The following is a 57,671-nucleotide window of genomic DNA, read 5'->3' on the forward strand; positions in this document are numbered from 1 at the left end:
GCCGGTCCCCCAAGCCGTCGAAGAGGTCCCGTGCGGCCTCATAGTGTTCGACGGCCCGCATCGAGTGTTTGCCCAGCCGGTGTCGCACGCCGAGATTCCAGTGGATGACCGCCTCACCCCGGCGATCGCCGCAGCGTCGGGCGGCGTCGAGGGCAATGAGGTCGATCTCCAACCAGTCGCCCAGCGGATCGCGCATGCCGCTGATTTCCATCAACACCGCGGGAATCTGCCAAGCGGCTCGATCAAGGCCGGAGGCCGCGGCCGTTCGGACGGCGGTCATGAGGTTCGCGCGTTCCCGCTCGTACCACTGCGCCGCATCGCGGTGATCCGTGAAGGTCATCTGCGGGATCTCGTCGCTGAAAGAGTCCAGTGGAAGGGGGATTGCCCGTCCCCCACCTCTGATGGCGTCAACGGCGGCGGCCGAGGTGCGCAGGTACCACTGAAGCACGCGGTCAAGGGCGGCGCGCTGCTCGCCCGGCGGCTCGTCCTGGTGCGCCTGGTCAGCGGCGTAGGCGCGCATCAGGTCGTGGAACTGGTAGCGGCCCGATCCCATGTCCTCCAACAGATGCGCCCCGACCAGCGTGTCAAGCAGACGCCGGACCTGGCGCACGGCGGTCCCGGTCAGCGCGGCCGCCGCGTCGCGGCTGAACTCGGCGCCAGGGTGCAGGCCCAGTAACCGGAAGGCTCGTGCGGCATCCGGCGACAGAGCCCGGTAGGACCAGGCGAACACGGCACGGACGGCGTCGGCCTCGTCATCGTCCTCAGTGGACAGTGCGTCCCACAGGGAGGACTCGTCGCGCAGATCCTGGATCAACTCGCCCAACGGCATCCCCGGCCGGCTGGCGGCCCGCTCAGCGGCGACACGCAGCGCCAGCGGCAGCCGCGCGCACAGCCGGGCCAGCTCGGCCAGCTCGCCGGCGTCGTCCGCCGCACGGTAGTCGGCGGTGACCTCGCGCAGCAGTGCCACGGACTCCGTGTCGGACAACATCTCCACGGCGATCCGTCGCGCACCCTCGCGCGCCATCAGGCCCGGCAGGCGGCTACGGCTGGTGACCAGGACCAGGCAGCCCGCCGTGCCCGGCAGCAGCGGCCGGACCTGTCCGACGGTCGCGGCATTGTCCAGGACGACCAGGATCCGCTTGTCCGCGACCAGCGAGCGATACAGGCCCGCCTTGGCTTGGACGTCGACCGGAATCCGGTCGACCGGCACGTCCAGCCCCCGCAGGCAATGGCCGAGCGCGTCATCCGCGGTCAGCGGCGTGCCGGGGTCGTAGCCACGCAGGTTCACGTACAGCTGTCCATCGGGAAACCGGTCCTTGGCCCGATGTGCCCAGCGGACCGCCAACGCCGTCTTGCCCACCCCGGCTGTGCCGGCGATCACCGCGACCGTGGCCATGTCGCCATCGTCCGACAGCCAACCGTCCAGCCGCTCCAGCTCGACGACCCGGTTGACGAACCCCCGCACGTCCACCGGCAGCTGCCGTGGCACCTGGGCGGCGCGCTGACCGGCCTGGTGGAAGTGAACCCCACCGCTGATATCCCGCGCCTGCACCACATCGCCGGCCGACCCCGACAGACTCGACCAGGTGTCCCCCGCGCCGGGCTCAGCTGCCTCGGGCATACGGCCCCCTCCGCCCCGTGAAGGTGATCACATTACCGTGATCACGGGGCCGGCTGGCCGCTCCCGGGATGGCCCGCGGGAGCGGCCGGAGAAGCCGCTTTCAGCTGACGAACCCCCGTCCGCCGCTACGCCTGCTCGGTGTCCACCGTCGTGCCGGCCTTGCGGCGGTCCTCGAGCTTGATGTCGCACTTGCCGACCAGGGCGACACCGGCGCCGACCGCGGTGGCGACCGGGGCGATCAGACCGGCGACCAGGCCGAGGGCGACGGGCACCTCCAGCACGACGTCGTCCCGGCTGTCACGTACCACGACGCGACGGTTGATGCCCTCGCTGACCAGCCCGCGAACGGCGTCGACCACCGAGTCGACGGCGGTGCGGGTGGACTCGGGCTTGGACTCGCTCATGACTCTCCCTCGAACTGCGGATGTCCCCTTGACGACTCCAGACTGCCCGCGAACCGCGCACGCTGCCATCAGGGTTTGCCCTGACCCGCGCCTGATTCCGGCGTTCACCGGCACGTCAGGGGTGAATCGGCCGGCACCACCACGTCCAGGACGGTGGTGCGGGCGGAGTCGACAAGGCGCTGCACGGCGATGGGCAGTCCGACCACGGGAATCAGCCACGCCAGCACGTAGAGCCGATCGCCCTGGGTGACCTCGGGGTGGGCCGCGGTCAACGCGAAGCCCAGTGCCCCGCAGGCCAACACCAGCAGCGCGACGAACCGGTCACGGCGCCACATCGCCCAACCGCCGACCACGGAGCCCGCCAGCAGCGTCACGTTCATCGGGGTGAACGTCAGCCACTGGAGCCAGTAGCGACCGTTGACCTCCAACAGCCGTGCGAACGGGTCGGGCACGTCCGGCTGGTGGAAGTGGTCGGTGAACGAGTCCTGGAGCGACTCGGCCATGCCGGGCAGGCGAAGCAGGCTGGACACCAGCACGACGGCACCCGTCACCGCCGCCCCGGTCACGCCGAGGAACAGCAGACCGCGCCGGTCCCCGGCCCGCCGCCACAGACCCACCAGGGCCACGACGACCAGCACGCCCGCGAAGGGAAGGGCCGTCGAGTACTTCACCAATCCGGCCACCACCAGCCCGGCAATCAGGGTCGCGATTCCCGAACGACGCCGGCCGGTGCTCAGCAGCACCGAACCGAGCATCGCCGCGACGACGCCGAGCAATGCGGGACCTTCGGAGAGTGACAACACGCCCCACGTCCCGGTCGGCAGCACATACAGCAGGGCCTGCCCGACCGCGGCCACCGATGACCGCAGGCCGACGGCGATGAGCAGATACCAGAGCAGAATTCCGGCCAGCAGGGTGCAGCCGACGGGAACCGCCCAGAGGGCAATCCGCATTCCGGCCAATGGCACCAGTGCGGCCACCGCGAGCGGATAGCCGATCCGCGGCGTGAAGATCTGGTGATAACGCGGCTGCCCGGTGAATTCGACGTTGTCGGTGTTGTCCGCGACACAGCTCCGCCTTGACCGCGCGGGATCGAACGCCCGGTCGGGGACCATTCGCGCATCATTGGCCTGCGCCTGGTGTCTTGCCTGGTCGGCACACCACTGGCCGACGGTCTTCTCGACGGCCGTCTGCTCGCTGTCGCCGAGGAACCGATAGGCGATGATGGAGTACTGGTTGCTGTCGGGAAAGAGCGTCGATGACGGCGCGACCAGGATCTGAACGAACAGGAAGATCAATGCGACACCACAAGGCCACTTCCAGGACCACGGTCGAAGTTCCCCCCGTTCGCCACGGGAGAACCGCAGCGGCTTGCCCATCAAGAAGTCCTGTCAGTCGGTGATTGTTCCCGGAGAACGTGACTTTCTCCGTTGTGAACAATGAGTCACCGCACGACGCGGCCGTACCGCCGATCGGGGCCGAGAACCGGCAACATTGATGTCATCGACGATGTCGGGTAAAAGCGACGCGCCACCACCTCGATTATGTCGGAAGCGCGCCGAAAACGCCATACAAATTGCCGGTCGAGTCAGGCAACCGCTCGCAGTGCCGCGGTGGCGGCGGACCGGACGGCCGGGTGGGGGTCGGCCAGGGCGTCGGCGAGGAGGTCACGCAGGCCGTCGGGGGCAGTTCGGCCCAGGGCGGTCGCGGCGTTGGCCCGCACGCGGGGCCGGGGATCACGCAGGGCCTTGGTCAGCAGCGGAAGCGTCTTCTCGTGGGTGATCCGCCCGAGCGCGGCGGCGGCGCGGGACCGGACCAACTCGTCGTCGTCCTTGAGCGCATGGGTCAACGTCCAGAGGGATTCCGGGTCGGCCAGTTGGCCGATGACCCAGGTGACGGCGCGGCGGACGCGGACGTCGGAATGGCCGATGGACAGGTAGGGCCGCGTGCCGATTCGGGCGAGGATGCGCCCGGCGAGCTTGCGGACGCGCCGCTCGTCGGTGGTCACCAGCACCTCGGTCAGGGTGGGCATGACCGAGTCGTCGGCCAGGCGGGCGAGGCCGGTGAGGGCGACGTGGACGTGCACGCCGTCGCAGGCGGCGGCCAGTCGGCCGACAGCGTGGTGATCGCCGTGCTTGGCCAGCACGCGGAAGGCCCGCGCGCGCACGGCAGGGTCGACATCGTCGGTTGCCTTGAGGGCGGCGGCGCCGGCTAACGGCCCGCCGATCCGGTTCAAGGCCAGCAGGGCACCCTCGCGAACGTAGGCCGCTCTGTGGTCGAGCAGCGGCACGATCGCCGGCGCGGCGTCCAGCGCCTCGAGTTTGCCCAGTGCTTCGACCACGGGCAGCGCCACGGTGCCCTCGGACTCGCGTAAGAGCTCGATGAGAGGCCCGGCCGCTTCGGCGACGCGCAGATTGCCGAGCACCTCCGCTGCCGCGACGCGGCGCGGGCGACGAAGGCGGACGTGCTCGATCAGCACGGGCGCGACGCTGAGATCACCGGCCCGGCTCAGCGCGCGGATGATTGCTGGTGTGGCGCCGTGATGCCCGTGCCCCAGCGCCTCGGCCAGGACGTCCAGCCGTCTCGGGTTGCTGGAATCGGCGATGCGCCGGGCGGCGTGGCTGCCGAGCCAGGCCCGATCGGGGCCTGGCTCGTTCATCACGGTGACCAGCAGGTCGAACACCTCGTCCGAGGACTCGGCGGTCAGGCCGTCCAGTGCGGCCTGCACGACATAGGCGTCGCGGTCGGACAAAGCCCGCACGAGGACCGGCTGATGGGCGTGATCGCGGCCGGAGCCGAGGGCTCTGACCGCGATGGCGCGGACCGTGCCGCTCCGGTGGGCCGCCAGCCCGGTCAGCCAGGCCGCCCCGGCCGGTTCGGACACCACCTCGTGCGCGTGCTCGTAGAGCGCCTTGTGCGCCTGGGTACGCGCCGCCGACCAGGCTTCCGGCTTGATCGGTTCGAGGTTGACCAGCCGGGCGACGAGTGCATCCCCGATGGCGGTGTCCGAATCATGATGTTCGTGCATGGCGTCCAGTGTGCCCGGCCGCGCCAGCGAGATTCCGCCGGCTCAGTCGCTCAGCAGCAGCTGGTCGACCACGAGGTGGCCCCACTTGCCGGTCGCCTGGTCGATCACCCGCACCTGGGCGCTCTTCCCCTGGAATTGGCTGACGTCCCAGTCGACGGGTTTGAGCACCCCGGTGTCGTCGCCGGTCGCCGTCCGCACCACGGTGCCGTTGACGACCAGGTTGATCGAGGTCTCACCGGGCTTCCCGTGTGGATGGCGTCCGCCCGCGACCAGGAAGTGCACGTGGTTTCGGTCCAGGGTGAACGTCGGCGAGGTGATCGTGCCGGTGGCCGGGTCGCTGGACGTGTCCAACACCGCGTTGCCGACCATGCCGGGCACCTGCTCGACCGACGGCCTGGTGCCGGCGAAGCTGCCGGTGGTCGTCCAGCCCAGGTCGTAGGCCGCGCCTTCGAAGCCGGAGACCAGCTCGGCCGGACGCTGGGCCAGGTTCTGGAACTCGGTGACCGTGGTGTTGGCGAAGGTGCCGCTGCCGCCGCTGGTGTAGAGGTTGATGCCGGTGTCGGACGGGTCGGCGAACACCTCGCTGGAGTGCACGTACCGCCCGTCGTCCACGAAGACCTCGATCGTCGTGCGGTCGACCAGGATCCGCAGGTGCGCGCTGGTCTTGGCCGGACTCCACGGCGCGTGGCTCTCGCCTCGGCCGCCGGTGGTGTCGGGCTCGCCGGTCTGCCGGCGGTTCAGGTAGCTGTAGTCGTGATATATCCCCACATCCGCGTGACGTGTGCCGTCGGCCGACGCCCGCAGCTGCAACCCGATGTTGTCCAGCCGGGTCCAGCTGACGTCGGTGTCCAGCTCGTAGGCGGTGCCGTGGTAGGCCAGCGGCACCAGGCCGTTGTCGACCTGGATGGTGCCGAGGTTGGTCACGGAGGAGGCGTGGGACGCCAGCGCGGGTGTCGGCTGAGACGCCAGCGCATACCCGTCCGCGTAGTGCTTCAGCGTGATCTGGCGGACGATCGAGTCGGTGCCGTTGAAGCCGTCCGAGGCCCAGGTCGGCGTGGTGTCCGCGTACGCCCAGTTGTTCATCCAGGCCATCCCGTACCGCCGGTCCAGCGGCGCGGCCGGGTCCTCCCACGTGACTCCGGCGTACCAGTCGAAGCCCTGGTCCAGCCATTGCGGTGTGGCCGAGTCGGGGGTGAACCTCGCCCCGTCGAAGGACCCGGTCCAGTACGCGTACGTGTTGGGCATCCCGGCCGACATCCCGTTGGCGCTCAGGCCCAGCACCCAGTGCATGGTGCCGTCGTCGGCGCGGATCTGGAACAGATCCGGGCATTCCAGCGTGCCGTAGGTGGTCACGAAGTCCGACCGCTGCGTCCACGTCTTCAGGTCGGGCGAGGTGAAGAAGCCGATCCGGTCGCCCTCGGTGATCGCCGCGACCCACCGGCCGCGGGCGGTGTCCCGGACGATCTTCGGGTCCCGGAAGGCGCCGCGGCCGCCGTTGGGGATCACCGGCGTGTCGCCGTAGGGACGGAACGTCCGGCCGCCGTCGATGGAGTACCACAGGAATTGCGCCTGCGGCCCGGAGCCGTTGGTCGGATGATCCATCTGCGTGACCAGCTGCACCACCGCGCCGGCGCCGAAACCGGCCGTGTTCCCGGTGTCCACGACCGTGGAGCCGGACCAGAGGTCGTAGTTGGCGTTCGTCTTCTTCGGCGCGGCAATGCCTTGGTCGGCAAAGGCGACACCGTCGGCGCTCGTCGCGAGCCGCCAGGCGGTGCCGACCTGCGTCGGGTAGTCGGCGTCGTAGAGGTAGTAGTAGTTGTACTTCCCGTTGACGTACACCGGCCGCTGGGGATCGTTCTTCCAGTGGTCGGGCACCGTGAAGTGGTACTGCGCGCGATACGTGGTCGCCGCCGACGCCGGGGCCACGGGACCGAACACCCCGGTGGCTACCACCGCCACCGCAACCGCGAGCGCTAACCGAGGCTTGCTCGTCTTTGAGCTCATGCCGACCTCCAGAACGGAAAGGAACTACAGAACACTCAGCCGTTTGCCGTCCCACGCCACCGGCCTGGGATCGCTGATGTCGCCGACGAAGCCGTCCTCGCCGCGGTTGTGGAACGCCAGCAGCACCCAGCGGCCGTCGGACCGGCGGCGGATCAGGCGTCCGCTGTAGCAGCGGTCGTCGGTGACGGGCTCGGCCGCCGCGATGTCGAACGGCCCGAGCGGACCGCCGGCCGGGGCGGCCCAGACGCCGCCGGTCGTGCCGGTCGCGCGGCGGTCGGCCGAGGCATGCTCGGCCAGGCAGGAGAACAGCAGGACCGGCCGGCCGTCGATCACCTCGACCTGGGTCACCTCCAGCTGCCCGAATCCCCGTGGCCCGGGGCCGTCAACGGTGGCCGCGGTTCCCAGCGGCGCAGGTCGGCGGAGACCGCGTGGCCGATGACGCCGCGCTCGAACGGTTCGCCGGTGGTGGCACGGGCGGTGATGAGCATGTGCCAGCCGTCGCCGTCCGGATCGGCGAACACCCACGGGTCGCGGAACGCCTCGTCGTGCCAGACGCCGGCGTCCAGCGTCTCGTACCACCGGGAATCGGCGGCCAGCACCGGATTCTCCGGATTCCGTTGCCAGACAAGCAGATCCTGGGACGTCGCGTAACCGATCCGCTGGACGTTGCGGCCGTCGGGGGCGGCCGTCGCGCCGGTGTAGAACAGGAACCACGTGCCGTCCGGATGCCGTACCACCGAACCGGTCCACGTCGCCAGGTCGTCGAACGCCGGGGCGTCCGCGCGGACCAGGGCATCCTCGACTCGGTTCCAGCTCACCAGATCGGCCGAGACGGCGTGGCCGACCGACGCGCGGTAGTGGCGGGCCTCGGGGTCGTGCAGGGCCTTTGAGGCGTAGAGGAAGAACAGGTGGTAGCGGTCGCCGTCGTCGGCGAACCAGAAGTCCCAGACCCAGGAGTCGGGCAGCGAGAACATCCTCATCCCTTCACGCCGCTGGCGGCGACACTGCTGACGAACGCGCGCTGGAAGGCCAGGAACACCACGAGCACCGGCAGCGTGATCATCGAGGTGTAGGCCATGACCTCGCCCCAGGCGGTGTTGTCCTGGAAGAAGTACTGGAGGCCGACCATGACCGGCCGCAGGTTCTCGTCCTGCACGACCATGCTCGGCCACAGGTACTGGTTCCAGGCCGGCAGGAAGGTCAGGATGGCCACGGTGGCGAACGCCGGACCGGACAGCGGAACGGCGATCCGCCGGTAGATGGTGAGCCAGCCGGCGCCGTCGATCCGGGCCGCCTCGTCGATGGCGGTCGGGATGGTCGAGAAGTACTGGGCGAACAGGAAGATCGAGAAGCCGTTGGCGATGAACGGGATGATCTGCACCTGGTAGGAGTCCAGCCAGCCGAAGTCGTACTCGACCCGCCCGTGCTGCAACACCAGGGTCGGCAGCTGCGAGACCCAGTAGACCATCGGCACCGCGATGGTCTCGAACGGCACGATCAGCGTGGCGATGACGACGCTGAGCACCACGCCCCGGCCGGTCCAGCGCAGCCGGGAGATCGCGAACCCGGCCATCGAGTTGATCACCAGCCCGGCGCCGACGATCGCCACCGTGACGAGCACCGAGTTGAGCAGGAACCGCCCGACCGGGACCCGGTCGAACACCCCGGCGTAGTTGCGCAGGCTGATGTCGCCCAGCGGCAGGAACGCCCGCCAGCCGCCGAGGTCGGACAGGATCTGCCCGTCCGGCTTCAGGCTGGAGACGATCATGAACACCAGGGGGAACAGGAAGAACACGGCCAGTCCGACCAGCACGAGATAGGTCCAGACCCGCCGGCGGCGGCGCAGCACCGGGTCAGGCACGGCCATGGCTGGAGTCCTTGTCTCGGGTCAGGAAGCGCTGCACCAGCGCGATGACGAGCACCAGCACGAAGAACACCAGCGACAGCGCCGAGCCGTAGCCGATCTGCTGCTGGTGGTAGCCCATCCGGACGGCGTGGTAGACCAGCGTCGAGGTGGCGTCCACCGGGCCGCCCTGGGTCATCACGTCGATCTGCACGAACAGGCCCAGCGCGGCGATGGTGATGGTGATCAGCACGAAGACCCGGGTCGGGCGCAGGCACGGCCACGTCACGTCGCGGAACTGCCGCCACGGTCCGGCGCCGTCGATCCGCGCCGCCTCGTACAGCTCGCCGGGGATGGTCTGCAGGCCCGACAGCCAGATCAGCATGTGGAAGCCGACCGCCTGCCAGATCGACAGCACGATGATCGCGGCCAGCGCCGTGCTCGGGTTGTTCAGCCAGGCGGTGCCCTGCCAGGCGCCGAGGGTGATCGAGTTGATGAAGGAGTTGACCAGCCCGTCCGGCTGGTACATGAACTTCCACAGGATGGAGACCACCACGATCGAGGTCACCACCGGGATGAAGAAGATGACCCGGAACGCGACCGCGCCGCGGATCTTCTGGTTCACCAGCAACGCCAGCGCCAGCCCGAACCCGGCCTGCACCGGCACCACGACCACCGCGAAGCAGAACGTGTTCAGCAGCGAGCGGACGAAGGTGGGGTCGGCGGTGAAGGCCCGGACGAAGTTGTCGAGGCCGGTGAAGGCGATCGGTTCTGGTGAGACCAGCCGGGCGTTGGTGAACGACAGCACGAAGCCGAGGATCACCGGGACGATCAGGAACGCGGCCAGCAGCAGCACGGCCGGCGCGACCATGGCCCAGCCGGCACGGCGCTCGGCGCGCAGGTCGACGCGGATCCGTTGGCGTGGAGAGGAAATCGCGGCCACGCGGGTTTTCGACGGGGAGATCGCCGTCATGGGAGGTGCCTTCCCGCTCGGCCCGCCCGGCGTCGCCGCCGGGCGGGGAACGACGGTCTAGAAGCCGTAGTTGTTCTGCGACTTGATGTCGGTGTCGATCGCCTGCGCTGCGGTGTCCAATGTGGACTTCACGGCGGCGCCGTTCATGATGTCCTTGGCCGCCTTCTCGAAGGTCGAGGAGATCACCGGGTAACCGGGCGTGGCCGGCCGGGCCAGGGCGAACTTCCGCGACAGCACCGTGAACTGGTGCAGGGCGCCGGTGTCGCTGAAGTACTTCGACGCCGCCGCGGCGCTCGCCGTGCTCGGGATGACCACCTGGCTGTCGGCGAAGGCGGTGAGATACTTGTCCTGGAAGCTGAACTTCAGGTACGCGCGGGCCCCGTCGGCGTTCGGGCAGCCGGCCGAGATGCCCCACTGCCAGGAACCGCCGCCGATCTTCGGGCCCTTGCCGAAGTCCACCGGCGGCAGGATCAGCAGGTCGCCGCCGACCGCGGCCAGCGCGTCCTTGGCGTTCCACACGCCGGTGTAGCTCAGCGCGACCTTGTTGTCGATGAAGCGCTGGTTGCCGACCGGGCCGGCGTTGTCCACCCACTTGTCCTTGAACGCCTGCTGGAACCAGGTGAAGAACCGCACGGCGTCCGGGCCGTTCAGCGCGCCGTCGGCGGACTTCATGGTGCCGCGGTTGATCAGGTCGCCGCCGGCGCTCTGCAGCATCGGCGAGTAGGCGTACGACCACCACTCCCCCGTGTCGGCGGCCCCCAGGTCAAGTGGTGTGGCGTAGCCGTTGGCCTTCAGCGTCGTCACGGCCGCGTCGAACTCGTCGAGCGTCCAGGGCTTGTCCACGGTGGGGATCCGGATGTTGTTCTTGTCCAGCACCGATTTCCGGGCGAAGATCGACAACGCCGCGTCCCAGTAGCCGGCCGAGTAGACGGTGTTGCGGTAGCGGCCGACCGTGGTGGGCAGCAGGGAGTTGATCAGGCTGTCCGGCAGGCCGAGCGGCTGGAGGTAGCCGGCCCAGGCCCAGTTCGGCATCACCGGGCCGTCCATGTCCAGCAGGCAGGGCAGCTTGTGCGCGGCGGCGGCCGCGGTGATCGCGTCGTTGTAGGAGCCCTGCGGGAAGTTCTGCTGGACGATCTTGTACTGGTGCTGGGACGCGTTGAAGTCGGCGATGATCTGCTTGTACACCGCCAGTTCGCCGGGATTGCCGGCCGAGTGCGTCCACATCGTGATCTCGCCGGGGGCGCCGGCCGAGTCCTGGCTCGCGCGGGCGCAGCCGCCGAGCGCGAGCGCCGCGGACAGGCCCGCCGCTACTATGACCGAGAGAGACTTGCGCTTCACCGTGGGTTTCTCTTTCCCGGAGCGCGACCGGCCGTCGCCTCCGTGCCGGATGGCAGCGCCAACTGCCATGTGGAGTGCTGTGATCCGCCGCCGGCTCAGTCGCCAAACTGGGCCGGCGGCGGGCCGACCGAGGCCCGTCGCACGATCGGGCAAGGCATGAGATGCGGGGCCGCCGGGTCGGCCTCGCGCAGTCCGAGGGCGACCTCCATCGCCCAGCGGCCCATCTCGTAGTGCGGGAGTGCGACCGTGGTCAGCGGCGGGTCGAGCTCGGCCGCGACCAGCTGCTGGTCGTCGTAGCCGACGACGGACAGGTCATCGGGCACCGAAAGGCCGCGCTGGTGCGCGGCCGCGTAGGCGCCCATCGCCATGCGGTCGTTGAAGCAGAACATCGCCGTCGGCCGGCGGCCCGCCGGCAGGTCCAGCAGCCGCCGGGCCGCCGCCCGCCCGCCGCCGGCCACCGGTTCGGCCCTGGCGTGCAGGAAGGGATCCGGCTCGATCCCGGCCTCGGCCAGGACCTGGAGATACCCCTCGCGCCGCAGCCGCGAGGCGACGAGGTCGAACCGCTCCTCGGCGTCCAGGTAGGCGATCCGGCGGTGCCCGGCCGCCACCAGTTCGCGTACCGCCGCCATCCCGCCGGCCCGTTCGTCGGGCACGACCGCGGCCCGGTTCGCCGTGGCCGGCGCGCAGTCGAGCAGGACGGCGTCCTCGGGCAGATCGGCCGGCACCTCGACCACGCGGTGCCACATGCACGCGTAGATCATGGCGTCGACCTGCTGTCCGCTCAGGGCTTGCAGCGCCTGCCGCTCCGCGCCGACGTCGCCCTCGGTGTCGACCAGGATCACCAGCCGCCCGTGTTCGCGGGCCACGTCGTTGGCCCCGGCCAGCATCCGCCCGGCGAACGGCGTGGTCGCGATCGTGTCCGAGACCAGGCCGACCAGCCGGGTCTGCTGGGTGCGCAGACTGCGGGCCACCGAGTTCGGCTCGTAGCCGACCGCCTCGGCCGCCTCGCGCACCCGCTGCTGGGTCTGCGGTGAGATGCGCGCGGTGTTGACGCCACTGAGCACCATCGACACCGTCGCCGTCGACACCCCGGCGCGGGCCGCCACATCGGACATCCGGACTCGACCCATCACGGCGTCCCTTCCGGCTGTTTAATCGATTAACTACAGGTTAAGCGAGTATGCAGCGCGGTACTTCACCCGTCAAGGGCCGGCCGCATGCCGAAGGCGAGGAGCAGGGTGATGCCGGCCAACAGGAACAAATCGCCGATGCTGGCCACGGCGTGCAGGGGCGGGACCGGAATGATGTCGCCGAGCCAGGCCAGGTGCGTCGAATCGACAGCAGGCACGTTCTTCGGGCCACTGTCGAAGTCTCCGGGTCGCTGCCCGGCGAGGACGGCCGCGGCGCGGGAGTAGGGCATGCGGCCGTTGCCGGCGATCGCGATGCCGTTGAGCACCGCGCCGGCCAGCACGGTCAGCCCGGACACCTGGAGGGGGCGAGAGCGGCGGGGCAGGTTGAGCATGATCCACAGGCACATCAGCGCGAAGACCGGTACGAGCATCGGAAGATGCGCCTCGTCCTGAAGCAGGTGCCGCAGGCCCGCCAGGCGGTACTGGGCGAGCTGGATCGCGGCGGCGGTCCACGGCAGCCACCAAGCGCGCAGGCGCAGTGCGGTCAGATGACGCAGCCGGCCGCCGGCAAGGTAGCCGGCGGCCAGGCCGGTCAGTATCGGCAGACAGAAGACGAGCAAGGACATTCAGCCGCCGGTCACGTCCGGAGCACCGACGGTGTAGACGATCGTGGCCAGCGTGGCCACGGCGAACAGGGCCTGATACAAGCGATATCTCATCGCACACCTCCTTGATGGACCAGGCTGGAGGAGGACACGGGGTGAAGTCCCGATTCCCGTACGAACCCGTACACCGCGCACCTAGAATTCGCCGTCAGGGGAACGGTTTCAGCCAACGGGGGCGTGGTGGGCGAGCAGCCGATGCCGGATCCGGACGGGGCGGCGGATCTGGCCGGGTTCATCGATCTGCTCGGGCAGCTGCGGGCGTGGGCGGGGATGCCCTCGTACCGGTTGCTGGCCAAGCGGGTGGGGTCACAAATGCAAGGGGCGGTGCCGCTCTCGACGGTGGTGGACGTGTTCAAGGCCGAGCGTCGCCGTCTTGATCTGGATCTGGTGGTCGCCGTGGTGCGGGCGCTCGGTGCGGACGAGCCGACGGTGCGGCGCTGGCGCACGGCGTGCGTCCGAGTGCACGGAGAGGCGAAAACCGGTGGCACGGCGGGGGTACTGGGTCAACTGCCCACCGACCTGGTCACGTTCACCGGCCGCCGGCAGGAACTCACGCGGCTGATCGAGGCGGCGACCCGGCCCCGTGACGACGAGGGCGCGAACACGGTGGTGATCTCGGCGATCGAAGGGATGGCCGGGGTCGGCAAGACCCAGCTCGCCATCCGCGCGGCCCACCAGCTGGTCCGCTCGGGCCACTTCCGGGATGTCCAGCTGCACGTGAACCTGCGCGGCTTCGACGCAGAGCTGCCGGCCGCCGACCCGTCCGCGATCCTCGAGGCCTTCCTGCGCCAGCTTGGCGTTCCGGTCCGGCAGATCCCCGCCACCCGCGACGAGCGGGCGGCCATGTTCCGCGACCGGCTGCGCGACCGGCACGCCCTGATCCTGCTGGACAACGCCGCCGACGAGGACCAGGTCCGCGATCTCATCCCGGCCAGCCCCACCTGCCTGGTCCTCATCACCAGCCGCCGCAGCCTCACCGCGCTCGACAACGCCGCCCCGCATCCGCTCGACGTCTTCACCGAGTCCGAGTCGCTCGACCTCCTCGCCCGGATCGCCGGCGCCGAGCGCGTGGCGGCCGAACCGGCCGCCGCGGCCGACATCGCCGAATACTGCGGCCACCTGCCGCTGGCCGTCTCACTGGCCGCCGCGCGCCTGCGCTCCCGACCCGCCTGGACGTTGCGGCATCTCGCCGACAAGCTGCGCGACGGACGCCTGAACGCCATCCACTCCGGCGGTCGCGGCCTGCGCCCGGCCTTCCATCTCTCCTACGAGGAACTCGCCGAGCCACTGCGCCGGATCTTCCGGCTGCTCGGGCACCACCCCGGCCCCGACACCACGCCGGCCCAGCTCGCCGCCCTGGCCGACATCACCACCGACGAGGCCGAGGATGCCCTGGAACAACTCCAGGACGAGCACCTCGTCACGCAGCCCACGATCGGCCGCTACGAACTCCACGACCTGCTTCGCCTGCTGGCCGTCGAGCTGGCCGCGGCCGAGCCGGAGCCGGATCCCGCCGCCCCGCTGACCCGGCTCGCCACGTGGTGCGTGGCCACCGGATACGCCGCCGCCGTGGCCATCAACACCCCGAACCTCACCGGCCGTGCCCCCGAAACGGCGTCCTTCGCGGACTACGACGAGGCCCTGACCTGGTTCGACCGAGAGCGCAACACCCTCGCCGCGGTCCAGCGGGCCGCCGCGGAAGCCGGTCTGCACGATCACGTGTGGCAGCTCGCCGAAGCCCGGAAGCACTTCTTCGTCCTGCGCCGCCATCTCGACGAATTCCGGACGGCCCAACAGCTCGCCGTGGCCGCCGCGCGGGCGGCCGGCGACCGCAGGACGCAGGCCGCGATGATCGGCGCGCTGGGCGGCGTGTACTGGATGACGGGACAGCTCGACGAATCGGAGGACTGCTGCCGGCAGGCTCGCCGTCTCCATCAGGAACTCGGCGACGTGCGCGGCGAGGCGGCGGTGCTGATTTCCCATGGCGTCGTGCACAATCAGCGGGGAAACCACGAGGGCAGCGTCGACCTGATCACGCAGGCCCTCGACCTGCTCGACGGTCCGGACACGCTCAAGCTGCGCGCGATGGCGCTGGTGAACCGTGCGGTGGTGGACAAATACGGCCCGGGCCGCCGTCCACGCGCCGTCAGCGAGCTGCGCGAAGCCCTGGCGATCTTCCGGCAGTGCGAGGACCGCCACAACGAAGCCTTCGCCCTGGGCAATATCGCCGACTTCCTCCTGATGGACGCCGATCTCGACACGGCACTGACCCTCTACGGCGAACAGCGGGAGCTCGGCCGGCAGCTCGGCGACGCCTACATCGAGGCGGAGGCGCTGCGCGGCACCGGCGACGTCCACGCCGCGACGGACCACACCGCCGACGCCCGCCAGGCCTGGTCCGAGGCCCTCGCCCTGTACGAGCAGATCGACCACCCCAAGGCCGCCGAGGCCCGACAACGCCTCAGCCGGCCCGATTCCGAGGTGTACGGGTTCGTACGGGAAAGGTGACCGCACGACACCGTACGGGGCACTGTGGAGTCTCGAACGACTCCTACCGAAGGAAACCGATGAAACGCCTGGCTGCCGCCATTTTCGGCACGAGCGCGCTGCTCGTCGCCATCCTGCTCTCCCCGTCCACGGGGCCAGCACGCCCGACGCCGCGCAGTCGGACAACGGCCCGAGCTACTCCACGAACGCGACCGCCACGGAGTACGGCCTCCTGTGATCGACGCTGTTCCGGTTGTCCGAACTCGGACAACCGGAACAGCGTTGCCTCAGCGGCCGGTGGAGCGGGCGACCGTCGGGGCTCCGGCGACGAACTTGGCGAGGGTGACGGTGTCGAGGTTCGGGCCGTACGCCGTGGCGTTGCCGAGGAGCAGGGTGCCGGTCGCGGTGGTGAGGGTGAGCGGGATCGTCTTGTCCCAGTAGCTGTTCCACGCGTAGTCGTTGCGGAACGCGGCCCGGGTGGCGGCGCCGCCGGACTCGGTGATGTCGAGGAATCGGCTGATCACCTGGGGGTTGTAGTTGATGGCCCCGGCCTTGTCGGCGTTCGCCGCGCCGAGCACCAGCTGGTAGTCGCCGGCGCCGAAGCCGGACGGGCGGGGGATGCCGAGGGTGTTGCCGGCCCCGTTGCCGAGGTAGCCGACGTCGTGGACCGTGCCGGAGGCGTCGGCGGAACCGTTCGATCCGGCGGCATCGGTCTGGACGCGGGCGGCGCCGGACATGGGCAGGGCCTCGGCCTCCGAACGGAAGACGTTGGCGGGGTTGGCATCCGCGGCCTTCTGGGCGGCGCCGCGCAGGGTGGTGATGCCGTCGAGGGTGGCGCCGGCGGGCGCGGTGACCTTGAGCTCGTTCACGCCCTGGGGCAGGAAGACGCGAACGGTGGCGTTCCACGGCCCCGCGTGGCTGACGGCCGGGAGCTGGACGGCGCGGCCGTTGACCGCCAGGGCCAAGGCGCTGGCCCCGGTGGTGCGGAACTGCGTAGTGACGTCGTAGTACCCGGTTTCGGCCGTGGTGGCGAAGAAGGTGGCGCTGCCGGAGCCGGACAGCGAGGCACGGCCGGCCTCGCAGGTGAGGCTGGCGCCGCCGGCGAGGCGGGCATCGACGGCGGGGTAGGTGGCCTGCTCGCCGTTCGTCACGTCGTACAGGTCGAACCGGTCGAGGGTGATGTCCGCGCCCGGCAACACGGTGCTGCCGTCCTTGCTCGCACGGACGGACAGCGTGTGGGTGCCGGCGCTGAGGCTCACCGTCACATCCGCGGTCCCGCGGTATCCCCACCCCAGATCGGCGGAGTACTTGACGAGCTGGTTGTACGTGCCGTCGACGAAGAACGCGTGCTGACCGGGCTGCTGGTTGGATCCCGAGAGGATGCTCAGCCGGTAGGTTCCGGTGCGCGGCACGGTGACGGACCAGGACGCGGCGGAGTCGGCCTTGTTGAACGAGCCGACGTCACGGCTGCCCGAGGCCATGAACGACCACTCCCGAGACGGGTCCTGGGCGTAGACCGTGGCGTCGGTGAGCGTCGCGTTCTCGGCTTCGGTGGTGTTCACCAGATCGGTTGCGACGGGCTGGAGGGCGGTGGTCGCGGGGGTGAGTTCGACCTGGTAGCCCGCATACCGGTCGCGGTTGGGAATGGTCACCGTGACCTTCCCGGCCACGACGGCGGCGGTCGCCGACACGACGACGGGCGGCTGGAGCGAGGCGCCTTCGGCGCCGTTGAGCCGGTCCTGCCGAACCTGGACGTGCACCGAGGAGCCGAACACCTTGGGGTCGACGCCGCTGATGTTCACGGCGACGTCGTTGGAGCCGCCACCGACCAGCACGGTGGCCTTCTTCTGCGCGGTGTCGACCGCGCCGATGGCCTGGAGGGTGTCGGGCACGTTCAGCTGCGGCGGGGTGACCTTGACGGTCCGTGCGCCGGTGAGGTCGCCGTACCACTTGAACATCCACCAGCCGCCGTTGGCGCCGTTGTTGCGGGACGAGTTGTCCGAGAGGTTGCCGGCGTAGTTCCAGAAGGCGGTCTGCGCGTCGACCTTCGCGTCCTCGAACATGGCCAGCCACTGCACGAGCTGCCCGGGCACGCCCATGTCGCGCAGCATCCCGTACTCGGTGATGTTCACGGGAATTTCCGGGATACCAAGGGTGGTCAGCAGTTGCCGGTACTGGGTGACGTGGCCGCGGAACGTCGCGAGGTTGTTGGTGCCGAGCTCGTGCCAGATGAAGACGTCCGGCAGCTGGTTGTGGGCCTTGGCGTAGCTCAGGAAATCGGTGCTGCGGTCGGCGTGCCACGACGAGTCGCCGGGGCCGCCGATCTTGGCGTGGCCGAGGCCGTGCGCGGCGTACACCGACTGGATGGTGTCGTAGGCCGCGCTCCAGTCGGCCAGGAACTGGTCCTTCTGCGTGGACCAGTTCGGGTACCAGTTGCCGCCGTCGGGCTCGTTGAACGGGATGAAGATGTAGTCCCGGGGATGCGCGGACTTCGTCGCGACCTTCTCCACGGCCGCCTTGAGGACGGGCAGGTAGTCCCACACGCCGTCATGGTCGGCGTCACCGGGTCGGTGGCCGCTGTTGTAGGGCCAGTCCGGATACGCGTCCTGGACGTAGACGTACAGGTCCTTGCCGCTGCCGGCGAAGAAGGACTTCTCGACGTTGAGGGCGTCCCCGCTGGGGTGCTGTAAGCCGTCCGGCGGCTTCTGGGACGTGTTGGTGACATGCGCGCCGTCGAGCACGGCCTGGCTCGGCACGCCGTCGTCACCAAGGCCGTAAAGCGTTCCGCTGGCACCGCCACGGAAGGTGCCGGTCGTCTGCGAGAGGTCGACGTTGAGGGTGTCGGCCGAAGGCCCGGCCAAAGCCGGGGCGACACTGCCCATGATGAGGGCCAAGGTCAAACCGAGGATTGCTCGGTTTCGGACGCGTGCGTGCACGGACAAGGGGGTACCTGCTTTCAACGAAAGGGACGAAACGGTTATCGACGGCGCGGCGGGGCCGTGCTCTCCCTGATGGCGATCGGCGGTTCGACGGTCTCCAGCGCGAGCGGCGACTCGCCGTTGAGCAGGGCCAGCAGCTGGGCCGTGCCGTGCCGGCCGAGCTCGGCGAAGTCCTGGCGCGCGGTGGTGAGCGCGGGGATGAACATGGCGGCGAGCGGATGGTCGTCGAAGCCGACGACGCTGATGTCGGCCGGCACCCGCAGCCCGGTGTCGTGGATCCCGCGGATGACGCCCATCGCCGTTTCGTCGTTGCCGCAGAAGATCGCGGTGACGGCGGGATCCCGGGCCAGGCGCACGCCGATCTCGTACGCGGTGGTGATCTCCCAGGACACGTCCTCGATGGACGGGATCGGGCTGCCGTTGCGCTGGAGCGCGCTGCGCCACCCGGTGGTCCGGCCGTCCTCCTTGCCCGAGGGCGGGATCCGCACGTGGTGGACGGTGCGGTGGCCCAGACCCAGCAGGTGCTCGGTCAGGCCGGCCGCGGCCTCGGACTCGTCGAGCACGGCCTGCGGCACACCGGGCTCGGGGATGCCCGAGAGCGCCACCACCGGCACGGCCGGCTCCAGGGCCTTGAGCGCGGCGACGCCGGGCGGGTCGAACTTGAGCACGACCACGCCGGCGACCGACTGCCGCAGCACGGCATCGGCGGCCGCCCGGACGTCGTCGTCCCGCTCGCTCTCCACGACCACGATGATCACCACGAAGCCGGCCGCCCGAGCGGATTCCTCGACGCCCCGAATGGCTTCGGCGTAGCCGTAGCGGGAGGTGTTGGCGGCGACGATCGCGATGGTGTTGGAGCGCCGGGAGGCCAGCACCTGGGCCGCGGCACTGGGGCGGTACCCGAGTTCGGCGATCGCCCGCTCCACTCGACGGCGACGTTCCTCGCTGACCCGGGCCGCGCCGGTGAGCACCCTCGACACCGTCGGCACGGACACGCCCGCGGCCCGCGCGACGTCGGCGATGGTCGCCGGCCGGTCGGGCGTCGGGAACGTCATGGACCCATTATGGGAGCCCGCTTCGAGCCGCTTCATTTGACGGCTCCGCTCGTGATGCCGGAGATGATCTTGCGCTGCATGACCACGAAGGTGATCAGCAGCGGCAGGCTCATCAGGATGATGTAGGCGAAGATCAGGTGCCAGTTCTGGAGGTAGAGCCCGCTGCTGGCGACCTGGTACAGGTTCAGCGGCAGGGTGTCGATGCGCCCGCCGATGACGAAGAGCGCGTAGAACACGTCGTTCCAGACGTACAGGCAGATCAGGATCGTCGCCGTGGCGATGGTCGGGCCGAGCAGCGGCAGGATGATGCGGAAGAAGACGCGGGCCGGCCCCGCGCCGTCGACCCGCGCGGCTTCCTCGAGCTCGACCGGGATCGTCCGGACGAAGCCCGTGGTGAAGAAGATCACCGTCGACAGGTACATGCCCATGTACACGCCGATCATGCCGACCGCCGTGCCGGCCAGCCCGAGCTGGCGCAGCAGCAGCACCAGCGTGACCACGGCCGGCGGCAGGACGATGCCGCTGATGCCCAGCGCGTAGACGAAGGCGATGGCCTTGCCGCGGCGGCGGCCGAGGACCCAGGCCGCCATGGACCCGAGGATGAGCACGCCGGCCACCGACACGGCCATGATCAGGACGCTGCCGAGGAAGGCCGGGATCATGCGGCCCTGGTCGAACACGGTCGCGATGTTGTCGAACAGGTGCCACCGGGTGGGCGGCGCGAGGTTCGGGTTGAGGGCTTCGGCCCTGTCCTTGCCGGCCGTGGCGATGACCAGCCAGAACGGGACGCCCAGGAGCAGCACCACGAGCCCGATGGCCACCACGGGCTGGACGAGCCGCCTCGCGCCGGTCATGAGAGCACGTCCTCTCGCTTGCGCAGCAACCGGATGACGGGGAAGGCCAGCACCGCGACCATCAGGAACAACATCAGGCTCATGGTGGTGGCCTGGGCGAACAGGCCCTGGCCGAAGGTGCGGAAGACGAAGATGTTGAGCAGTTCGGTGCTGCCGCCGGGGCCGCCGCCGGTGGTGGCCTGGACGATGTCGAACCCGTTCATCGAGCCGAGCAGCGCGGTGGCGACGTTGAACGTGATGGCCGGGGCGAGCAGCGGGAAGCGGATGGTGCTGAACGTCCGCCACCAGCCGGCGCCGTCGATGCGGGCGGCTTCCAGCACGTCCGCCGAGATCGTCTTGAGGCCGGCGAGGTAGATGAGCATGGACAGGCCCATCCACTTCCAGGCGTGCACGAGCGCGACGACGACGATGGTCCAGGTGGTGCTGCCCAGCCAGGCGATGTCCACGTGCTGTCCGGTGACGAAGCCCAGTATCGCGTTGAGGGCGCCGTCGGGCTTGAGGAACGCCTGGAAGATGTAGCCGACGGCGAGGGCGGACATGATGACCGGCACGAAGAACGCCACCCGGGCGGCCCGGTTGATCCGAGTGTCGTCCTCCAGGACGAGGGCGAGGATCAGCCCGAACAGGTTCTGGAACAGGGCGACCAGCACCGCGTAGACCAGCGTCGTCCGCAGGTCCGCCAGCAGGCTGCCGTTCTGGAGCAGCGAGGTGACGTTGTCCAGGCCCGCGAACTCGATCCGGGTCTTGAAGCTCGACCAGTCGGTGAACGCGTACACGAAGTTGAACACCGTCGGCAGGAAGAAGAACACCACGAGCACCGCCAGGGCGGGGCCGAGGAACCACGCGGGATGGTCCTGGCGGTGTCGGGGCCTGGGCCGGGCTTCCGCCGGCGCGGCGGTGCGCGGACGCGGTGCGGTGAGCTGCGCGGTCATGAGCTAGAAGCCCTTCGCGCCCTGGGCCTTGGCCAGGTTGGCGAACTGCTGCTGCGTCGCCTGGGTCACCTGCGGCGGGGTCTTGGTGCCCTGGATCATGTCGCCCAGGTTCAGGTACAGATCGGGGTTGGCGATCGCCAGCGCCTGCATGGAGCCGACCGAGGTCTGCACGGCGGCCGCGGACGCCTTGAGCGCGTCCGGCACGCTCGACGGCGTGTCCACACCCTGCTCGATGGACACCGTCGACTGTGCCTTGACGAAGTCGGCGTAGCCGTCGCCCATCCAGTACGCCAGGAACTGTCGGGCCGCGGCCTCGCGCTTGGCGTCACCGCTCTTGAACGCCACCAGGGCGTTGCTCTGGTCCGGGATGAACGTGCCCACGTTGCCGGTCGGCGAGATCGGGAAGAAGCCGATCTTCTGGTTGAGCGTCGCGGTGTCGGCCATCGCCTGGAGCTCACCGAAGAACGAGTTCACCTGCACGGCCATCGCGGCCTCGCCGCCGAGCAGGGCCTTGCCCTGGTCCTCGAACGTCGCGGTCTTCAGGTTGGCGTTGAACAACCCTTCGGCGATGAGGCCCTGGTAGGTGTCGACGGCCTTCTGGATGGTCGGATCGGTGAACTTCTCCTGAGCGCTGTTGATCCGGTCCCACAGCCCGCTCTTCGCCGCGTCGGCCAGCTGGACCTGGACCCACCACTGGGTGGCCCACGGGGCTCCGCCGCCGCCGAAGTCGTAGAACGGGGTGACGCCCTTGCTCTTGAGCTGACGGGCGTCGGTCAGGAACTCGTCCCAGTTCTTCGGCGTGCCGGCGATGCCGGCCTTGGCGAAGACTTCCTTGTTGTAGTACACGCCCTCGACCGCGGGGGTGCTGATGAGCGCGGCATAGCGAGTGTTGTTCAGCTTTCCGGTGATGTCGCCGAGGTTCGCCGCGTACTTGGCCGCCCACGGGGCGCCGTCGAGCGACTGGAGGTTCTGTGTCGCGTTCAGCGAGGTCAGCTCGGAGGCCGTTGGCTGCCAGAAGGCGAGGTCCGGCTTGTCGCCGGTGGCGACCTTGGTCTGCACGCCCTGCTCGTACGGGTCGGGGATGGTGACGACGTTCACCTTGGCGCCCGTGGCTTTCTGGAAGCCGTCGATGACCGACTGCGGGGTCTTGTTGGAGTTCTGGGCGGCCCAGACGGTGAGCGTGACGCCGTCGAGCTTCGTCGACTGGGACGGCCAGTCCGCGGGACCGGAGTCCGCGCCCGGCGCGGCGGGGTTGCTGCATCCGGTGAGCAGTGCGGCGCTCACGGCGGCGACGGCGATGGCGCCTCTCCATGCGTGCTTCATGACCGTTGTTCCTTCGGCGGAGGTCGGATGGGGGTCGGGACTCACGCCGACGGCGTGAGGACGAGCGTGCGAGCGGTCGGGGCGGGCACCGTCGACCGGACGGCGAGGGTGCCGGTTTCGGCATGCCACCGGGTCTCCCACGCGGGCAGGGACCGGGGGAAGACGGTGTCGACGGTGACGTCTTTTCCTTGCAGGGCCGGGAAATGCAGGTACATCTGGTCAGGCCCCTCGCCGCGGTCCCACACCGACACGACGACGTGCTCGGGCGTGTGCAGGGCAGCGGCGATCCACCGGTCGTCCCAGCCGGGCAGGCCGAGAGGCCACGAGGGGGTGGACTCGATGAGGCCGGTCCGCAGGCGGCGAGCCGCGTCGACGGCTTCCCGCACCAGGGCGAGCTGGGCGGTGTCCATCCGGTTGAGGTAGCCGGAGAGGTAGAAGCGTCCGGCGAGTCCCGTCACGAGCGTGAACGCGCTCGCTTCGAGGCTCATCTCCGGCTGCGGGTAGGCCCAGCTGGCCGCCGTCTCGGGGAGCATGGACAGCGGGGCGGCGGCCGCGATCGGCGGGTAGCGCAAGGGATCCTGCTGGTCCGAAGTGGACTGGAGCTGCATCCGGGACAGCAGGGCGGCGTCCGCGCGCATGCCTCCCGACGAGCAGTTCTCCAGGACCAGACGCGGGTGCCGGTCCAGGATCCCGTCGAGCCAGGCCAGCTGCGCCCGGTTGTGGCCGAGCAGCCCCGCGCCGACGCTGGGCGCGTCGCGGTCGGTGCCCGGACCGGCGTTGATGTTGTAGTCGAACTTGAAGAAGCCGATGCCGAACTCGGCCACCAGGCGGTCGATGACGCCGTCGAGGTGGGCGCGGGCGGCCGGGTGCCGCAGGTCGAGGTGGTAGCGGCCCTGCTCCTCGACCCGGAATCCGCCCCGTTGCAGGAAAGCATCCTTGGGCAGGCGCTCGGCGACGGGACTGTTGACGCCGACCACCTCGGGCTCGAGCCAGAGCCCGGGCACCATGCCGTGCTCGCGGATGGCAGCGACGACTTCCTTGAGGCCGTTGGGAAAGCGGGTCGTCGACGGCGCCCACTCCCCCACGCTGTCCCACCAGTCCGGGGAATTCGAGTACCAGCCGGCGTCGATGCAGAACGTCTCGACGCCGACGGCCGACGCCGCCTCGACCAGGGGAAGCAGTTTCTCGGTCGAGGGGTCGCCGTTGAGCGTGTTCATGTAGTCGTTGAAGACGATGCTGGGGCGCGTGTTGTCGACGTGCGGGCGGCGGTCACGACGGCGGGCCCCGGTCAGGGCGGCCGCGGCGGCCGTGAGGTCACGGCCCACCGCGACGACCGCCGGCACCGCGGTGAAGGACTCGCCCGGGGCAAGCCGTTGGGACCACTGGTGATCCCAGTCGGTCGGGCCGGCGAGGGCGAAGTAGCAGTCGCCCCGGTGCTCGCCGACCTCCCACCGCCAGGGGCCGTTGTGCACCACTTCCCACAGCCACGCCACGTGATGGTCTTCCGACCGCACGCCGGCCACGGGCAGGTGCCCGCCGGTCGACCAGGTGCCGTTGGCGGTGCGGATCACGGCCTGGCGGGGAGTGTGGCCGGTGAGGTCCTCCCGCAGCGTGGGCAGGAGAGTTCCTTGGCGCAGCGTGCTTTCGGTCCAGCGGCCCTCGCCGAGCCAGTCGCTGGATCCCTCCACGAGGACCCACCCGCCGGCCGGGTCCTCGAACCCGGGGCCGGCCGCGCCGCCGAAGGGCGACACCCAGCTCGTCACCGAGACCAGCAGGACGTCGTGCCCGGTGGCGTTCACCACGGAGGTGCTGGTGCGAAAGGCGCCGTCGCGCCCGGTGATCAGCAGCTGCGCGAGGATGCCGTCCGGCGTCGCCAGCTCGAACCGGATCGAGTTCTCGGCCAGCTCGTGCGCGACGTAGCGCAGCTCGGCCCCGACCGACGTCTGGACCAGCCGGCTGTTGGCCAGCGTGTGGCCGCGGCCGGCGGCCAGGATCTCGACCAGGGGCAGCCGGGAGGCCGTCGTGACCTCGCAGCTGTCGGTCTCCAGGCTGAGCAGGTGCAGCGGGGTGTCCGCGGCGTGGCCGAAGCTCAGGCGCAGACCCGGCACCGCCCAGTCGACGCGCTCCAGGCTCGCGGCCTCCCGGTCGTCGGGCACCGAAGGGCCGGCATCTGTGATAGCGCTTTCAAGCAAGATCGAAATCCTTCTCGGGCGGAATACGGGCCAACGGGAGGCGTGAGCATCAAGGGATAGCGTGTGACCAGGGCCACTCGTGAAACCGCTATCATTCTTAGCCTCGCCACGGCCGCATGGCAAGGGCGGAAATTTCATCGAAACTCTTGACGTTCCCGGCCGCAGGCGGCGACCATTTGCTCGGTGTCGTCTGCTGTTAGCGCTAACAACGAGGTGTGCGCATGAGCTCGTCCCCCGAGAACTCCCTGTCCCGCCGGCAGTTCACCGCGCTCGCGGCCGGCGGCCTCGCGGCGACGGCACTGCCGACCGCGCTCGCCGGCCCGGCTGCGGCGGCCGGCCGACCCGAGCGGTACCAGCCGACCTGGCCTTCGGTCGACGGGCATCCGCCCGCCCCGGAATGGTTCCAGGACGCCAAGTTCGGCATCTACTGGCACTGGGGCGCCTTCACCACGCCGGAGTTCGGCAGCGAGTGGTACGGCCGGAACATGTACAGCCCGGGCAGCGCCGAGAACGCCCACCACAAGGCCATCTACGGCGACCCCAGGGTGTGGGGCTACGACCGGTTCATCGACGGCGGCGCCGACCTGGCCGGCAACCACGTCCAGTTCGCACCGGAACTGGTTTCCCAGGGCGGACAGTTCGATCCCGAGGACTGGGCCAGGACGATCAAGGCGTCCGGCGCCAGGTTCGCCGGCCCGGTGGCCGAGCACCATGACGGCTACTCGATGTGGGACAGCAAGGTCAACGAGTGGAACTCCGTCGACCGCGGGCCAGGGCTCAACCTGCTCGACCTGTTCGCCGAGGCCGTGCGCGGGCAGGGCCTCAAGCTGCTCGTCGCCATGCACCACGCGTTCAACTACAACGGCTTCTACGACTTCGCCCCGCCGCAGAGCGACCCGAGCCTGCGCAAGCTGTACGGCCAGCTGCCGCGGGCCGACGAGGACCAGCTGTGGCTGGCCAAGCTCAAGGAGGTGGTGGACCGGGCCCGGCCGGACGTGCTCTGGCAGGACTTCTCCCTCGACGCCCCCGGCTACTGTTTCAACAGCGGTCCCTGCGCGGTCGGCGAGCAGCAGCGCCTCGAGTTCCTGGCGTACTACTACAACCGGGCGCAGGAGTGGGGCCGGGAGGTCGTCGCGACGTACAAGGTGTTCGATCACGGCTTCACCACCGCCGGCGAGGTCGCCGACTACGAGCGCGGCGGGCCGGCCGACATCGTCACGCCGTACTGGCTGACCGACGACGCGATCAGCAGCAGCAGTTGGAGCTACACCCAGGGCATCGGCTACTACTCCAGCACGCAGATGATCCACGGGCTGATCGACCGGGTCAGCAAGGGCGGCACCATGCTGCTCAACATCTCCCCCACGCTGGAGGGCACGATCCCGGCCGAGCAGCGGGCCGTGCTCGCCGACTTCGGCGCCTACCTCGGCCGGGTCGGCGAGTCGATCTACAGCACCCGCAGCTGGGACGTGTACGGCGAGGGCCCGACCAAGATGGGCGGCGGCTCGTTCGTCGCGCCGAAGGTCGGCACCGCCACGGACTTCCGGTTCACCCGTGACAAGGCCCGCCGCGTGCTCTACGCGACCGTGCTGGCCTGGCCCGGGGCGACGGCCGACGTCACCACGTTGTCCAGCAGGCGAATCGACCTGAGCACGCTGAAGTGCGTCGAACTACTCGGCACGCAAGGCTCGTTGACCTACACCCAGGACCACCGGGCACTGCACGTCACGCTGCCGCCGGCGAAGCCGTTCGAGTCGCAGGCGTACGTGCTGAAACTGACCTTCGCGGGCCAGATTCCGGTGCTGGGACCCGAGTCCGGCGCGACCGCGTTCGCCGACCGGAACTACCGGGGCGCAAGCGCCGCGCTGTCGGTGGGCGGCTACTCCTCGGCCCAGCTCCAGGCGAAGGGCTTGGCCCCCAAGAGCATTTCCGCGCTCTGGCCGGCGGATGGCTACCTGGCGCTCGGCTACCCCGGCGACAACTTCACCGGCACGCCCTCGACGTTCGTCTCGGCCACCCCGGACCTGCGTGGCTTCGACAACGCCATCGTGTCGATGCGGGTGAGCTTCGATCCCGCCCGGTGGTTCCGGATCGTCAACGTCACCAACGGGCTCGCCATGGACGGCGGCGGCTCGGTCCCGGCCGGCAGCAAGCTGAAGATCTGGACCCCGGACGACAGCACCAACCTCCAGTTCGCCGCCGCCGACACCGGTGACGGCTTCTTCCTGCTGACCAACCGCACCAACGGTCTCGTCGTCGACGGGGCCGGCGCGACCGCCGAGGGAGCCAATCCCGTCCAGACGGCGTACACCGGCGCCGCGAGCCAGCAGTGGTCCATCACCGACACCGGGAACAACCTCTACGTGATCGCCAACCGGGCGACCGGTCTTGTCCTGGACGGAGGCGGCAGCGTGCCATCGGGGTCGCCGTTGAAGCAATGGCCCGACGACGGCAGCCCTAACCTCCGCTGGCAGTTCTTCGTCGTCTGAGCGGCGCATTTCGACATCTTTTCGATGAACAAAGAATGCCCGTCCACGACATCGCCCGATATTCGATTGATTCGACATTCCCGCGGCGGCGAATTCAGTGAACGTGAACAAAATTCATCTCTTTGCCGCTGTTTTCGACGGGCGTTCGATGCTGGACTGCGGCCATGATCAGGGCCGGCTGGCGCAGTCACCTCACCACAGTGCTGTTGATCGCGGCGTTCGCCGTGCCGGGGGTGCCGGCGAACGCCGCGGTCATCGATCCGGCGGCGCTGGTCGACACGTTCGTCGGCACCACCGGCGACGGGCACGACTTCCCCGGCGCGGACACGCCGTTCGGCATGATGCAGTGGAGTCCGGACACGTCGTCGCGGCCGAAGGGCGGCGGCTACGAGTACAACGACTCGACCATCCGGGGCTTCAGCCTGACCCACGTCGCCGGCCCCGGCTGCGTCGCCGCCGACGACGTGCCGTTCCTGCCGACCACCGGGACGATCAGCAACCCCGGCTCGGCCACGGCGTCCTTCACGCACGCCAAGGAGAGCGCCTCCCCCGGCTACTACTCCGTCGGCCTCGGCTCCGGCGTCACCGCGGAACTGACCACCGCCACCCGGTCCGGCATCGGCCGTTTCACCTACCCGGCCGGCACCCCGGCCAACATGATCATCAAGGTGGGCGACAACCCGAGCCCGGTCTCGGCCAGCAGCGTCACCGTGGTGGGCAACGACACGATCACCGGCTCGGTCACCGGCGTGGGCTTCTGCGAGGCGAACAACCCGTTCACGCTGTACTTCAGCGCGACCTTCGACCACCCGTTCACCGCGTCCGGCAGCTACAACGGCGGCGAGTACGTCACCTTCGACACCTCCGCCGGCTCCGTCGTGCAGGCCCGCGTCGGCATCTCGTACGTCTCCGCGGCCAACGCCAGGTCCAATGTGGACTTGGAGATTCCGGGCTGGGGCTTCGACACCACGCGGGCGTCGGCGTACCAGGCGTGGAACGCACGGCTGGGCCGGATCAAGATCGCCGGCGGCACTTCGGGACAGCAGCACGTCTTCTACACGGCGCTGTACCACTCGCTGTTGCACCCCAATGTGTTCAGCGACGTCAACGGCCAGTACCTCGGCTTCGACAACGCCGTGCACACGACGGCCGCCGGCCACTCCCACTACGCCAACTACTCCGGCTGGGACATCTACCGCACCCAGGCCCAGCTGTCGGCACTCATAGCACCCGATGCCGCCAGTGACATGGCGCAGTCGATGGTCGACGACTACCGGCAGGGCGGCACGCTGCCCAAGTGGGCCATGAACAACGCCGAGACCTACATCATGGTCGGCGACCCGGCCGACGCCGTGCTGGCCGACTACTACGCCTTCGGTGCCCGCGACTTCGACACGTCCGGCGCGCTGGCCGCGATGGTGCACCAGGCGACGGCCACGAACAACGCCCGTCCCGGCGGTGCGTACCTGGACAGCTTCGGCTATCTGCCCACCGACAGTCCCTACGGCTGCTGCCACTACTACGCCGGCGTCTCCTCGCAACTGGAGTACGACACCGCCGACTTCGCGCTGTCCGCCTACGCCGCCGCGCTCGGCGACACCGCCGACGCCGCCAAGTTCCGTGACCGCGCCCAGAACTGGCGCAACATCTTCAACCCCAGCAGCGGCTACCTCCAGCCCCGGCACTCCAACGGCCGCTGGATGACCGGCTTCCTGGCCGCGCCGATCAGCGGCGGCACCAACAGCAACGACTTCGCCGAAGGCGACTCGCTCATCTACACCGGCATGGTGCCGTTCAACATCGCCGGGCTCGCCGCCGCCAAGGGCGGGAACGCGGCGATGGCCAAGTACCTCGACGGCGTGCTCAGCGGCTACACCGGGCTGCTCAGCCTGGCCGGCCTCCAGTCCAACATGGGCAACGAGCCCAGCTTCGAACTGCCATGGGAGTACGACTACATCGGGCAGCCCTACCGCACCCAGCAGGTGGTGCGGCAGATCCAGGACCAGCTCTGGACCGACACCCCCGGCGGCCTGGCCGGCAACGACGACCTCGGCGCGATGAGCGCCTGGTACGTGTGGTCGGCGCTGGGCCTGTACCCCGAGACGCCCGGCACCGCCGACCTGGCGCTGGGCAGCCCGCTGTTCACGTCGGCCGCGATCACCCTGCCCGGCGGCCACACGCTGACGATCAACGCCCCACAGGCCGCGGACAACGCCCCGTACGTGCAATCGCTGGCGTTGAACGGTTCTGCCTGGAACAACGCGTACCTGCCGGCGTCGGTGATCTCCGCCGGCGGCACGCTCGACCACACGCTGGGCACGTCGGCCAACACCTCGTGGGCATCGGCGCCGTCGGCCGCGCCGCCGTCCTACGATGGCACGGCGACGCCTTTCCCAGCCGAACCCATCGGTGCCGTCACGTCATCGCTGGCCGGCAACTGCATCGACGTCGCGAATGCCAGCAATGCCAACGGAACCGCGGTCCAGCTCTACCCGTGCAACGGCAGCAACGCCCAGACCTGGACCGTGGTGCCGGACGGCACGGTGCAGGCGCTCACCAAGTGCCTCGACGTCACCAAGGGCGGCACCGCGAACGGCACGCAGGTGCAGCTCTACGTCTGCAACGGCACGGCATCGCAGCAATGGCAGTCCACATCGGACGGGCAGCTGGTCAACCCCCAATCGGGTCGTTGCCTCACCGACCCGGGCAACAGCACCACCGCCAAGACACGGCTGGAGATCGACGACTGCCAGCGGGCCACCGGGCAGCTGTGGGGGCTACCGCACTGACACGGCCACGGCCGGTGTGTACCAGACCCGGCCGTGGCTGACCACCCGTACCAAGGCCCACCAGTGCGAACCGATGCGGGCCGTGCTCGAGGCCGTTGCCTGGAAGGAGATCGACGCGGTGCCGCCGGCCGCGATCGTCAACGGCTGGGTCCTGGGCTCGATCCGCACGTCGTCGGACCAGGTGCCGTACGGGCTGATCAGCGTGGCCTCGGCCCGGATCTCGCTCTGGGCCTGGTTTTCCACCAGCACCGGCAGTTCGACGGTCTGTCCGGGGGCCAGCTCCAGCACGTCCGCGCCCAGCCGCACGGTGACGAAGTCGACCAGCAGTTCACCAACGACGACCTCACACGTGTCCTCGAGAACCTGCCCCAGGTCGTCCCGGATCCGAGCCGCGAGCAGGCGGCGACCGGGCGCGGTGGCGCGCACGGCCACCGTGAACTCGGCGAATTCGTCGGGTTTGAGGTCATAGTCCAGCCGAGCCGGCGGTTCGGCGACGAGCCCATCCGGTATCACGAGTTCGACGACGCCGGACGCGGGACGGCCGCTACAGCTGACCGTCACCCGCACCTCGGCTGTGCCGCCGGGATCCAGGTGCAGCCGCGGGTCGATGTGCACGCTGGTCGGGAGGTTGCCGAGCGGCGCAGGCCCGGCGTTGTGCCGCCAGTAGCGGGTGAACACCGGCTGCACGGGCTCCTGCGTACGGGCCAACTCCACCTCCGAGCCGGTCCGCTGGGAGGAAGGAGTGAGCCGCAGCGTCGCGACGTCGGCAGCGGTCAGTTCCACCTGGACTAATCCACTATGGACGGTCAATGGTCCGGTGTTTCGCTCCTCCAGGACATCTGTGCGACAAGCCGCCGACACGCCGCCGTGCAGACCGACGGTGGCCGTCACCGGCGTGCCGGTTGACTCGTACACCCGCACTGTGACGCCGTCTTCCGGGGCGGGCTTCGCTGCGGTGAGCAGCACCTCGGGCGGGGACACCGTGATGAGACTGAGCTCCGCCGGCAGGTCGCCCGGCGCACTGGGCACCGGCCGGGCGTGCACGGGGTGGTTGACGTCCTGACCGGCGCGGGTGAAGCCGGCTCGCCGCCAGTCGCCGGCACCGGACACCAGGCTCAGGTCAAAGGTGTGCGACCAGTGCTGCCAGGCGAAACTGGAGCCGTCCGGGGCGGTGCGCCGTTCGCCGTCGATCCACACTCCGCACGGCCAGCCGCTGCACGAACGCATCAGCGAGACGTGCAGCGTGCCGTCGGGAGCGACGACAAACCCTGGCGTGCCACGGTTCACCACTGCCACCGAATGATTCACCGCCGGATCGGGCGTTGCCGCGAGCCCGCCCGGCACCTCCACGCACGCGTCGTCGAGGTCGCCGAGCAGCGCCTCGAGGTCGGTGACGATCAACACCGGCAGGTCGCGGGGGCCACGGAGATCGGCGTCGGGTTTCCAGACCTCGCTCCGGGGCCTCAGCGGCGGCACGAAAACGCGACCGTGCTGGTCCAGCGCCTGCCGGTACGGATCGCCGGCGCTGTCCAGAACCTCGTCCGCGAAAGCATTGCCGCCCACCACGATCCGCACATCGGGCAGGTTCGAGTCGACGTCCAGCGAGCCGTACCGCGGCCCCGCCGGCAGCGTGCGGGTCGCGGTCACTCCCTTGGCCACCAACGCCGCGAGCAGCTCGCGCACCAGCCGCTCGCCCTCGGCGGCCACCACCTCGGCCACTCCGATGCAATGGTCCTGGCGGTCCTGGAGCCGCAGCCGAACCGGGCTCGACAACCCGGCCCAGGTGTGCGCAGGGCTGTCGAGCGTCCAGAGATGCTCGGCGGCGTCAACGTCAGGAAAACCGAAGGACCGGCCCACGGCGGCGAACCCGACCTCGGCGACGGGCAGGGTGCCGGGCAGATCGAAGGCAAACCTGGCCCGCAGCAGGTGATCCTGCCCGATGGAGCCGTCCACGATGGTCCGTATGTCTACTCTGGACAGTCCGCGCCAGAGCACAGTGTGTTGGGTGATCCGCAGCCCGCCGAGCGTCAGGATGCTGACAAGCCGTTCGCCCAGCGGACTTGTCTCCACGCGAACCTCGGCCGAAGTCTCGCCGCTGCCCCGACCAGGGCCGGCCGGCAGCAGGTGCCATGGCCCCTCTTCCCACACCGGGTGCTGTGTGTGTTCGGCCTGGAGCACCAGTTCCGCGGCCAGACCACCGTCTCGCACGAGCTCGCGGTCGCTGCGCCGATCACGTACGCGAGACAGGGCACCGCCCCGGGCCGGATCGGCCTCGACCAGGAAGGCGTCGTTCTCGATCGGCCGACACGCTTCGGCAGTCCAGGTGGGCGGCACGGTTGAGGCGTCCACGGCCCGGTACACGCGGTATCCGCACGCCGGCAGTTGCTCGGCGAGGAAGGACACCGTGACCTCGGCCAGCGTCCCATCCGGCCGACGCACCACGCCGTCAGTCACGGCGGGCACAGTTTTCCCTTTCGGGTCAACGATTTCGACACCGTCAGGCAGATCACGCAAGGTCACCGTGACGATGGCGTTCCGGGCGAAGGACAGGGTGTTCACCGCCAGCACAGCCACCCCCGGCCCGGACGTGTCCACCCGCGACGCCAAGTAGTCGAGACCACCGGCCAAAGCCTCGCGACCCAGCTCGTCGGCCTCCCGCCAGCCCGTGAGCAGATCGAGGTAGACCTGATCCGACTCGGTGCCGGTGATCGCGTCGTGGTGCGCGCCGTACACCAGCTGCCGCCAGGCCTTGTCCAACGCCTCGACGGGATGACGGGCTCCGAGCAGCCAGGCGAACGTGGCCACCCGCTCACCGTCCAGAACGGACACCTCAGCGGCCCGCTGCGCCTGCTTGGTGTCGATGTAGGAGACGTCCTTGCCGGTGTAGACCGGATTCATGTCCCGGGTCTGCGGCGAGAACACGATCGACCGCGCAACGGCATCGGCCCGCACGGCGGCGAAGAACTCGCGCGGCAGGCCGACCACGAACCGAGGCCACACATAGCGGGCGTTCCACTCCCGGTGGATCTGCGTGCAGAACCGGGACGGCACGTTGTGGTCGTGGCCGACCGGCAGCAGCACGTTGCGGGTCGCCGCCACCTTCCGCAGCAAGCTGAACTGCCGGTACGCCTCGGCCATCGCTTCGTCCACACTGGACTTCCGCTCGATGTCCCAGCCGGCCACGTAGTGATCGGCCAGGTAGGCGGTGAGCAGGCCCCGCCCGCTCGGCGCGATCCACTCGAACTCCGACGGGAACTGCATCCGCGTGATGTCGCCGGTGTGCCGCTTCGCGCCGACATGGTGCCACGGGCCGCGCGCCCACACGCTCGAGTCCAGGCCGGCGTCGGCCATCAGGCCCGGATACGCCGGATCGTGCCCGAACACGTCCAGCATCCACGCCGAACGGGGATCGCCGCCGAGCACGTCACGCTGGTAGCCGACGCCGAGCACGGCGTTGCGGATGGTCGACTCCGGGTGGGTCAGGTTGGTGTTGGCCTCGTTGTAGTTGCCGCCGACCAGCTCGATCCGCCCGTCCCGGATGAACCGGCGCAGATCGCCGCGGTCGGCCGGGAACGCGTCCCGGTGCGGCTTGAGGTAGTCGACCTCGGCCAGCACGAACCGGTAGTCCTCGTCCTCGCGGGCCGCGTCGAGATGGGCCCGCACCAGGTCGAACGCGGACAGCTGGAACGGCATCCGCTTCTCCTGCGCACCGGGCAGGTCCAGCCAGGTGTCGGTGAAACCGGCCTGGGTGTTCCACCACACCGGGTCGTAGTGGAAGTGCGAGACCATCCACATGGTCCAGCCGGTCTCCGCGGCCGTGACCATTGTGTCCATAGTGGACAGCACAACACCGTCTTGCTCGACCAGCACCGTCGCCGGATAGGCCACGCCGGGAGAGGTCGGCGCGGCGAACACCACACCGACCTCCACCACAACCTCACTGTCGCCGGCCGGCACCATGGTCGGCGACGGCGTGCGGATCACCGGGCCGGCCAACCGGACCAGCAACGGCGCCGAGCGTGGGCCGGCGAGGGTCACCCGCACCACCTGACGCGGCGCCGCCGCCGGTCCGACGAACAGATCCGTGTCCCGTACCTCGATGATCCGCACGTCCACTACTTCGCGTTGGCCAGCGCCGTCTTGGCGGTGGTGAAGAACTGGCTGACACCGTCGGCGATCGTCACCTTGCCGAAGGCGATCTGCTTGGCCGCGGCGTCCAGCGCCGTCTTGACGTCCTGGTAGCCGGGCGGCGCGGTCGGTGCGGCCGGCAGCCCCTCCTTGCCCACCTGCTGGGCCACGTACTGCCCGTAGGTGACGTCACGCTTGTCGGCGGCGGTCAGTGATGGCATCAGCAGGTTCAGCGCCTTGTCCGACGGCGGGAAACCACGCTGGATCCCCATGTCCTTGATGGCGTCGGGATTGCTGACGAACAGGTCGATCAGCTTGGCCGCGCCGTCGGGGTTGCGGCTCTTGGCCGGGATGCACAGCAGCACCCCGCCGCTGAGCGCCTGGCCGGTCTTGCCGTCCTTGCCCCGCGGCACCACGACGATGTCCAGCGTGTGCTGGGTCAGCGGCTGCATCTGGGCCAGTCCCCAGCCCGTGGTCATGGCGATCTGCCCGGCGATCAGCGGGTGGGTCCCGCTGGCCTCCCCGGCGTTGGCCAGCAGGTCGGGCGGGGTGATGGCGCCGCTCTTGCGGAGGCCGGCCCAGTACGTGAACCACTCGGTCAGCTCGTCGGGGCCGAAGCCGACCTCGCCGTTGGCTGTGTAGAGGTCCTTGCCGCGCTGACGAAGCCAGGGTTGCAGCGCACCGGAGTCGTCGAAGGAGGAATCCAGGGCCCCGTACTTGCCGGAACCCAACGCCTTGGAGATCTCGGCGGTGATGGTCGAGAAGTCGTCCCACGTCCAGCCGTCGGCCGGCGGCGTGATCTTGAGCTGCTCCAGGACGGTCTTGTCGTAGAGGACCGGGGCGTAGCCGGAGCCCGACGGCACGCCATAGGGCTTGCCGCTGACCGTGCCGGCCGCGCGGACCGCGGGGTAGAGCGTGTCCAGGTGGATGGTGTCGGGGACGTACTTCGACAGGTCGGTCAGCACGCCCTTGGCGGCGTAGGTGCTGACCAGCGCCGTGTCCATCTGGAAGATGTCCGGCGGGTTGCCGCCGGCGAACTCCGTGTTGAGCTTGTCGAAGTAGCCGTCGTAGCCGGAGTACTGGGTGGTCACCGCGATGCCGGTCTGCTGCGTGAACACCTGGAGAGCCTTCTGGTACGCCTTGTTGCGGGCGTCGCCGCCCCACCAGCGGAAGGTCAGCGAGGTGTTCGACGACGAACTGCTGCTGGGCGGCGCGAAGCCGCAGCCGGCCAACGCCGTCGCCACGACGCCGCCGGCCGCGAGGCCGAGGAACCCTCTCCTGGACAGGTTGTCAGGCATGGCTGTTCTCTTTCTCTGCAGGGCGGGGAAGATCACTTGATCCCGGTGTTGGCGACGCCGTCGACCAGACGCCGCTGCGAGATCAGGAAGACGGCCACGGTCGGCACGAGGGTGACCACGGACATCGCGAGCATGCCGCCGTAGCTGGAGCCGCTCGCCTTGTCGATGAACGAGTTGAGCCCGAGCGGCACGGTGTAGCGCGTGTTGTCGGACAGGTAGACCAGCTGGCGCAGGAAGTCGTTGAACGTCCAGATGAACGTCAGCACGCCGGTGGTGATCAGCGCCGGCCGCAGCAGCGGCAGGATGATGGTGCCGAACACCCGCACGTGGCCGGCGCCGTCCAGCGCGGCCGCCTCGTCCAGCTCGCGCGGGATGCCGCGGATGAACTGGACCATCAGGAAGATGAAGAACGCGTCGTAGGCCAGGAAGTACGGCACCACCAGCGGCAGGAACGTGTTGATCCAGTTGAGCCGGTAGAAGATCGTGTACTGCGGGATCAGCGTGGCCTGGAACGGCAGCATCAGCGTGCCCAGCATCAGTCCGAACCACACCCTGCGGAACGCGAAGTCCAGCCGCGCGAAGGCATAGGCCGCCAGCGAGCACGAGATCAGGTTGCCGACCACCACGCACAGCGAGACCGTCACCGAGTTGGCCAGGTACACGCTGAACGAGGTGCCGGTCGCGGTCCACCCGCTGAAGTAGTTGGCCAGGGTCGGTTCCAGCGGCAGCGGGCTGACCGTGGTGAAGATCTGGTTCTCCGGCTTGAAGGACGCGCCGACCAGCCAGACCAGCGGGTAGATCATCACGATCAGGGTCACCAGCAGCACGGTGTGGGCACGCCAGTGGATTCGGCGCCGAGCGGTCATCGCGGTGTCTCCTCTCACTCGGCGTAGTTGACCCAGCGGCGGGCCGACCAGAAGTAGACGGCGGTGAACGCGCCGATCACCAGGAACAGCACCCAGGCCATCGCCGAGGCGTAGCCCATCTGGAGGCTGCCGAAGCCCTTGAGGTACAGGTAGAGCGTGTAGAGCAGGGTGGAGTCGATCGGGCCGCCGGTGCCGGCCGACACCACGAACGCCGGCGTGAAGGTCTGGAACGCGTTGATCGTCTCCAGCACCAGGTTGAAGAACACCATGGGGGACAACAGCGGCAGGGTGATCGTGAAGAACACCCTTATCCGCCCGGCGCCGTCCAGCGCCGCGGCCTCGTACAGATCCTGCGGCAGCTGCTTGAGACCGGCGAGGAAGATCAGCATCGGGGTGCCGAACTGCCAGCCGGACAGCAGCACCAGCGTCCACATCGCGTAGCGGGGATCGCCGATCCAGTCCGCGCCGTGGATGCCGAACCAGCCCAGGAACTCGTTGAGCAGTCCCTGCTGGGAGAAGATCTGCCGCCACATCACCGAAACCGCGACGCTCGCGCCCAGCAGCGACGGCAGGTAGAACACCGACCGGTAGAAGCCCAGCGCCGCCAGGCCGCGGTTGAGGGCGACCGCGACCAGCAGCGCCAGCGCCAGCTTGAGCGGCACCGACGTCACCACGTAGATCAGCGTGACCTTGACCGCCTGGAGATAGCGCGGGTCGCTCAGCAGGGTCACGTAGTTGTCGAGCCCGGTCCACTGTGGAGCGGTGAGCAGGTTGAACCTGGTCAGCGACAGGTACAGCGAGTACACCATCGGGATCAGCGTGAAGCCGAAGACGCCGAGCAGCCAGGGCGCGATGAAGCCGTAGCCGGCGAGATTGTGCTTGTGCCGCTTGCGCTTGTTGACCCGCACCGGCCGGGGCGGCGTCGGTGGCGCGGCGGCGACGGCCGGGGCGGCGACCGTGTTCTCCGACATGGATGTCACTCCTGGGACGTGGCGAAGGGGCCGAAGTGGACAGTGCTCTGGTTCCACGCGGCGCGGTGCCAGTCCGTCCCAGGGAACTGGAATGCGCTTTCCAAGACGGTAAGGGCCGTCCGGTTCAGGTGTCAACGGTAAGAGATGTAGACGATTAGAGCGCGACAACGGCACGCCGCACCCCCAGGTCCCTGGCCAGCTGGGCGGCGCCGAGCACGGTGGCCCGGTCCCCCAGCCGTCCGACGACCACCTCGGTCGGCCAGCTCAGCCCGGCCAGCGTCGCGACCACTCCCCCGGTGAGCAGCGGATTGGCCCCGACGCCCCCGCCCAGCACCACCAGGCCCGGATCGAGCACCGCGGTCAGCGACGCCGCCACCTTGCCCACCTCCTGAGCGTGCTCACGCACGAGGTCGGCGGCCAGCGGATGGCCCTGCCCGGCCAACGCGAACAGGGCGACGGCGTCGTCCGGCGGCGGTCCGTCCCCAGTGGACCATTTGGTCCACATTCGGCGCAGCAGACCCGGCGACCCCAGCCGGGCTTCCAACGCCTCATGACCGGCCGGCCGCTCGTCCGTCCAGGGATAGGCCAGGCGCGCCAGCTCCCCCGCAGCCCCGTTCACCCCGCGAACCAGCTGCCCGTTGACCACGACCCCGGCGCCGATGCCCACGCCGACCTGGAGGTAGACGAACGTGTCCCGACTGCCGGCCACCCCCTCGCGCAACTCCGCGATGGCCGCGCAGTTGACGTTGTTCTCGATCAGGACCGCCGCACCCGCGGGCAGGCCGAGCCCGTCGACCGCGGCCCTGGTCCGTTCGTCGACGACCGGATCTCCGCGCCCGCCTTCCGGCGTCACCACATCGGGCACGGCGACCACGACCGCCCGCAGCGGACCGGTGCGGCTGCGTCGACGCAACGCGGCCCGGACCATCGCGCCGGCCTCGGCCGGGACGTCGGTGTGACCTTCGTCGAGCAGCCGCCCGTCGAGGGTCACCGCCCGGTAGGAGACCTGGGTCGAGCCGTGATCCACGGCCAGCACATATCCGGCGGCCGGCCCGAGTCGATACACGACGGCCGAGCGACCAATTGTTCCGCGCACCGCACCATAACGTTCGACAAATTCGACGGCCTCCAATTCGGACACCGCCCCGGAAACCGTCGGCTTGGAAAGTCCGCAGTCGGCCGACAATTGCGGCCGCGTGGCCTTGCCGCGCGCGGCAAGGCCGAGGAAAACCTGCTGAGCACTGGAAGACAGGCCCACCGGGCCGACACCCCCTTCGTCGTCGCACCGACACATCACGATTCGCGCCGCCCCTTGACAGCCGACCACATTAGTTAGTTGACTGCTTTACGAACAGAGCGGGTCCCAGCCGCTTTTCGCGTTCGCCACGAACGCGAGCACCAGTCTTGAGGCAGTGCGGTTCCACGCGCCGCGCGACTTCCGACCACACCCGGAAAGGAACCCGCGTGCCGGATCTGCACTCCGGCGTTCGGGTCGGAATCGATGTCGGCGGCACCAAGACCCACCTGCGCGCCGAACGCTGCGGCCAGGTGCTGGCCGACCGCGTCATATCGAGCGAGGGCTGGCGCCCGGCCTACGCCACGTCGGCGGCCGCCTTCCTCACCGACCTGATCGCCGTCACCCTGCCCGACACCGCCCCGGATGCGGTCGCCGTCGGGGCGCACGGCTGCGACAGCTCGCGGGCGTGCGAGCTGCTGGAGGCCGAGCTCGCTCGCCGGCTGCCGGCGGCGAAGTGCTTGGTACGCAACGACGCCGAGCTGCTGGTGCCGGCGTGCGGCCTCGCCGCCGGGGTAGGCGTGGTGGTCGGCACCGGCTCCGTGGCCGTCGGCCGGGACCGCTGGGGCGAGCCGGTGTTCATCGGCGGCTGGGGTTGGCTGATCGGTGACGAGGGCAGCGCGCCGGGTCTGCTGCGGGAAGCGGTGCGAGCCTGCATGACGGCCCGCGACCGGGGCGAGTCGCCGGATCTGCTGGCGATCCTGTTGATGCGCTCGTACGACGTCACCGAGGTCGCCGACCTGCCCGAAGCACTGGCCGCCGAGGCCGGCGCGGCCAGCTGGGGGCGGCGCGCGGAGCTGGTGTTCGAGGCGCTGCACGACGGTTCCGCGCTCGCCCGGATCGTCGTTGACGACGCGGCCGTCTCGCTCGCGTCGCTGGTGGCGGGCATGGCCGCCCGCGACGTCGAGGTGGACGACATCGTCATCGCCGGCGGCGTGATCCTCAACCAGCCCAGCCTGTTCGACGCGTTCGACCACAAACTGAGGACGATCGCGCCGCTGAGCACCGTGCACCGGTTGACCGTCGACCCGGTCGTCGGCGCGGTGCGGCTGGCCGACCGACTGGCGGCGACCTGACGTGGCCGACGTCCCCAGCGTGGCCTTGATCGGCATGCACGGCCACGGTCGCGTGCACCTCGACGGGCTGCTCGACCGCGACCGGGCCGGGCGACTGGTCCTGTGCGGAGTGGCGGACGTACGCGAGCCCGCCCAGGATGTGTTGGCCGGCCGCATGTTCGACACGGACGCGGGTCGGCTGCTCGACCGGGCGCGGGCCGACATCGTCGTCATCACCTCCCCCGCGCACACGCACCTGGCGCTGGCCGAACGGGCCATGGAGCTCGGATCGCATGTCCTGCTGGAGAAACCACCGGTGACCAGCCTCGCCGACCACGACCGCCTGGCGGCCGTGGCCGCGCGGACGCGCCGGCACTGCCAGGTGGGCTTCCAGGCGTTCGGTTCCTCCGTGGTGCAGGAGTTGGTGCGGCGCAGCCGATCCGGCGAGTTGGGGTCGGTACAGCGGGTCAGCGTCGTCGGCTGCTGGAGCCGGGACGCCGACTACTTCACCCGCTCGCACTGGGCCGGACACCGCGCGGTCGACGGCGTGGTGGTGGCCGACGGCGCGCTGATCAACCCGTTCGCCCACGGCGTCGCGCTCGCCCTGCGCCTGGCCGCACCTCGGCCTGACGTGTCAGTTCGGGTGCAGGCCGAGGCATATCACGCCTATCCCATCGAATGCGACGACACGATGAGCGCACGCATCGAGCCGGCCGGTGGCGTGCCGATCACCGCAGCGGTGACGTTGTGCGCGCGTCACGAGTTCGAGCCGTACGTGCGGGTGTTCGGCAGCCAGGGACACGCGACCATTTGGTACACCGAGGACCGCGCGCGGATCGAGGTCGGCGGCCGGGTCGACGAGCTGGCCGGCGACCGGGTGGCGCTCATCGACGACCTGGTGGCGAATCTGTCGAACGACTCGGCCGTGCTGTGCAGCCCGCTGAGCGACACGCGATCGTTCACGTCGGTGCTGGAGGCCGTCGTCGCCGGCCCGGCGGCGCAGCCGATTCCGCCGGACCAGCTGCGGATCACGCCTGCTGGGCGCACCATTCCCGGCATCGAGGACGCCGTGGTGACGGCCGGCGAGCGTGGCGTGCCGTTCTCCGAACTGGGTTTGCCCTGGGCTGTCGAGGAGTGCCGATGACCCCCGTCTACCTGCCGAGTCAGCACGCGAGCATGCACGATCTGCCCGATGACGCCGATACCCTGCACACGGTGCTGACCGAGGCCGTCGCGGCGGCCATCGCCCTGCAGCGGCTGGACGGCAACCTTGAGGATCCGGCGGCCGATGACGACATCGGGGACATGACGCTCGGTGTCGTGTCGCTGTTCTGCCTGGCGTGGCACCGGGAGGACCGCCGGGACGCCGAACTGGTGGACGCCGCCCGCCGTGGCGTCGACTTCTTCTTGGCTCAGAGGGTGTTCCGCACCGACAACCCGGGTGAGCCGTTCCTTCGGCTACGCGACAGCGGTCTGCCTTACGTCCGCTATCTGCCGGCTACAGGAAGCCATCCGTTCGGCGACTGGCCGAGCACGGTCTGGGCGCTGCTGCACGCCGTCAACATCCTCGATCTCGGGCGGTCCGTCCTCACCGAGCGGCAGTACGCCTCGTTGACCGAAGTCGCGGTCGGGTTCTGGCGCTGGCTCACCGAGGCGAGCCTGTTCAACCCGCAGCACACCGCCAACCAGGCCATCGGCGCGGTGGTCGGCGGACTGACGCTCGGCCGACACCTCCGCTCCCCTGACGGCCGCCGTATCATCGCCGAAGCGATGTCCTGGTACCACAACGAGATCCGTGCGGCACGGCTGGTCGACCGTGGCCTGCGGCTGCCGGCGGAGCACGGCGCCGGCCACGACCAGAACTACCTGCCGATCTCGTTGACCTTCCTGGCCCGGGCGTTCCAGGTCAGCGGCGAGCAGCGCTTCCTCGACGACGGCGACGAGATCGCCCGGTACCTGGAAGGCCGGCTGTCCAGCCGCGGCTTCGACTTCGGCGGCCCCCGCTACAGCGAACAGCACAGCGGCAGCGAGGGAATGCTCGGGCTGCGCCTGTTCAGCACCCGGGTCGGGGCCGACATCGGCCGCTACCTCGGCGACCGCCGGGTGGCGTACTACTGCGCCGCCCCGGCCGGTGTCCCCAGTGGACACTTCGCGTTCGCCACGGTGTGGTTCTGGTTGGACGACCACCACTGGCATCGCGGTCCTGCCGATGCCGTCGTGCACACCGCGCATTCGCTGCGCCAGGGCCGAACCTCGGTGTCATTGACCGCACAGTTGACGCCGTACCTGATCGACGCCGGCGGCACAGCGGTTCTTGAGTCCATTGTGGACCATCAGCACGGCATCGGCCCACTGGTCCGGTACGCCGACGGCCGGCGCATGCTGCTCACCCGGCCGCTCGGCCCGATGCGCACCCGAGAACGCGTCGGAGACCGCTTGGGGGCCAAGCTGATCACCAAGGCCGTCGTCACCCGGGACCAGATCATGCTTGCCGTGCAACAGTTGTTCGTGTCCGACGGGACCCGGCTGCACGTGGTGACCGTGCTCGACCGGACAGCCCTTCCGGCCGACGTCACCTTCCTGGCCGGTCTGCCTTACGCAACCGCCGTGAACTCACACCAGCGCAAGATCGTCGAGGTCACCGAGTTCGGCGGTGTGCCGTTCGATCTCGGCCGTCCCGACGAGATGCTGACCACCAGCGGCACGCTGATCGCCGGCGGCATGGCCATCACCGCCGGCGCCGGGCTTCGAGTGATCAATCCCCCGGCCGGGCGGGCCCACTTCAACAGCCCGCAGACCATCGGCCAAACCCAGGAGCAGGTCGCGTTCGACCTGGCCGACGATCCCCGCGGCTACGGCAATCCGGACGCCGGCTGGCAGCGGGTCGCACAGACCAACCTGGTGCTCGCCGACCAGATCCCCGACGCGCCAACGGATGCCGCGGTGTTCGTCGTCCGCTACGGTCCGGCGCGGGACGTGACCTCGCCTGACCCGATCGCCGCCTCCGCCAGCCGGACCGCCGACGGTGTCGTGGTTCGAACCCCGGATTTCGTTGCCCTGATCGGCAATCCGGCCGGCGATGCGCACGGCGAGCCCGTACTGCGGGTGACCGCGCGATGACCCCCGTCGTCCTCCGGGTCGGGGATTCCGCGGTCGCCGAGTACGTGGTCGACGCCGAGATCGACCCTCTGCTGGCACCCCGGCCGTACCTGCATCCGGTGCGTACCAGGGCCGGCACCGTCGTCACCGACCTTCGGCCCGCCGACCATCCGTGGCATCTCGGCGCCGGCGTGGCCATGCCCGACGTCGCCGGCGCGAATCTGTGGGGCGGGCGCACCTACGTCGCCGGGCAAGGATACGTCTGGCTGCCCGATCACGGCCGCATCGAGCACATCGCTTGGCGCGAGCAGACCTCCGGTGCGGTAACGCATGACCTGGCCTGGCGGGGACCGCAGGGCAGCACGCTGTTGGCCGAGCGGCGTACCGTGAGGGCCGTGGGCACTACCAGCGGCTGGCGTCTGACTTTCGCCCTGCGGCTGACCAATCCCGGCGACGCTGCCGTCGAGCTCCGCAGCCCCGCCGTCAACGGCCGTGGCGACGGCGCCGGCTACGGCGGCTTCTTCTGGCGTTTGCCGCCCACCGCCGACCTCTCACTCGCCTCCGGACCGCTCCGCTCCGAACGTGACATCAACGGTTCCGCGTGGCCCTCCCTCACCGTTCGCGGCCAGGCTGCCGGCGGTCGCTACGCCCTCACCTTCAGCGGCCTCGCCGGCGACGACCGCTGGTTCGTCCGCGCCGCCGAGTACCCTGCCATCGGCTTCGCCTTCGCCTTCGAGCAGCCCCTGGTCATCCCGCCCACCGAGACCATCCAACGGATCTACTCCGTCATGGTCAGCGACGGCTGACGGGGTCGCAGGCGACCCCGTCAGCGGGTTTCAGCCGCGGGGCAACACCTCGGGCAGAACCGTGGTGAGGGAGCGCCAATCCGTCGACACCACACTGGCGTGTGCCGCGGCCAACTGCGCCACCCGGGCCTGTGCCTGGGCGACCGTCGGGACGGTGTCATCGATGGCCGGAGCCACGCCCTGCGCGTCGGTCATCACGAGCAGGTAGTGGTTGGTGTCGTACCAGGACGTGTCGACCCCGTTGACGTAGGCCGACGCGTCACCGTCGAACACCACGAACCACGGGCGGATGGTGGTGTCCGTGTAGCGGGTGCGCGGATCACCGGCGGTCGCGCCGAGCACAGCCGGGAAGATCTGCGCGCTGCCGATGGTGCCGGCCGCGGCCAGATCCCGGAGGTGCTCGGCGTACTCGACATCGGTCCACAGGTGGTCGAACGGGTTCTTCTCCTCGAACGTGCCCGGGATCGCCTCGACGATCACCTTGCCGGCCAAGGAGCTGCGGCTCGGCCAGTTTCCCACCTTGGCCGCGCTGTCCAAATCGGACTGCCCACGGAGGAGGTCGGCCGGACGGAACACGGCGCTGCCGAGATGGGCCTGGACGTAACTGTCGAGCGCGGCCGGGCCGAGGCCGATGCTGTTGTCGAAGCCGTTCTTCATCTCCAGCTTGACCGTGATCGGGCCGTGGCCGGGGTGGGCGGCCAGCCAGATCCGGATGTCGTCCAGGCAGCTGTCCAGGTTCTGGCTTCGGTTGCCGGTGTAGAGGTCGGTGGCCTTGCCGGCCTGCACACAGTTGTTGTCACTGGCCAACGGGCTGCCGTGGCTGACGTTCCACTTGTGCGTGATCACGTTGACCCAGGTGTCCAGCTCGACCATCGCCGCGCCGGCATCCAGCGCCTGCGCCAGATAGGTGTACGCGGCCTTGTCGTAGGTGTTGTGGATGCCGACGGTGGTGGCGGCGGCGAGCGACAGCGCATCGACGCCGGTCGCGCCGGCCGGCAGGGCGGCGCCGAGCATCAGCGCCGCCGCCAGCAGACTTGTGCGGTACAGGGGCATTTCGTCTCCAGACTGGGCCGGCGACGGACGGGCCGGCCGCACCGGATCCTGCCGAGTGTCGATCACAACCCGGTGTCGTTGTGCCGAAGAATCCGCCAACACCGTCGAATCGACCGCACCCGTCCGTCGAAACAGTCGAAGACTCGCCTACCGCACGCCGCTCATGATGGCGTCGATGATGCCCTGGTGGGTCACCGTGGCGGAACGACGGTCGAACAGCCCCAGCCCGTACTGGCCGTTGGAGCCGTTGTCCCAGTAGACGGCGACCGCACCGTACTTCTTGGCCGTGGCCACGACGGCGTGCGCGAAGTCGGCGCGGTACCGGTTGTTCGACGGGTCGAACGACGACTTGTCGATGGCACCGTACTCGCCCACGACGACCGGATAGCCCTTGGCGGCGAACTTGTCGTACGTCTTCTTCAGCTGCCCGTCCAGATAGTCCTCCTGGCCCCAGGTCGACCGCTTCGACGGGTTGGTGGCGGCCCGGCCCCACTGCGTGATGGCGCCGCTCTCCGTCCCGGTGAAGTCCCACGGATCGTAGTAGTGGACGGAGATCATGATCCGCTGCTCGCCGCTGGGGATGGAGGCGGAGCGATAGCGGTCGGTGGGCAGGGTGAAGCCGTAGTCGCCGGTGGTGTAGTCGACGTTCGTGTTCCAGCCGGGCACGAGCAGCCACCGGGAACCGTTGCCCCCACCGGTCTTGCGCACCGTGTCCACGAAGATCTGGTTGTAGGCGTTGATGTTCGAGTAGCACGGCTGGGTCGGGCGGCCGTACTGGCCGTCGAACTCCTCGTTCATCGACTCCATGACCAGGTGCTGGTCGTAGCCCTGGAACCTGGTGGCGATCTGCTGCCACGCCTTCTGGTACCTGGCTTTGACGGCCGCCTGGTCGGACGAGTCGCAGATCAGCCAGGAACCGGTCACGGTCTTGTAGCCGTCGCCGTGCATGTTGATGATCACGTACAGGCCGCGGTTGTGGGCGTAGTCGACGACCTGCTGGACCCGGTTCAGCCACGCCGAGTTGACCGTGTAGTCGGGGCCCGGCCCGATGTCGTTGAGATAGGACACGGGAATCCGGATCGTCTTGAACCCCGAGGCCTTCACGCGGTCGATCAGCGCCTGCGTGACGACCGGCTGCCCCCAGGCCGTTTCGCTGGGAGTGCCATTGGCGTTGGCCTCGAGCTGGTTGCCCAGATTCCAGCCCGCGCCCATGTCGGCGACGATCTGCGGAACACGTGCCGCGGTGCCGGCGGACGCCCGGTCGGCCAGGCCGGACAGGGATGCGGCGACTGCCGACAAGGCGGCGAGGAAAATGATGATGCGCTTGACCATGACGCCCTCAACCGGCGTGCAGGGGCACGTAGGGGCACTTGGCGCGGTACTGGGAGATGGTGCTGGGGTCGGGCAGGGCGGGGCACAGGAACTGCGTGTAGCGGCTGTCGCTGTCGACGAAGATCTTCAGCCAGGGGATGAGGACCTTCATCTCGACGTTGTTGGGGTGCGTGTAGTAGACGTGGCCGGCCCCGGCGATCTGGACGAAGGCGCTCTTGGTGGCGGCGGGCAGGGTTGCGTAGAGGGTGTTGAGGTAGCTGGGAGTCACGACGGTGTCGTTCTGTCCGCCGATCACCATCGTCGGGACGTGGTCGGTGGACATGTTCTGCGACGGGGAGAACGGCGCCAGGGCGATGGCGGCCTTGAGCGAAGGCTGGTGCTCGGTCGCGTAGACGACGCCACCGCCGCCCATCGAGTGCCCGAGCACGGACAGCCGGTTGGGGTCGACCCGGTCGCGCACGGGGCTCTGCGTGGTCAGGTACTTCAGCGCCGCCAACAGTTCCGTGCCGCGAGCGGCGTCGAAGTCGGTGCGGCTGTTGGTCTCGATGCCGATGACGACGAACCCGAAGGACGACAGCCAGGGACCCATCCAGGCTTCCTCGTTGCGGAACAAGGCGGTGTAGCCCGGAACGATGGCGACCGCGCCCCACGTGCCGAGGCTGGTGTCGGTCGGATAGTAGATGGTGCCGCCGTTGAATCCGTTGCCTGGTGCGACGTTCACCTGCGCGGTGGCGAACGGGCCGTGGCTGGCCTCGATCATCGCCAGGGTGGGGTTGGGGCCGCGCTGGGTACTGGTCGGCGCGGCGGACGCGGGTGTCGCGGACATGGTCAGCGCGAGTACAGCCGAGACCGCGACGGCGGCGAGCCTGGCCAGCCGTCCGGATCCGAGATGTCGTTGCATCGTGTGCCTCCTTGTGCAGGGATCAGCGGAAGGCGTGAGTTAGCGCTAACACTCGTTGTGGCGGAAGGTGATGGTGTGATCGCACGAACTGCATGCCGATGCTGGAACCCGACCGTCGACAGTGTCAACGGAATGAACATATTCGACGAAAAGGCTCGGATGTTACGCCGAGCGGCGGTCGAATACCGCCAGGCACGGTCGGCCCCGGTCCCCGTTCGACGGTCTTGACCAAGCGCGAGCTGGCGAGATCTCAGCCCCGATTTTGTTCGGCAGCCTCGGACGCCATGGCGGGCACGCGGCACAGCCGGGCGCCCGCCTGCGGATGGAAGTTTCACGGCGGACCGATGATGAGTAGTACCCATTTGCGGGTCTACCAGCAGCGATGTCCTGCGGCGCGAGCGACCGAACACCGGCATCTTGTTGGGTACCTACGGTCGTGCTGTTCTGGCGGCGCAGATGAGTAACACACATCCGACGCCTGAACAAAGGAGTTCATCCATGGCCTCGCGAAGGTGGCTGCCTCGTGCCGCCAAGATCCTGGCTGTCGGCGCGGCGACGATGCTCGCGGCCGGCACGGCGGTGGGCGCGGCGCCGGCCGCGTCCCAAGGCCCGTGTGACATCTACGCGGCCGGTGGGACGCCGTGCGTGGCCGCGCACAGCACGACCCGCGCGCTGTACGGCGCGTACAGCGGCTCCCTGTACCAGGTGCGGCGTTCCTCCGACAACACGACCCGGAACATCGGGGTGGTGGACGGCTACGCCGACGCCACCGCGCAGGACTCCTTCTGCGCCGGCACCACGTGCCTCATCACCGTGATCTACGACCAGTCGGGCAAGGGCAACAACCTCACCCAGGCCCCGGGCGGCGGCGCGGCCGGCGGACCCGACAACCTGGCCAACGCCACGGCGGCGCCGACGATCCTCAACGGCCACAAGGCCTACGGCGTGTACGTCGCGGCCGGCACCGGCTACCGGAACAACCACACGTCGGGCATCGCCACCGGCGACCAGCCGGAAGGCATGTACGCCATCGTCGACGGCACGCACTACAACGGCGGCTGCTGCTTCGACTACGGCAACGCCGAGACGGACAGCAACGACGACGGCAACGGCACCATGGAGGCCATCTACTTCGGCAACATCCGGGTGTGGGGCTACGGCGCCGGCAACGGTCCATGGATCATGGCCGACCTGGAGAACGGCCTGTTCTCCGGCGTGAACCAGCACTACAACGCCAACGACCCCACCATCAACTACCGCTACACCACGGCGATCATCAAGGGCGGCCAGAACCAGTGGGCCATCCGGGGCGGCAACGCCCAGTCCGGCGGCCTTTCGACGTTCTACAGTGGACAGCGGCCCAATGTGGCCGGCTACAACCCCATGCGCAAGCAGGGCGCGATCATCCTCGGCACCGGCGGCGACAACAGCAAGGGCGCCACCGGCACCTTCTACGAAGGCGTGATGACGTCGGGTTATCCGTCCGACGCCACGGAGAACTCGGTGCAGGCCAACATCACCGCGGCGGGCTACGGCACCGGCGGCAGCACCGGCACCACCACGGGCCCGCTGCACGCCGTGGGCGCGGGTAAATGCCTGGACGTGCCGAACTCGTCCACCACGCCGGGCACGCAGGTGCAGATCCGCCCGTGTTCCGGCGGCGCGAACCAGTCCTTCACGCGGAGTTCGACCGGGCAGCTGACGGTCTACAACGGGGCGCTGTGTCTGGATGCCAACGGGAGAGGCACCAGCCCCGGCACGAAGGTGATCATCTGGTCCTGCAACGGGCAGGACAACCAGCAGTGGAACCTCAACGCCGACGGCACGGTGACCGGCGTGCAATCGAGTCTCTGCCTGGATGTTAGCGGTAACAGCACCGCCGACGGCGCACCGGTCCAGCTCTGGACGTGCACCGGTGGCAGCAACCAGCAGTGGACCTTGGGTTAGGGGGCACGTGATGTCGAAAGTCAAGTCCCTGTTGGGGATCATCGCGGTCGCGGCGGGCCTGATCCTCACGACGGGCGGCGCCGCGCAAGCCGGTGACGTCCACGCGAACGCCGCGACGGCCGGCTGCGGCAAGGCGCCGACGCTGGCCAGTGGCACGCACAGCATCCAGAGTGGCGGCCAGAACCGCAGCTACATCCTGCGCGTCCCGGCCAACTACGACAACAACCACCCCTACCGGCTGATCTTCGGCTTCCACTGGGTCGGCGGCACGGCCAACGACGTCGACTCCGGCGGCACCGACGGCTACAACTGGTCCTACTACGGCCTGCGGCGGCTGGCCGACAACGCCGGCAACGGCACGATCTTCGTTGCGCCGCAGGGCAACAACAACGGGTGGGGCAACCCCGGCGGCCAGGACGTGACCTTCGTCGACGACATGGTCCGGCAGCTCGAGGGCGGCCTGTGCGTGGACACGGCCCAGCTGTTCTCCACCGGCTTCAGCTACGGCGGCGCCATGACGTACGCGCTGGCCTGTGCCCGCGCGACCGTGTTCCGGGCGGTCGCGGTCTATTCGGGCGCGAACCTCAGCGGGTGCAGCGGCGGCAACCAACCCATCGCGTACATGGGGCTGCACGGCTTGCGGGACAACGTGCTCCCGATCTCCAACGGACGGGCACTGCGCGACACGTTCGTCCGGGCCAACGGCTGCACCGCGCAGAACCCGCCGGAGCCGGCCCAGGGCAGCCTGACCCACATCGTCACCGCCTACTCCGGTTGCAAGGCCGGGTATCCGGTCGTGTGGGCGGCGTTCGACGGCGCCGGCCATGATCCCGGCCCCATCGACGGCTGCACCTGCGACGGCTGGCACACCTGGACCTCCGGCGAGGTCTGGAAGTTCTTCACCCAGTTCGATTCCACCCAACCCCGCCGCCGCCCGCCGGCAAGCAGGTCGTCGGCGGCCAGTCGGGTCGGTGCCTCGATGTCGCCAGTGCCAACGGAACGCAGGCGCAGCTGGCCGACTGCGCCAACCAGTCGAGTCAACTGTGGACGGTCACCTCAGGGCAGCTCATGGCCTACGGCAACAAATGTCTGGACGCCTCCGGCCGCGGCACGGCCAACGGCACCCAGGTGATCCTCTGGGACTGCAACGGCCAGACCAACCAGCAGTGGACCGTCAACGCCAACGGCACGATCACCGGCGTGCAGTCCGGACTCTGCCTCGACGCGGCGGGTCAGGGCACGACCGCCGGCACGAAGATCCAGCTGTGGTCGTGCAACGGGCAGGCCAACCAACAGTGGAGCCTGCGCACCGCGTAGCGGATCACACCGAGAGGCCGCCGCGATCGCGGCGGCCTCTCGCGCTATACGGCGGAGCACACGGTGCCGTTGAGGGAGAACACGGTCGGCGCCGGCGCGGCCCCGGTGTCCGTCCCGTTGAAGCCCAACGACACCGAACCGCCGGCGGCGATGGTGCGGTTCCAGTCGGCGTTGGCGACAGTCACCTGCCGGCCGGTCTGGCTCCAGACGCCGTTCCAGCCAGACTGCACCGCCTCACCGGCGTCGGGCCAGGAGAAGGTGAGGCTCCACCCGTTCACCGCCGTGGCAGCCCGGTTCGTGACGGTGATCGCACCGCCGAATCCGCCGTTCCAACTGCTGGTGACTTCGTAGTGCACGGCACAGCTGCTGTTGGCCGGCGGCGGCACGGTGAAGGTCACCGGCGGTGATGGCAGCGAGGCGTTGCCGTGGCTGTCCACGGCCACGACGTTGTACGTGTAGCTCGTCCCGATCGTCAAGCCGGTCAACGAAACCGAGGTGCCGGTGGTCGAGGTGGCCAAGGCGGCACCTTGATAGACGTCATAGCGCGCGATCGGGTAGCTGCCCGCGGTCCCCGCCGGCCAGCTCAGCAGTGCGCCGGTGGAGGTCAGGTTCGACACGGTCGGCTGGCCGGGTGCCCCCGGTGCCGTGGTGCCGGTTCCACCGCTGCCCGGCACCTGCACGACCGTCAGCGAGTACGGCGCGACCGTGACCGAGGTCGTTGACGACTGGGTGGTGCTCGTGATCGAGGTTCCGTTGTTGGCCAGCGTGAACACGGTCGGCGATCCCGATGGCGTGAAGCTGTTGTAGTTCAGGCTGATCGAGTACGTAGTGCTCGGATCCTCGTTGTCTATCAGCACGTCCAGGCTGCCGTTCGCACGGCGCACGGCGTGCGTGCGGACCAACGCGTTGGCCGACGAGGACGTGACCATCTGGTCGCCGGGCGAGCCCAGTTTGGACAGCATCTGGATCGCGTAGTACGGCGAGAACGGCGTGTTCACGGGCGGCTCCGTGACGCCGCTTCCGTTGGCGCCGCTGGAGAAGATGCCCTGATCCCCGTAGTCCTGCGCGCCGTTGACCACACTTGGCGTGCCGGGGCCGTTGTGCTCGTTCCACCAGTCCACAGTGGTCACGCCGTGTTCCAGCCAGCTCATGTACATGTCCGCGCCGAACAGGGCGGCCGGCTGGGTGTCGAGGTCGATGGTGGAGTTGGTCTCGGTGACGACGATCTTCACGCCGGCCGGGTCGATGCCGGCGTACTGCCGGATCTGGGACCGCAGCGTGGACATGATGCCGGGAATGTCGTCGGGATCGGTCAGCATCCCTGCCGCGGTGGTGCCGCCCGGGTAGTAGTGCACGATCACGCAGTCGGTCCTGGCCCCGAGCGCCGACAACACGGTCTGGTTCCAGGGTTGGGGGCTGGTGGTCGAGTTGGTCACGCCGTCGGGCCAGAACCCGGGCGTGGTCAGCACCGCGCAGACGTGGATGTTCGGGCTGGCCGCCTTCATCGCCGTGTCGTACTTCAGCACGCCCGCCGCGTAGGTGCCCGGCCCGCAGTTGTAGGTCTGGGCCGGTTCGCTGCCGATGGTCACCGGTTTGCCCGACGCGTCGGTGCAGTGGCTGTCGGCCTCCCAGTTGGCGCCGTAGGTTCCGTTGCCGTAGATCTCGTTGCCCACCTCCCAGTAGGTGATCCCGTAGTTGTTGGTGACGTCGGCGTTGCGCACCCAGGCCTGGGCGAGCGCGTCGGTTCCGGTGCCGTAGTTGACCGCGATGACCGGGTTCGCCCCGGTGGCCTGCGCGGTCTTCATGAAGTCGGCGAAGCTGGTGTTGGGCGCGTCGTAGCCGCCCTGGGCCACATTGGTCTGCCAGTTGTAGATGTCCGCATAGGAACCACCGGGATAGCGCAGCGCCGTGATGCCGGCGGCCTTGACCAGACCCGGGATGGCCGGGTCGTTCATGTGACCGTCGTAGACGGCGGTGTTCAGGCCGATCGCATTCGACGGTATGGCCCCGAGTCCGCCGGTCGCGTTGACGGATATCGTGGTGCTGGCCGTGGTCGCGGCGGTGGCCGGTGTCGTGACTCCGGCGGCGACGAGCGCCACCGCGGCCAGTCCGGTGACACCACGGATCCACCTTGGGCTCTTGGGCATTCGGCCACTCCCCTTTCGATCGCTTGCCTGGAACTACAAGCGCTCCGCCGGGAGGTGTCCACGCGTCGGCCCGGCGGCGCTGTCGAATCGCGTCGAAGGCGCACCTCGGTCCGGCACGGCCGCCCCGCGGCGGCCGTGGAACTTACACAGGGCAAGGGAAAGCGGCCTCGCACATCGAAACTGTCGAATGTGTTCAGCCGGCTGGACCGTGCCGTATGCTGCCCGCGCTATGGAGCATTTCGAAGATCACCAACGGCACGACGGCCGGCAACGCGTCGACTCCGCGCTGGTGTGGACGGCGACGGGCGGCGCGCTGGTCTGCTCGGCGGTGATCTTCCTGGCCACCAACTGGCCGTCACCGGACCCGGTCGCCGAGCCGCTGCCGTCCGCGCTGTGGTCGCCGCCGGCCACCACATCGTCCACTGTGGACAGCGATCGGCCCGGCTACACCTTCGACGTGGTGGCGCCACCACCCCAGGATGCCGCCACCGTCACGTCTTCGCCGGGCTCGGTCACCACCACCAGGGCAAACCCGCCGACGCAACCGGTACCGCTGTCGCCGCCGGGTGACGCACCCGCCCCGCCGCGGCCCACGGGAAGCCCGGTGCACGCTGTGGGCGCGGGCAAATGCCTCGACGTGCCGAACTCGACCACCACAGCGGGAACGCAGCTCCAGACGTCGACGTGCAGCGGCCGGGCCAACCAGGCCTGGACGCGCACTCCGTCGGGCCAGCTGACGGTCACGCTCGGCGGCACGACGCAGTGCCTTGACGCCTACGGCCAGCGGACGCAGCCGGGCACCGCGGTGGTCATCCACCCCTGCAACGGCCAGGGCAACGAGGTGTGGCGGTTCAACCGGGACGGCACCGTCATCGGCGTCCAGTCCGGGCTGTGCCTGGACGTGACCGGGGCGTCCGTCGACAACGGCGCCCCGGTCGAGTTGTGGAGCTGCAACGGCCAGGACAACCAGCGCTGGACGTTCGGCTAGCCGCGGGTCCACCGCTGGTTGCCGCCGCCGTTGCACGTCCACAGTTCAAGCAGTGTGCCGTTGCCGGTGCCCGCGCTCGTGGCGTCGAGGCAGAGCGACGACCGCACGCCGGTGATCGTGCCGTCCGCGTTGACCTTCCACTGCTGGCTCGTGGTGCCGGAACAGACCGAGATGACGACCTTCGTGCCGGCGGTGGTGCCCTGTCCGTCGGCGTCGAGGCAGTCGCTGCCGTAGACCCGCAGCTCGCCGGCGGCGCTCGCCGTCCACTGCTGGTTGGCGCCGCCGTTGCAGTCCCACAACTCCACCTGCGTGCCGGCGGTCTGGCTGGCACCGGGCACGTCCACGCACCGTCCGGAGTCAGCCCCGACGATGGTCCCGGTCGAGCCGCCGCTGCCGCTGCCCGGCGTGATGGACAGGTTGTCGAACTGCGCGGTCTCCCCCTGGCTGGTGGCGTAGCCGATCTGGCCCGCACCCCAGGTGCGGTCGTTGGCCGTCCCGACCGTGACACCGTCGATACTGGCGGTGATGGCGCTGCCGGCGAAGGTGAGAGCCAAGCTGTGCCAACGATTGGTGCCCAGCGCCGCGACGGTGCCGTGCGCCAGCGTGGTCACGGTGGCGTTGGTGTTGGAGCTCAGAATGGACCAGGCCCCGTTGTCGCTCACCCGCAGGTGGTAGGCGTTGAGGCCACCGGCTCCGCCGTACGACTGGGTGTTGGCCCGACCCATCAGCTCCGCGTAGCCGGACTTCTCCAGCAGCACATCGGACGAGACCGTGTAGTTACCCCAGCCCGGCTCGCCGAGCAGGGCATGCGGATCCGACAGCGTGTCCCAGGTGATCGGAGCCTGCGCGCTCATCTGCCGCACACACCGCCCGGCCCGGCCGGCGCCGCAGCCGGCCACCTCGAAGGCGCCTTGCCAGTCCATCAGGTACTTCGCCTCGGCGCCGGTGGCGTAGCCGTCGAAGTTGTCGGCGTACGGCAGGCTCAGGCCGCCGGCTCCGGGTCCGGCCGCGGTTCCCTTGCCCTGTCCCGTCGTCGTGGTCACGGTGTAGACCCGACCGGGTTGCAGGGTCAGGCTGTAGCTGCCGCCGGACGGCGTGATGTCGGACTCGTGCACGAAGTAGTCGGCCTGGTTGCCGGAGTTCAGGTTGGTTGACCACACGTGTACAGCGCCGCTGGACAGCCCGCCGGTGACGGCGAAGTTCACCGTCTGCGCGCCGCCCGCGTCGACGGTTTCGATGACCGTGCTGTAGTCGCTGTTGTTGGTGGACTTCAGCGTGACGTAGCTGCCGTTGCCGCGGTTGCCGCCGAGGTAGCCGCTGGAGCTGTCCAGGTAGTGCCATCCCGGCGCGGTGAACTGGGTCGTCTGGGCCTGCACCCAGGCGTTCTTGCCGACCGTGTAGTGCCCGGACCACGGCTGCGAGGCCAGCACCAGTCCCATGGTCGGATACGGCAGGTTCGGCGTGATCGCGGCGACGATCGGCCAGTTCAGGTACGCGGTCATCCTGCCGTCGATATAGCCGCGGTTGATACCGCGGGCCATCGCCTGCGCGCCGGAGTTGTAGTCGTCCGAGCCGTTCTCACTGGCCCACAACGTCTTTCCGGAGTTCGTGGCGGCCGCGGGCACGCCGCAGCTGGTCTGCGCCGAGCGATAGCCGCACGGGTAGTGCGCGCCGATGACACTGATCGCCGACGCGAAGGCCGGGTTCGAGTTGATGTCGTTGGCGATGCCCCAGTCCGAGTCGGCGCCCACGATCTTCACCGCGGAATAGCCGCTGGAGTTCAGCGTGGAGCGCAGGTTCTCGTACCAGCCGATGTTGTAGTTGCGTTCGTTCCAGCCGCCGAGGTAGTCGAGGCTCAGGTTGTGCTGCTTGGCGCAGCCCAGCCAGGACACCAGGTAGTTGGCCATGTCGGTCGACCAGAAGTTGCCGCCGCCGATCCAGCCCGGCGCGCCCCAGGCCAGCCCGTAGAGCTTGATGTCGGGGTTGCGGGCCTTGGCCTGCTGGGCCAGCCAGAACTCGTAGCCGACATCGCAGTTGACCGCGCCGCGGGTGTGCTCGACGCTCGGCTCCGCGCCGGAGGTCGAGTTGGTGTCGCCGCCGATCTCGATCTTGAGCATCTGCACGGCCGCGCCGTAGCCCGGCTTGAACAGGTAGTCCAGGATCTGGCCGCGCTGGGGCTCGGGATAGTCGATCAGCAGCCGGGAGTTGCCGCCCCCGCCACTGATCGCGCCGACCCCGTCGAAGACGCGGCCGGCCGAGCCGCCGTTGAGCGTGATCGACGTCGCGGCCTCGGCCGGCACGGCGGCGACACCCACCACCCCGCCGACGACCAGGACGAGCACTCCGAGCAACAGCCGTAGTCGGCGGACCCCAGTCATGATCGACCTTTCCTTCGCCGTCATCCGAAGGTCCAATGCTGGTTGCTGCCGCCGCCGCACGTCCAGAGCTGGACCAGTGCGCCGTCGGCGGTACTGTTACCGCTAACATCAAGGCACAGGCCCGATTGCACACCGGTGACGGTGCCATCGGCATTGATGTTCCACTGCTGGTTGGCCTGCCCGTTGCAGGACCAGATGATCACCTTCGTGCCCGGCGAGGTGCCCCGCCCGTTGGCGTCGAGGCAGTACGAACCGTTGGAGACCGACAGCTCACCCGACGAGCTGCGAGTGAAGGTCTGACTGGCGCCGCCGGTGCAGGCACGGATCTGCAGCTGGGTGCCCGTGGTTGTTGGCGTGTCCAGGCACTTGCCCGCGCCGACCGCATGCAGCGCGCCCGTGGTGGTTCCGCCACCGCCGCCGGACCCGCCGAGGGCTGTCGCGGTCGAGTTGTAGGCCGGCTTGGGCTGGTAGTTGTTGTCGTACATGGTCGGCGTGCCCCAGCCCGGGAACGTGCCCGGAATCCACGAGTCCGCGTCGCCGACGCCCCATTGCGAGACACCCGGGCAGCGGGTCACCGCCAGACAGTCGTTGATCACGGTGGCGTAGTCCTTGGCCTGCTGCTGAAGGCTCGCACCGGAGGCGGGCTGCTGGATGCGGTCGTCCAGCTCGGTGACCGCGACGTCAAGGCCCAGCGCGGCGAACCGCTGCATGTTGGCCAGCATCGACGACGGCACCTGGCCGACGATGAAGTGCCCCTCGAGACCGATCCCGCCGAGCGGGACGCCCTGGGCCAGCATCGACTGGGCCAGGCTGTACAGGGCGTTGCTCTTGGCGTTCACGCCCTCGATGTTGTAGTCGTTGATGTACAGCTTGGCGTTCGGGTCGGCGGCGTGCGCGGTGCGGACCGCGTCGGCCAGGTAGCCGCTGCCCATCGCGTTGTAGAAGGCGTCCTGGCGCAGGCTGCCGTCCTCGTTGAACGGCTCGTTGACCACGTCCCAGGCGTAGATCTTGCCCTTGTAGTGGTTCACCTCGGTGGTGATGTGAGCCTCCATCACACCCTGCACCTGGTTGCGGGGCACGCCGTTGACCCACCCCGGCAACTGGCTGTGCCACACCAGGTTGTGCCCGCGCACCTGCATGTTGTGCGACTGGGCGAAGGACACGATGCGATCGCCGGGACCGAAGTTGTAGTTGCCGTTGGACGGTTCGGTGGTGTCCCACTTCATCTCGTTGCCCGGCGTCACCATGTCGAACTGGGCGCCGGCCAGCGAGGTGACCGTCGAGTTGTTGACCATGTTGCCGGTCAGCTCGGTGCCGATGTACTTGCCTTTCGTCTCGGCCAGCGAGCGCAGCGGCGAGGCGGCGTCGGCGAACGGGGCCGCGACGAAGGTGAGGATCGTCGCGGCGGCCACCGCCAGCACGGCGGTGGATCGTCGTGGTCGAAGGGATCGAGCGCAGGGGGACATACGAGACCTCCGAGATCGTCACGGCCCGTCACACCACAGGGGGCAGGCCGCGTGCCGTCGAGAAGGGACAGCGCGAACTCGCCGTAGGCAACCGCCGACCACCATCGGTGTCAAGGCGGGCCCGGAACCGCACGCCGTTCCCACAGCTGCCGCCGCTCTCGGCCGGCTGAAACTTTCACCGCTGCGGCGGCACGATCCCGCAGCGTCCGGCATGAGTACGAAACATCCCGTTGACCGGCGTTCGCCGTCCTCCGTAGCATCCGGCCCCGTCGAGCCAGCCGGTTTACCGGTCAAAACAAGGGAAGCGGTCCCGGTCCGGTGGCCGGCGCCGATCTCGCGTCCCTCGACCCGGCACGCCATGAGTTCTACACATCCTGACCGGAGGAGCCGATGAGAACCAGTCGCGGAACGGGTCGGCTGCTGCTGGCCATCGCGGCCGCCGTGGCGCTGCTGACGCCCGTCACCGGCCATGCGGCCCCGGCCGCGTCCCTGAGCGTCGACCTCTCCGCCACCCGTGGGCCGTCGACCGGTGTCGGTGAGGGTTTCCTCTACGGCATCA

39 protein-coding genes and 1 pseudogene (2 of these 40 only partly in view) are annotated in these 57,671 nt (G+C 69.3%); 11 read left to right on the forward strand and 29 right to left on the reverse strand.

Annotated elements, in window-relative coordinates; genetic code table 11:
• The 12 genes from M3Q35_RS14415 to M3Q35_RS14470 form a co-directional block, all read right to left on the reverse strand.
• Positions 1–1,621: the 5' portion of an ATP-binding protein gene (locus tag M3Q35_RS14415; RefSeq protein ID WP_273942250.1), read on the reverse strand. 761 nt of this gene lie to the left of the window's left edge; the window shows 1,621 of its 2,382 coding nt (coding positions 1–1,621); it begins with the start codon at positions 1,619–1,621; its stop codon lies beyond the left edge, outside the window.
• A gap of 125 nt (positions 1,622–1,746) precedes the next feature.
• Entirely contained in the window at positions 1,747–2,025 is a 279-nt protein-coding gene (locus M3Q35_RS14420) for a DUF4342 domain-containing protein (RefSeq protein WP_273942251.1), read from the reverse strand.
• Positions 2,026–2,129: 104 nt separating this feature from the next.
• The gene (locus M3Q35_RS14425) at positions 2,130–3,323 is read right to left on the reverse strand and encodes a hypothetical protein (protein WP_273942252.1); all 1,194 of its coding nucleotides are present in this window, start codon (positions 3,321–3,323) and stop codon (positions 2,130–2,132) included.
• Positions 3,324–3,613: 290 nt separating this feature from the next.
• Positions 3,614–5,053: a HEAT repeat domain-containing protein gene (locus tag M3Q35_RS14430; protein ID WP_273942253.1), complete on the reverse strand. Its 1,440-nt coding sequence runs from the start codon at positions 5,051–5,053 to the stop codon at positions 3,614–3,616.
• A 42-nt stretch (positions 5,054–5,095) separates the two neighbouring features.
• Complete coding sequence (locus M3Q35_RS14435) at positions 5,096–7,057, reverse strand: glycoside hydrolase family 32 protein (RefSeq protein WP_273942254.1); 1,962 nt, start codon at positions 7,055–7,057, stop codon at positions 5,096–5,098.
• A gap of 24 nt (positions 7,058–7,081) precedes the next feature.
• A complete protein-coding gene (locus tag M3Q35_RS14440; RefSeq protein ID WP_273942255.1) occupies positions 7,082–7,405 on the reverse strand; it encodes a glycoside hydrolase family protein in 324 nt (107 codons plus the stop codon).
• Positions 7,402–8,037, reverse strand: coding sequence for a glycoside hydrolase family protein (locus M3Q35_RS14445; RefSeq protein ID WP_273942256.1), 636 nt, complete (start codon positions 8,035–8,037; stop codon positions 7,402–7,404). The genes M3Q35_RS14440 and M3Q35_RS14445 overlap by 4 nt, the downstream gene beginning before the upstream one ends.
• Positions 8,034–8,924 carry a carbohydrate ABC transporter permease gene (locus M3Q35_RS14450; RefSeq protein ID WP_273942257.1) on the reverse strand — a complete coding sequence of 297 codons (891 nt, stop codon included), beginning with the start codon at positions 8,922–8,924 and terminating at the stop codon, positions 8,034–8,036. Before M3Q35_RS14450 ends, M3Q35_RS14445 begins: the two co-directional genes overlap by 4 nt.
• On the reverse strand, positions 8,911–9,873 hold the full coding sequence (locus tag M3Q35_RS14455) for a carbohydrate ABC transporter permease (protein ID WP_273942258.1): 963 nt from the start codon (positions 9,871–9,873) through the stop codon (positions 8,911–8,913). Before M3Q35_RS14455 ends, M3Q35_RS14450 begins: the two co-directional genes overlap by 14 nt.
• Positions 9,874–9,930: 57 nt before the next feature.
• Positions 9,931–11,211, reverse strand: coding sequence for a sugar ABC transporter substrate-binding protein (locus M3Q35_RS14460; RefSeq protein ID WP_273942259.1), 1,281 nt, complete (start codon positions 11,209–11,211; stop codon positions 9,931–9,933).
• Positions 11,212–11,306: 95 nt separating this feature from the next.
• Positions 11,307–12,341 (reverse strand): LacI family DNA-binding transcriptional regulator, encoded by a 1,035-nt coding sequence (locus M3Q35_RS14465; protein WP_273942260.1) that lies wholly within the window; start codon positions 12,339–12,341, stop codon positions 11,307–11,309.
• A gap of 65 nt (positions 12,342–12,406) precedes the next feature.
• Complete coding sequence (locus M3Q35_RS14470) at positions 12,407–12,967, reverse strand: DUF5317 family protein (protein WP_273942261.1); 561 nt, start codon at positions 12,965–12,967, stop codon at positions 12,407–12,409.
• Positions 12,968–13,186: 219 nt separating this feature from the next.
• Here M3Q35_RS14470 and M3Q35_RS14475 point away from each other — a divergent pair, with 219 nt between their 5' ends.
• Positions 13,187–15,514, forward strand: a complete 2,328-nt coding sequence (locus tag M3Q35_RS14475; RefSeq protein ID WP_273942262.1) for an ATP-binding protein — start codon at positions 13,187–13,189, stop codon at positions 15,512–15,514.
• A gap of 266 nt (positions 15,515–15,780) precedes the next feature.
• On the opposite strand, the gene M3Q35_RS14480 is transcribed toward M3Q35_RS14475, so the two are convergent.
• From M3Q35_RS14480 to M3Q35_RS14505, 6 genes are all read right to left on the reverse strand, one after another.
• On the reverse strand, positions 15,781–18,393 hold the full coding sequence (locus M3Q35_RS14480) for a CBM35 domain-containing protein (RefSeq protein WP_273942263.1): 2,613 nt from the start codon (positions 18,391–18,393) through the stop codon (positions 15,781–15,783).
• A 77-nt stretch (positions 18,394–18,470) separates the two neighbouring features.
• A complete protein-coding gene (locus tag M3Q35_RS14485) occupies positions 18,471–19,487 on the reverse strand; it encodes a LacI family DNA-binding transcriptional regulator (RefSeq protein WP_273942264.1) in 1,017 nt (338 codons plus the stop codon).
• 32 nt (positions 19,488–19,519) lie between these two features.
• Entirely contained in the window at positions 19,520–20,341 is an 822-nt protein-coding gene (locus M3Q35_RS14490) for a carbohydrate ABC transporter permease (RefSeq protein WP_273942265.1), read from the reverse strand.
• Entirely contained in the window at positions 20,338–21,273 is a 936-nt protein-coding gene (locus M3Q35_RS14495; RefSeq protein WP_273942266.1) for a carbohydrate ABC transporter permease, read from the reverse strand. Before M3Q35_RS14495 ends, M3Q35_RS14490 begins: the two co-directional genes overlap by 4 nt.
• A 3-nt stretch (positions 21,274–21,276) precedes the next feature.
• A complete protein-coding gene (locus M3Q35_RS14500) occupies positions 21,277–22,596 on the reverse strand; it encodes an ABC transporter substrate-binding protein (protein ID WP_273942267.1) in 1,320 nt (439 codons plus the stop codon).
• Between the two features lie 41 nt (positions 22,597–22,637).
• Positions 22,638–24,788 carry a glycoside hydrolase family 36 protein gene (locus tag M3Q35_RS14505; protein ID WP_273942269.1) on the reverse strand — a complete coding sequence of 717 codons (2,151 nt, stop codon included), beginning with the start codon at positions 24,786–24,788 and terminating at the stop codon, positions 22,638–22,640.
• Between the two features lie 221 nt (positions 24,789–25,009).
• On the opposite strand from M3Q35_RS14505, the gene M3Q35_RS14510 reads away from it, so the two are divergent.
• Together M3Q35_RS14510 and M3Q35_RS14515 are read left to right on the forward strand one after the other, a co-directional pair.
• Positions 25,010–27,277 carry an alpha-L-fucosidase gene (locus M3Q35_RS14510; protein WP_273942270.1) on the forward strand — a complete coding sequence of 756 codons (2,268 nt, stop codon included), beginning with the start codon at positions 25,010–25,012 and terminating at the stop codon, positions 27,275–27,277.
• A 164-nt stretch (positions 27,278–27,441) separates the two neighbouring features.
• The gene (locus tag M3Q35_RS14515; protein WP_273942271.1) at positions 27,442–30,066 is read left to right on the forward strand and encodes a lectin; all 2,625 of its coding nucleotides are present in this window, start codon (positions 27,442–27,444) and stop codon (positions 30,064–30,066) included.
• On the opposite strand, the gene M3Q35_RS14520 is transcribed toward M3Q35_RS14515, so the two are convergent.
• From M3Q35_RS14520 to M3Q35_RS14540, 5 genes are all read right to left on the reverse strand, one after another.
• Positions 30,055–34,176, reverse strand: a complete 4,122-nt coding sequence (locus tag M3Q35_RS14520) for a glycoside hydrolase family 38 N-terminal domain-containing protein (RefSeq protein WP_273942272.1) — start codon at positions 34,174–34,176, stop codon at positions 30,055–30,057. The genes M3Q35_RS14515 and M3Q35_RS14520 overlap by 12 nt on opposite strands.
• A gap of 5 nt (positions 34,177–34,181) precedes the next feature.
• Complete coding sequence (locus tag M3Q35_RS14525) at positions 34,182–35,492, reverse strand: ABC transporter substrate-binding protein (protein WP_273942273.1); 1,311 nt, start codon at positions 35,490–35,492, stop codon at positions 34,182–34,184.
• Between the two features lie 32 nt (positions 35,493–35,524).
• Positions 35,525–36,358, reverse strand: a complete 834-nt coding sequence (locus M3Q35_RS14530) for a carbohydrate ABC transporter permease (RefSeq protein WP_273942274.1) — start codon at positions 36,356–36,358, stop codon at positions 35,525–35,527.
• Between the two features lie 14 nt (positions 36,359–36,372).
• On the reverse strand, positions 36,373–37,329 hold the full coding sequence (locus tag M3Q35_RS14535; RefSeq protein WP_273942275.1) for a carbohydrate ABC transporter permease: 957 nt from the start codon (positions 37,327–37,329) through the stop codon (positions 36,373–36,375).
• A 154-nt stretch (positions 37,330–37,483) separates the two neighbouring features.
• Entirely contained in the window at positions 37,484–38,425 is a 942-nt protein-coding gene (locus M3Q35_RS14540) for an ROK family protein (RefSeq protein ID WP_273942276.1), read from the reverse strand.
• 368 nt (positions 38,426–38,793) lie between these two features.
• On the opposite strand from M3Q35_RS14540, the gene M3Q35_RS14545 reads away from it, so the two are divergent.
• The 4 genes from M3Q35_RS14545 to M3Q35_RS14560 are packed head-to-tail and all read left to right on the forward strand — an operon-like array spanning position 38,794 to position 43,583.
• Positions 38,794–39,699, forward strand: coding sequence for a BadF/BadG/BcrA/BcrD ATPase family protein (locus tag M3Q35_RS14545; protein WP_273942277.1), 906 nt, complete (start codon positions 38,794–38,796; stop codon positions 39,697–39,699).
• A 1-nt stretch (position 39,700) separates the two neighbouring features.
• The gene (locus tag M3Q35_RS14550; protein WP_273942278.1) at positions 39,701–40,822 is read left to right on the forward strand and encodes a Gfo/Idh/MocA family protein; all 1,122 of its coding nucleotides are present in this window, start codon (positions 39,701–39,703) and stop codon (positions 40,820–40,822) included.
• On the forward strand, positions 40,819–42,798 hold the full coding sequence (locus M3Q35_RS14555; protein WP_273942279.1) for a glycoside hydrolase family protein: 1,980 nt from the start codon (positions 40,819–40,821) through the stop codon (positions 42,796–42,798). The genes M3Q35_RS14550 and M3Q35_RS14555 overlap by 4 nt, the downstream gene beginning before the upstream one ends.
• Positions 42,795–43,583, forward strand: coding sequence for a DUF6807 domain-containing protein (locus tag M3Q35_RS14560; RefSeq protein WP_273942280.1), 789 nt, complete (start codon positions 42,795–42,797; stop codon positions 43,581–43,583). Before M3Q35_RS14555 ends, M3Q35_RS14560 begins: the two co-directional genes overlap by 4 nt.
• A 30-nt stretch (positions 43,584–43,613) precedes the next feature.
• Here M3Q35_RS14560 and M3Q35_RS14565 read toward each other — a convergent pair whose 3' ends face one another.
• The 3 genes from M3Q35_RS14565 to M3Q35_RS14575 form a co-directional block, all read right to left on the reverse strand.
• Positions 43,614–44,636: a phosphatidylinositol-specific phospholipase C domain-containing protein gene (locus M3Q35_RS14565; RefSeq protein ID WP_273942281.1), complete on the reverse strand. Its 1,023-nt coding sequence runs from the start codon at positions 44,634–44,636 to the stop codon at positions 43,614–43,616.
• 147 nt (positions 44,637–44,783) lie between these two features.
• Positions 44,784–45,968: a glycoside hydrolase family 5 protein gene (locus M3Q35_RS14570; RefSeq protein ID WP_273942282.1), complete on the reverse strand. Its 1,185-nt coding sequence runs from the start codon at positions 45,966–45,968 to the stop codon at positions 44,784–44,786.
• A gap of 7 nt (positions 45,969–45,975) precedes the next feature.
• Positions 45,976–46,869: a dienelactone hydrolase family protein gene (locus tag M3Q35_RS14575; protein WP_273942283.1), complete on the reverse strand. Its 894-nt coding sequence runs from the start codon at positions 46,867–46,869 to the stop codon at positions 45,976–45,978.
• Between the two features lie 498 nt (positions 46,870–47,367).
• Here M3Q35_RS14575 and M3Q35_RS14580 point away from each other — a divergent pair, with 498 nt between their 5' ends.
• Together M3Q35_RS14580 and M3Q35_RS14585 are read left to right on the forward strand one after the other, a co-directional pair.
• Positions 47,368–48,816 carry an arabinofuranosidase catalytic domain-containing protein gene (locus M3Q35_RS14580; protein WP_379793880.1) on the forward strand — a complete coding sequence of 483 codons (1,449 nt, stop codon included), beginning with the start codon at positions 47,368–47,370 and terminating at the stop codon, positions 48,814–48,816.
• Between the two features lie 10 nt (positions 48,817–48,826).
• Positions 48,827–50,133 (forward strand): annotated as a pseudogene (locus M3Q35_RS14585) (RICIN domain-containing protein).
• Positions 50,134–50,177: 44 nt separating this feature from the next.
• On the opposite strand, the gene M3Q35_RS14595 reads toward M3Q35_RS14585, so the two are convergent.
• Positions 50,178–52,280, reverse strand: a complete 2,103-nt coding sequence (locus tag M3Q35_RS14595) for a cellulose binding domain-containing protein (protein ID WP_273942284.1) — start codon at positions 52,278–52,280, stop codon at positions 50,178–50,180.
• Between the two features lie 229 nt (positions 52,281–52,509).
• Here M3Q35_RS14595 and M3Q35_RS14600 point away from each other — a divergent pair, with 229 nt between their 5' ends.
• A complete protein-coding gene (locus tag M3Q35_RS14600; RefSeq protein WP_273942285.1) occupies positions 52,510–53,268 on the forward strand; it encodes an RICIN domain-containing protein in 759 nt (252 codons plus the stop codon).
• Here M3Q35_RS14600 and M3Q35_RS14605 read toward each other — a convergent pair.
• Complete coding sequence (locus M3Q35_RS14605) at positions 53,265–55,646, reverse strand: ricin-type beta-trefoil lectin domain protein (RefSeq protein ID WP_273942286.1); 2,382 nt, start codon at positions 55,644–55,646, stop codon at positions 53,265–53,267. The genes M3Q35_RS14600 and M3Q35_RS14605 overlap by 4 nt on opposite strands.
• 20 nt (positions 55,647–55,666) lie before the next feature.
• Positions 55,667–57,112 (reverse strand): endo-1,4-beta-xylanase, encoded by a 1,446-nt coding sequence (locus M3Q35_RS14610; RefSeq protein WP_273942287.1) that lies wholly within the window; start codon positions 57,110–57,112, stop codon positions 55,667–55,669.
• Between the two features lie 390 nt (positions 57,113–57,502).
• Between M3Q35_RS14610 and M3Q35_RS14615 the strand changes: the two genes are divergently transcribed.
• Positions 57,503–57,671 carry the start of an RICIN domain-containing protein gene (locus tag M3Q35_RS14615; protein ID WP_273942288.1) on the forward strand. 1,640 nt of this gene lie beyond the right edge of the window, so the window shows 169 of its 1,809 coding nt (coding positions 1–169); its start codon is at positions 57,503–57,505; its stop codon lies beyond the right edge, outside the window.

This window comes from Kutzneria chonburiensis (assembly GCF_028622115.1).
GTDB lineage: Bacteria > Actinomycetota > Actinomycetes > Mycobacteriales > Pseudonocardiaceae > Kutzneria > Kutzneria chonburiensis.

Coding starts and splice junctions, on each gene's coding strand:
- M3Q35_RS14420 (WP_273942251.1), bottom strand. CDS start 2,025: ATGAGCGAGTCCAAGCCCGAGTCCACCCGCACCGCCGTCGACTCGGTG.
- M3Q35_RS14430 (WP_273942253.1), bottom strand. CDS start 5,053: ATGCACGAACATCATGATTCGGACACCGCCATCGGGGATGCACTCGTC.
- M3Q35_RS14435 (WP_273942254.1), bottom strand. CDS start 7,057: ATGAGCTCAAAGACGAGCAAGCCTCGGTTAGCGCTCGCGGTTGCGGTG.
- M3Q35_RS14445 (WP_273942256.1), bottom strand. CDS start 8,037: ATGAGGATGTTCTCGCTGCCCGACTCCTGGGTCTGGGACTTCTGGTTC.
- M3Q35_RS14450 (WP_273942257.1), bottom strand. CDS start 8,924: ATGGCCGTGCCTGACCCGGTGCTGCGCCGCCGCCGGCGGGTCTGGACC.
- M3Q35_RS14455 (WP_273942258.1), bottom strand. CDS start 9,873: ATGACGGCGATCTCCCCGTCGAAAACCCGCGTGGCCGCGATTTCCTCT.
- M3Q35_RS14465 (WP_273942260.1), bottom strand. CDS start 12,341: ATGGGTCGAGTCCGGATGTCCGATGTGGCGGCCCGCGCCGGGGTGTCG.
- M3Q35_RS14470 (WP_273942261.1), bottom strand. CDS start 12,967: ATGTCCTTGCTCGTCTTCTGTCTGCCGATACTGACCGGCCTGGCCGCC.
- M3Q35_RS14485 (WP_273942264.1), bottom strand. CDS start 19,487: ATGACGTTCCCGACGCCCGACCGGCCGGCGACCATCGCCGACGTCGCG.
- M3Q35_RS14490 (WP_273942265.1), bottom strand. CDS start 20,341: ATGACCGGCGCGAGGCGGCTCGTCCAGCCCGTGGTGGCCATCGGGCTC.
- M3Q35_RS14495 (WP_273942266.1), bottom strand. CDS start 21,273: ATGACCGCGCAGCTCACCGCACCGCGTCCGCGCACCGCCGCGCCGGCG.
- M3Q35_RS14500 (WP_273942267.1), bottom strand. CDS start 22,596: ATGAAGCACGCATGGAGAGGCGCCATCGCCGTCGCCGCCGTGAGCGCC.
- M3Q35_RS14510 (WP_273942270.1), top strand. CDS start 25,010: ATGAGCTCGTCCCCCGAGAACTCCCTGTCCCGCCGGCAGTTCACCGCG.
- M3Q35_RS14515 (WP_273942271.1), top strand. CDS start 27,442: ATGATCAGGGCCGGCTGGCGCAGTCACCTCACCACAGTGCTGTTGATC.
- M3Q35_RS14525 (WP_273942273.1), bottom strand. CDS start 35,492: ATGCCTGACAACCTGTCCAGGAGAGGGTTCCTCGGCCTCGCGGCCGGC.
- M3Q35_RS14530 (WP_273942274.1), bottom strand. CDS start 36,358: ATGACCGCTCGGCGCCGAATCCACTGGCGTGCCCACACCGTGCTGCTG.
- M3Q35_RS14535 (WP_273942275.1), bottom strand. CDS start 37,329: ATGTCGGAGAACACGGTCGCCGCCCCGGCCGTCGCCGCCGCGCCACCG.
- M3Q35_RS14555 (WP_273942279.1), top strand. CDS start 40,819: ATGACCCCCGTCTACCTGCCGAGTCAGCACGCGAGCATGCACGATCTG.
- M3Q35_RS14560 (WP_273942280.1), top strand. CDS start 42,795: ATGACCCCCGTCGTCCTCCGGGTCGGGGATTCCGCGGTCGCCGAGTAC.
- M3Q35_RS14565 (WP_273942281.1), bottom strand. CDS start 44,636: ATGCCCCTGTACCGCACAAGTCTGCTGGCGGCGGCGCTGATGCTCGGC.
- M3Q35_RS14570 (WP_273942282.1), bottom strand. CDS start 45,968: ATGGTCAAGCGCATCATCATTTTCCTCGCCGCCTTGTCGGCAGTCGCC.
- M3Q35_RS14575 (WP_273942283.1), bottom strand. CDS start 46,869: ATGCAACGACATCTCGGATCCGGACGGCTGGCCAGGCTCGCCGCCGTC.
- M3Q35_RS14580 (WP_379793880.1), top strand. CDS start 47,368: ATGGCCTCGCGAAGGTGGCTGCCTCGTGCCGCCAAGATCCTGGCTGTC.
- M3Q35_RS14595 (WP_273942284.1), bottom strand. CDS start 52,280: ATGCCCAAGAGCCCAAGGTGGATCCGTGGTGTCACCGGACTGGCCGCG.
- M3Q35_RS14600 (WP_273942285.1), top strand. CDS start 52,510: ATGGAGCATTTCGAAGATCACCAACGGCACGACGGCCGGCAACGCGTC.
- M3Q35_RS14605 (WP_273942286.1), bottom strand. CDS start 55,646: ATGACTGGGGTCCGCCGACTACGGCTGTTGCTCGGAGTGCTCGTCCTG.
- M3Q35_RS14610 (WP_273942287.1), bottom strand. CDS start 57,112: ATGTCCCCCTGCGCTCGATCCCTTCGACCACGACGATCCACCGCCGTG.